Source organism: Pedobacter sp. KBW01, from assembly GCF_003852395.1.
GTDB lineage: Bacteria > Bacteroidota > Bacteroidia > Sphingobacteriales > Sphingobacteriaceae > Pedobacter.
Map to the genome: position 1 here is coordinate 173,015 of NZ_QAJQ01000009.1, position 53,425 is coordinate 226,439.

Here is a 53,425-nt window from a genome sequence, read left to right on the forward strand (position 1 = left end):
GTAAAAGAGAAAGTAAGTACTTTTAAGTTGAAAGCCGTTCAGTTGCATGGGAACGAATCGCAGGAGTATTGTGCAGGGTTAAAGGCCGGTTTTCCAGATGTAGAGGTGATTAAAGCTTTTGGCATAGATGAAGACTTCGATTTTGCCGTTTTGGCAGCTTACTTAGATGTAGCAGATTATTTTCTGTTCGATACTAAAACAAAAGCACATGGCGGATCGGGGAAAACATTTAATTGGTCTGTTTTAGACCGATATACTTACTCCAAACCCTACTTTTTAAGCGGTGGAATTGATTTAGAACATGCCACAGCGATAAAAAATATAAGCGACGATCGTTTATATGCACTAGACATCAATAGCCGCTTCGAAACTGAACCCGGGCTGAAAGATGCAGTGAAGATTAAAGAATTTATAAAAGAAATGAGCACGAAATAATGTCATCATGAAGTTGATTAAAATATAAGTTGATCCGTCATTCCCAACTTGATTGGGAATCGTAATGCATGTGCTTTAAGATTCCCCGCCTGCGCGGGAATGACGACTTATCTTTAAAAGCTATCAATGTGACAATTTAGTAGAAAAGAAAATGAAATACAAAGTAAACGAAAAAGGATATTACGGAGATTTTGGAGGCGCTTACATCCCCGAAATGCTTTATCCGAACGTAGAAGAATTGCGTCAAAACTATTTAAAGATTATTGATGATGCCGATTTTCAAAAGGAATTTCATCAATTGTTAAAAGATTATGTTGGCCGCCCTTCGCCGCTGTATCTGGCAAAAAGATACTCTGAAAAGTATGGTGCTAATATTTTTCTGAAAAGAGAAGATTTAAACCATACCGGTGCGCACAAGATCAACAATACCATCGGACAGATTTTGCTGGCCGAAAAACTGGGTAAAAAGCGGATTATCGCCGAAACAGGTGCTGGTCAGCATGGTGTAGCTACCGCAACGGTTTGTGCTTTGCGTAACCTGGAGTGTGTAATTTATATGGGCGAGGTAGATATCGAACGCCAGGCACCAAACGTAGCCCGCATGAAAATGCTGGGTGCAAAGGTAGTTCCGGCAAGTTCGGGTAGTAAAACCTTAAAAGATGCCACTAACGAGGCTATGCGCGATTGGATTAACAATCCGGTTGATACGCATTACATTATCGGTTCGGTAGTTGGACCACATCCTTACCCTGATATGGTGGCTATTTTTCAATCGATCATCTCAGAAGAAACCAAAAAACAGTTAATAGAGCAAACCGGAAGCGATCAACCTGATTACGTTTTAGCTTGTGTAGGTGGTGGTAGCAATGCCATGGGCATGTTCTATCATTTTATGGATGATGAAAATGTGAAACTAATTGCTGTAGAAGCTGCGGGTAAGGGTGTTTCGAGTGGATTTTCGGCCGCAACAACTTATTTAGGTAAGGAAGGCGTTTTACACGGTAGCCGAAGTATTTTAATGCAAACAGAAGATGGGCAGGTGGTAGAGCCGCATTCGGTTTCTGCCGGACTGGATTATCCGGGTATTGGTCCGCAACATGCCCATTTGTTTAAAACAGGTCGCGGGCAATATGTTTCTATTACCGACGAAGAAAGTTTAGAAGCGGGTTTATTGTGTACGCAACTGGAAGGGATTATTCCGGCGATTGAAAGCGCACACGCATTGGCTTACCTCGAAAAAATGGAATTTAAAGGAGGCGAAAATGTAGTGGTTTGCCTATCTGGCCGTGGCGACAAGGATCTGGATACTTATATTAAGTACTTTAATTTATAGAAAGCCGTCATTGCGAGGCACGAAGCAATCTTAATGCTTTGGGTTAACGTGTAGCGATTGTAGTAGGATTGCTTCGTGCCTCGCAATGACGAAAATGATAGAAAAAATGAACAGAATTAAACAACTCTTCCAGGAGAAGAAAAATATATTATCAATTTACTATACCGCTGGTTACCCTAACCTAGGCGATACCATTCAGATTGCTGAGGCCTTGCAAAAATCGGGTGCTGATATCCTGGAAATCGGATTTCCTTATTCGGATCCTGTTGCCGATGGTCCGGTGATTCAGGCGAGCAGCAAGCAATCTTTAGATCAGGGTATGACCTTAAAGGTGCTTTTCGAACAGCTTAAAGATTTACGTAAAAATGTTACCATCCCTGTTTTACTGATGGGTTATGTAAACCCTGTGCTGCAGTTTGGTGTAGAAAATTTTTGTAAGGCTTGCGCCGAAGTAGGGGTAGATGGTTGTATTGTGCCCGATTTACCGATGGCGGAATATGAGGAGCTTTATCAGGATTGCTTTGAACAACACAACCTGAGCAATGTATTTCTGATTACGCCACAAACGGCAGAAGAGCGCATCCATAAAATTGACGGCTTAACCAATGGATTTATTTATTTGTTATCATCGTCGGCTACAACAGGTAAGAATTTAGAAGTGGGCAATACCACCGAAGCTTATTTTAGCCGTATAAAAGAGATGAACCTGAAAAATCCGACTATGATTGGCTTCGGGATCAGCGATAAACAAACTTTCGATAAAGCCTGCTCGTACGCGAATGGTGCAATTATCGGTACTGCTTTCGTTAAAGCTATTGCTGATGGCAATTTAGAAGAAAGTGTAAGTAGTTTTATGAAGAAGTTTAGGGACTAATGTTTTCTCTTTTTCTATAAATCGTCATTGCGAGGAGGAACGACGAAGCAATCTTTTATACTGGTAATCTTTGCTAAAAAGATTGCTTCGTCGGCTGAAAAAGCCTTCTCGCAATGACGAAATCTCGAAAGAATTTATCTATTTACCCAATCGGCATAAGTCATTTCGAATTTTACTTCACCTTTATTTACCATACCTGCTTTTTGCCAGCCTTGCCTGGTGTAAAATTCTTCGGCACAGGTATTAGGCGATGTACCCAACCATACGGTTTCGTGGGTTTGTTCGAAATACCAATCCATCATTAGCTTGTGCAGTGCTTTACCAATGCCTTTGCCTTCGTATTCCGGACGGAGAAACAAGGCCCAGATATTATGCTCCTGTAAATCTACAATTGAAAAGCCAATCACTTTACCATCTACTTCGCATATCCAGCCTTTACCACGGCGGGTAATAAAGTCTTCACAATCGGCATTGGTTACCAAAGCAGGGTTGGATAGCGTGTTTTCTTTAACGGTATGCCTTACCACCTGAATTTGCGGAATGTCGGTTATGGCTGCTTCGCGGTATATCATGATACTAAGATAATGGATTTAGGAAATGATTGAATGTCAAATTTTGAGTGATTGAATTATGAATGATTGAATTGTGAATTTTGAGTGATTGAATGTTTCAGACATGGTGGCATAAAATAATGTTAATTAAAATTCTTACGTGTACTAAGTTGTCTGAAGTGGTGATAAAAGCTTAAAGTAAATTTTACCACCTAAAGATTTAGCTTCGCTGTGCACTGCGTGGTTCTCGGCTCCGTTGCTCTGCGCTCGAAATGACGATTCGAGAAGGTGGTGTAAGGCTATTGGCAGAGCTATACTGACAAAAGATCACTGCCATGACTTATCCTGAATGTCTGCTTGTCAGGCTCTAAAAATTAGGATAAAAATATTCGTTAGGATATTAATAAAACTGAAAAACCTCATTTAAATGCAATAGGAGTACTTTTTAACGTCGCAAAATTCTATATGACAATTGCATGATTGTGAATTCTGGAATTGGTTCTACATTTGCTTAACGGTGTTAGATTATTTACACCTTATATTCCAGTTATGGGAAGCAAAGAAAGAATACTACGTTTAAAAGATGAAACCAGAACAAAAATTCTGGATGCTGCCTTGAACATTGTTCAAACAGAAGGCTGGCAGGCATTGAGTATGCGTAAAATTGCCGATCAGATCGAATATACTGCACCGATTATTTACGAATATTTTTCGAACAAAGAAGGAATCCTGCTCGAGTTAACCAGAAGAGGTTACCTGATGCTGGCCAAAGACATCCGCGAAGCGCGCGACCAACATGAAGCACCTGCTGACCAGATGGAAGCGATGTGGATTGCCTACTGGAATTTCGCCTTTGCCCACAAAGAATTTTATCAGTTGATGTACGGTGTGGATATGGTTTGTTGCACTGTTAAGAATTCGTTGCCCGAAGCAGAAAATGTAGGGCACATGCTTGGCGATGTAATTGAATCATTATTCGATAAAAAACCGGTATCAGACGATGATATCTGTAGAAAGTACTACACCTATTGGTCGATTATACACGGTTTGATATCCATCAACCTGGTACGCCCCGACGGGAGAACAACCAACGAGCTGAACCAGCAAATTTTAAAAGACGCTATTAAGGGAATTACCTTATCTATTAATAGTTAATTTTTTTTTACCCTGCTATTTAACACTGTTAAATAGTTTATACATCTTAAATCCATTATAATTTAAAATCATATGAAATCTCTACATCGTTTGTTTTTATTATTTAACACTGTTAAACGATTTACATTTGTTAAATATGCCTTCGCTCTCGCTTTTGCCACAATTGTACTGGCCAGCTGTAAATCTGCCCCACAGCAAGCTGCAACTGCACCACCGCCGCCCGTTTTACCGGTAAGCGCAATTAATCAAGGCTCTGAAACCACCTTTATCGAATATCCGGCCGCTATACAAGGCGCTGTTGATATTGATGTACGCCCGCAGGTAAGCGGTTATTTACAAAGTGTACTGGTTAACGAAGGTGCTTATGTTACTGCTGGCCAAACACTTTTTAAAATTAACGAAAACCCTTACCGCGAAGCTTTAAACAATGCCAAAGCCAGTTTACATGCTGCTGAGGCCGCTATTTTAAATGCACAGCTGGAGGTAGATAAGTTAACGCCATTGGTGCAAAACAAGGTCGTTTCTGATATCCAGTTAAAAACGGCTAAAACAGCCTACAAAATTGCACAAGCCAATGCCGAGCAGGCTAAAGCCAATGTAGCTTCGGCACAAATTAACTTAGGCTATACCAACGTTAAGGCTACCGTGAGCGGTTATATTGGCCGGATCCCGAAAAAACAGGGAAGTTTGGTATCACCAACTGATCAGGCTGCCTTAACCCAACTATCGGATATACACGAAGTACATGTATATTTCTCGCTGGCCGAAAACGATTTCAACAGTTTCAATACCAATTACCCGGGCAAAACCCCTGCCGACAGGATTAAACATTTACCTGCGGTAGAACTGGTACTGGCAGATAATTCTACCTATCCGGTAAAAGGAAAAATCGACATGATTGATGGTCAGTTTGATAAAAACACTGGTGCCATTACGTTAAGGGCCAGTTTCCCTAATGCCAACGGCGTACTACGCTCGGGCAATACCGGTAAAATCCGCTTGGGCTTATTACATAATGATGCCATCCTGGTACCTCAATCGGCAACAGTTGAAATGCAGGATAAAGTGTTTGTGTTTACCCTGGGCGACAGCAGCAAGGTGAAAAAACAAGCCATTAGCATTGTTGGTAAAGCCGGCGAAAATTATCTGGTAAAAGAGGGCGTAAAAGCCGGCGATCAGATTGTGTTAAGCGGTATCGACAAATTACAGGAGGGCATGGTTATCCAACCTCAAAAAGCAGCAGATAAAGTAGCTGTTGCAAATCCAAAAAAATAAGACAACAATAAACTTCATAAGTCATGTTTCAGAAATTTATAAACAGGCCTGTACTTTCGACCGTTATTTCCATATTGCTGGTAATAGTGGGTATACTTGGCCTAACAAAGTTGCCCTTAGAGCGCTTTCCAAATATCGCCCCTCCGTCGGTATTGGTAACTGCTGTGTATCCGGGGGCTAATGCCGAAACCATTTTACGTTCGGTAACTCCATCATTGGAGGAAGCAATTAACGGTGTGGAAAACATGACCTACATGACTTCCACTGCCAGTAACGATGGTACGCTGGGTATTACGGTTTACTTTCAACAAGGTACCAACCCCGATCAGGCCGCAGTTAACGTGCAAAACCGTGTTTCGCAGGCCACCAGCCAGTTACCGGCAGAGGTTGTACAATATGGTATAACCACCACCAAGCAGCAAAACAGCTTTATTGGTGCAATAGGTGTTTACTCAGAAGATCCTAAAAAATACGATGCTGTTTTTGTAAACAACTATGCACAGATTAATATCATTCCGGAAATTAAACGTATTCCGGGTGTAGGTTCGGCCAGTGTATTTGGTGGTATTAAAGATTATTCAATGCGCATTTGGTTAAATCCAAGTCAATTGGCTACTTACAAAATTACACCTAACGAAGTGATCAGTGCTATTCAGGATAAAAATCTGGAAGCGGCACCGGGAAGGGTAGGTGAACGTAGTAACGAGGCATTTGAATATGTAATTAAATACAAAGGAAAGCTTACCAAACCAGAAGAGTACCAGAATATTGCTATCCGTTCTAATTCGGATGGTTCTATATTGCGCTTAAAAGATGTGGCCCGTGTTGAATTGGGAGCTTACAGCTACAGTAGTGTAAACCGCTTAAACGGCCATGATGGTATTACCATTGGGGTAATTCAGTTATCGGGCTCTAATGCCAACGAAATTCAGATTTCTATCGATAAACTGATGGCAAAACTATCGAAAGATTTCCCTGCAGGGATTAAATTCAATCAGTTTTACCGTACCAAAACCGATTTGGACGAATCTATCAACCAGGTTGAGCATACTTTGATTGAAGCCTTTTTACTGGTATTTATCGTAGTATTTATCTTCCTTCAGGATTTCAGGTCTACCTTAATCCCTGCTATAGCGGTTCCGGTGGCTATTATTGGTACTTTCTTTTTCATGCAGCTGTTCGGCTTCTCGGTTAACCTATTAACGCTGTTTGCATTGGTACTGGCCATTGGTATTGTGGTAGATGATGCGATTGTGGTGGTAGAGGCGGTGCATGCCAAGATGGAAGAAAACCCCGGGCTTAGTCCGAAGGCGGCAACCACCCAGGCCATGAACGAAATTACTGGGGCCATTATATCGATTACACTGGTAATGGCGGCGGTATTTTTACCGGTTGGTTTTATGACGGGTTCAACAGGTATATTTTACAAACAGTTTGCCTTAACCATGGCTATCGCCATCATTATATCGGCGGTTAACGCTTTAACTCTAAGTCCGGCGCTGGCTGCCTTATTTTTAAAGAACAAACATGCCGAGGGTGGCCACGCTGTACCTAAAAAAGGTTTTGTAGAAAAGTTTTATGCGGGCTTTAACGGTGGTTTTAATTACATGACCAACCGTTATATTGGGGGCTTAAAAGTGCTTATCCGAAATAAATGGATCAGCATGGCCGGCCTGGCCTTAATTGTTGCGGTTACCGTTTTATTGGTAAGCAGAACAAAAACCGGTTTTATCCCTACAGAGGATCAGGGTTTTGTGGCCATTGCGGTTGCTTCTCCTTCAGGAACCTCGTTAGCCAATACGAATAAAATATTAAAACAGGCTGAAGCTGAGTTGAGGGCAATGCCATCGGCAAGGTTTGTAATGTCGTTGGCTGGTTATAACTTTTTAACTGCATCTAACAGTCCATCGGCCGGACAGATTTTCTTATTGTTAAAACCGAACGACGAAAGGGGTGCGGTAAAAAATATCGATGAGATACAGAATATCGTAAGGGCTAAAATGGCCGCTATATCTGCCGGTACTTTCTTTGTATTCAGTTTCCCTACTGTACCTGGCTTTAGCAACGTTGAGGCCATGAACGTAATGTTACAGGATAAAACCAATGGCAGGCTGGATAAATTTAGTGGTGTAGCAAATAACTTTATCGGCAAACTGATGACGAAACCGGCAATTGCTTTTGCTTTTACTTCTTACAAAGCAGATTATCCGCAATTACAGCTCGATGTGAACAATGAAAAGGCCGATCAGCTGGGCGTAAGTGTTAAAGACATTTTGCAAACCATGCAAACCTTTTTCGGTACTGCACAGGCATCAGATTTTAACCGCTTTGGTAAATACTACCGTGTGGTGGTTCAGGCCGATATTGCCGATAGAACTGACCCGGCGAGTATAGACCGTGTATTTGTTAAAAACAAGGCAGGCGAGAGTGTGCCTATTAATACCCTGGTTAAACTAACCCGCGTTTATGGTTCTGAAACGGCTTCGCGTTATAACCTGTTTAACTCTATCGAGGTAAATGCGATCCCTAAACCGGGCTTCAGCTCTGGTGATGCCATTAAAGCGATTGAAGAAACCGCCAGGGAACAATTGCCAACGGGTTATGCTTACGAATTCTCGGGACAAACACGTGAAGAGATTTCTTCAGGCGGACAATCGACAGTGATATTCCTGCTTTGTTTGGTATTTGTTTACTTCTTGTTATCGGCACAGTATGAAAGTTATATCCTGCCATTAGCAGTAATCTTATCTATCCCTACTGGTGTATTTGGTGTGTTTGTGGTATTGGGCTTAACTGGTATCGAAAACAACATTTATGTGCAGGTAGCGCTCATTATGCTTATTGGGTTACTGGCTAAAAACGCCATCCTGATTGTAGAGTTTGCGGTGCAGCGGCGAAGGGCAGGACTGAGTTTGTTCGATTCGGCTATTGAAGCCGCGCGATTAAGGATCAGGCCGATTATCATGACCTCGCTTGCCTTTGTGTTTGGTTTGTTCCCAATGAGTATTGCAACGGGCCCATCGGCACAGGGTAACCACTCTATCAGTATTGGTGCTGCCGGAGGTATGGTATCTGGTGTGGTTTTAGGTCTATTTATCATCCCGGTACTTTTTGTCATCTTCCAGGCTTTACAGGAAAAAATATCCAAAAAATCAAAAGAGGTTGTTCACCACCATGAAGAGCCTGTAAATAATCATGCAGTTTATGAAACGGTTTAATTTATATAGCATCCTATTCCTCGCTTTGGTTTGGAGCGGATGTTCGGTTTCGAAAGATACAGCCTTGCCCAATGTTGCGCCTGGCTTATTCAGAAACACAGCACCTCAAGACTCTTCGAGCATTGGCACTATGCCCTTGAAAAGTTTTATTAACGACCTTACTGTACAAACTTTAATTGATACAGCTTTGGTTAAAAATTACGATATGCAGATTGCTTTGAAAAATATCGATGCGGCCGAAGTATTGTTTAAACAATCGAAACTGGGCAATTTGCCCGAGCTGAAATTGCAGGTATCGGCGAGTTCGAGCCGCCCTTCTGATAACAGTTTAAACGGATTGAGCTTAAACCAGTTTACGGGTTCGAGCCACATTGAAGATTACAGCGCTAACCTGGGCGTATTCTGGGAGGCTGATATCTGGGGGAAGATCCGTAACCAAAAGGCGGGCGCTTTGGCCAGCTTTTTGCAAACTGCCGAAGCGCGAAAAGCTGTACAAACACGCTTAGTGGCCAATGTGGCCCAGGGTTATTATAATTTGCTGATGCTGGATGCACAACTGGAAATTGCCCGTAAAAACCTTAAACTGAACGATAGTACTTTAAGGATTATTAACCTGCAGTTTGATGCAGGTCAGGTAACTTCGCTGGCCATTCAGCAGGCACAGGCACAGCAGCTGGTTGCTGCACAGCTGATTCCGCGTTTAGAGCAAAATGTAGCTTTACAGGAAAACGCTTTAAGTGTACTGATTGGTATTTTGCCTAAAGCCATTAACCGCGCCAGCCGTTTGGATAAAATGAGTATTCCTGCCAATTTAAACGCGGGTTTTCCATCGGCTATGTTAAGTCGCAGGCCAGATATTAAGTCGGCAGAGCTGGCACTTAATGTAGCCAATGCCAAAGTTGGTGTAGCTAAAGCGAGTTTATATCCTTCGCTGGTAATTACCGCCAGTGGTGGCGTTAACTCTTTTAAAGCCAGTAACTGGTTTAATGTACCGGCTTCGTTGTTCGGGTTGGTTTCGGGTGGTATTACGCAACCTATTTTTCAACGCGGACAGTTAAAGGCCAATTTAGAACTGGCAAAAATTGACCGCGAGAAAACAGTGATCCAGTTCCGTCAGTCGGTTTTAAATGCCGTAAGCGAAGTTTCTGATGAACTGACTAAAGTAGAAAAACTGAAAGACCAGTACAGCATTGCCGAAAGAAGGGCACAAACTTTACAGCAGGCTTCTAAAAATGCAAGCTTATTATTTAAAAGTGGCATGGCCAACTATTTAGAGGTAATTACTGCACAAGGCAACTTATTGCAAAGCGAACTGGAACTGGCTACCATTAAAGCCGAACAGTTAAATGCTGTGGTAGGGTTGTACCGTTCTTTAGGGGGCGGATGGAATTAAAAACGTAATTGTTTTTACCAAAAGGCACCAAAACACTAAGAAACCTATAAGGTTGTAATGATCTTATAGGTTTGTAATAAAAAACAGGGCGGAAACTATTGCTAATAGCCTGGTTCCCTCCATGTTTTTGTGGTTATAAGGGGTTTTTAGCAAGTTTTTATTACGCTGTTATAGCGGAGCGCTTGCTTTCCATGTAGAAAATAGTATTACTTTCTTTTTGATAAGCCAAACGAATATCGAAAGCCAAGATTGAAACTGGTATTGTTTGCGCCCGAACCTTTTGCAAATAGCTCAATATTATCGCCTTTTTTCAAAGGAATCTGATAGCCTAATCCGTAGGCCTGATAAAATCCGTTTGTAGCTGTTGTACCATAATTGTAACTGCTACCTGAGCTGGTATATGGGAAATTAATGGTTTGAGATTCTTCCTGATAACCTAATTCTGCAGAAAGATAAAAACGGCCAATGTAGTATTTTGTGCCTGCATATAGGGCATTTTGCCAAATTTTTATGTCTTTGGCTGGTGTTACACTGCCGTTAGAAACGATGTAACCTACGTTTGGCTTGTTTTTTTTGATGTATGCGAGGCTCATCCCCGCGGTAAAGCCCCAGTGCTTGTTTAAGCGGAATTCGTAACCTATTTCTGCCCCAAATACAGGCGCTTTAAGTGTTGAATTATAACCAGCAAAGGGTGAAAGGTGAACGCTGTGTTTAATTAAACCTGTAGAATCCTGCGCATGGGTTATTTTAATGCCTGCAAATCCGATTAGCAGCATTAGTATTAATGTTTTAGTTTTCATGAACTAAAAATACAGTAGGTAAATGTACGGTTGATTTTAATTAACGGTTTTTAACCTTGTTTACAATATTTAACTAAAAATATGTTAAAGGTTGTTAATTGGTGTGATATTTTTAACAGATTTTGAGGAAATGGAATGGTGAGATGATCAATAGGTAGTCGAAGGACCTTCTTTATTTCCTTTCTGAATCCGTTCCTATGCCGCATGGCAATGTGCAGACAAACCCTTACCGTCAGTTGAACTTGTTTCAGCATCTCTCATTATTGTTATATCCGCTCACCGCGGCGGGGGTTCTTACTTTTGACTTGGCCTAAAAGTAACAAAAACCTAAGGCTTGGATCCTTCCTTGTGAAAATTTACGAAAATCTTAATTGCGGCAGTCTCTAGACGCTTGCCTTTGCTCGTTCCCATACACGCGCTTGATCCTGCCTTGTGCAGTGGGGTATGAAAGGAGGTGCGAAGTTTTTCGTGCTTTTTCCGGTGAAAATCTCCTATGCCAGATAGCATGGTGCAGAGGTTTGCCGCATAAGGCTGTTATCCTGAAGGTTAATTTATTGGATAAATCAATATTAGCGATCTGCTTTCGAGGTTGCTAACCAATCGTATTTAATGCAAAATGAATTTTGAAGTATTGTCTCCGATTTCAGTTTAGCTACATATTTAAACATCTTCAAAGATTTCTCCATTCCTTTTCACTTCAGTCGAAATGACGATCATTCTACTGAAATCTTTAATTAATATTATTCTCAGGCTGAACGAAATTTAAACGAAGGCATGATGGTAATCAGTATACACCGCGTTCTTTGTGCTTCATCTTAGCGTCCTTTGTGGTTAAATATATGTTTAAGCCTTTCTTACCCCTTTCAAAAACAGAAACCCCACCACTCCCGATAAAACCGATGCGGTTAAGATTGCAAACTTCGCTTCTGCAATGTGCATAGGCTCGCTAAAAGAAAGCAGCGCAATAAAAATAGACATGGTAAAGCCGATACCGGCCAGCATGCCGAGGCCTAATATGTGTTTCCAGCCTGCGCCACTGGGCAAGGCCGCCCATTTGAGCTTAACCGCCAGCCAGCTAAAAAGTGTAACCCCAATGGTTTTGCCGGCAAATAAACCAATTACAATGCCCAGACCTAAGGGTGAAAGCAGACCGCTTAACATTTCTTTTTGAAAGGTAATATTGGTATTGGCCATCGCAAACAAGGGCATGATGAAGTAATTAACGGGTGTGGTTAAAAAATGCTCGAGTTTTTCTAAAGGCGATTCGTTACTGGTGCTATTGGTTGGGATGGTAAAAGCTAGTAAGACCCCTGCAATGGTGGCGTGGATACCCGAATGGTGGATGCAATACCAGAGCAAAATACCAGGGATGAGGTAAAATACGAGTCGCTTTACCCCGAAATAATTCATTAAACTGAGCAGCAGTAAAACGCCTGCAGCCATGGTCAGGTATTCGAAATGGATTTGGTTGGTATAAAAAATGGCTATGACTAAAATAGCACCTAAATCATCTACAATGGCCAGTCCAGCCAAGAAGATTTTTAAACTGGCAGGTACGTTTTTACCCAACATCGCAATAATGGCCAGCGCAAAGGCAATATCGGTAGCCATGGGAATACCCCAGCCGGCTGCGGTAGGCTGGTTATGGTTAATTACAAAATATAGGGTTGCGGGTACAAGCATGCCACCTAAAGCGGCAATTACAGGTAAACTGGCGCTTTTGATGGAAGAGAGTTCGCCCTCCAATAATTCGCGCTTAATTTCGAGGCCTACCAGTAAAAAGAAGATGGCCATCAGGGCATCGTTAATCCATGCTAAAATGCTGTAGTTTACTGCGCCGAAGCCGATTTTGGTATCCAAAAAGTGGATAAAGCTATCTTTATCGGAAGAGTTGGCAATGATGAGGGAAATGGCTACACAGATGAGTAACAGTAGTCCACCGATTTGTTCTGAGCGGAAAAATCTTTTGAATGTTTCGAGGTTGATGGTTTTGGCCATGGGGTAAAAGTAGTGAAATTTATATGTTTTTTCCTATGCAGGGGGCTTTCTTCCGCTCGCTGCCGCGAGGGCTCTTACCTTTTTCTTGATAAAAAGGTAACCAAAAATCAAGGCTTGGATCTTTGTAAAAACCTGTGAAAAACTTAATTGCGGCAGTCTTTAGGCGCTTGCCTGCGCTCATCCCAACTCACGTGCTTGATCCTGCTTTGGGCAATGAGGGTATGAAAGTCAGTGCAAAGTTTTTCGTGCTTTTTCCGGCGAAAATCTCCTAGGCCGGAGGGCAGGGTGCAGAGGGTTGGCGTTAAGATTGTCTCCTTAGATTTTAGAATTCTCGAATACAAAGGAGGATTGATGACAGATTCGTAACTTTTTGACCCTTATGTAGTTTGGCTGTTTGTCAGCATAGTGCTTTTGCCTACCGATCAGGTAAGCTTTTATTCAAAGTTAAACCAATTATAAATTCAATTAATTCATAAATAAAAAACTTCTACAAGTCTAAAGGACGATCCAGGTGCGTGAAGGCTGGGAGGTAAATATTTCTCTTGAACCCTTTCCCTTTCAGGGGAAAGGTGCCGATAGGGGGGGATGGCGATAGAAAGGTATAGTACTGGTGTAGTGAAAGTCCTTCGACTACCTGTCCCGATCCATCGGGAGGCTTAGGATGACAGGCTAAGAGGATTGATGCGAGGAAGTTCAATTCCGGGATTGTCTTTAGTTAGAGATGCTGACCACGAAGTAGCTATTAGAACCTACAAAACAACAAACAACGCTAATAAAATAAATTCAGCATTACGGATAAAATGCAAAAAGCCGCAGATGGATGGTCTGCGGCTTTATATGGAGCGTAGTTATGCTGTACGATGTACTATGGTTTCTTGCCGATGTTTACACGGACATTCACTTCAAAATCGCCACCGGTATAACCACTGATGGCTGATGTTGCTGTATTGTAATAAGCCATAAGGTACAAGGTCGATTTGTAATTCATACCTAAACCAACCGTAGCATTTTGCGTATTGTGGTACATGGCCATTAAATAGAGTTTATCGTTGGCAAAGTTGGCGTTTAAGCCGGCATCCCATAAATTCTGGTAGTTTTTAATGCCTCTGAATACGCCTTTGGGTTCTAAACTAACGGCATCCATACCTGAGCCGAGGTTAAATTTATAACTCACCGCCGAGTAAAAGGTGGGTTTATCGGCAAAGTTTAAATCATCTTTACGGAACACGGAACGCATATTGGGTACGGCACCTTCGATGGTTAAGTTTTTCGAAGTATACGATACACCGAAATCGCCATCGAGATAGTAACCCCTGTCGTTAAAGCGGGCAATGGATGGATCGTTGATATCGCTGTTTCTGATGCTGCTTAAATCGAGCCTGTCCTGACTGGCGCCAAACGAAATACCAAAATTTAGTTTCTGATCTTCGCTGTTTAAGGGCAAATGGTAAGCAAAGGTTCCAACAGCTTTGGTACGCTGTATACCGCCCGACTTTTCGTTGTAGAAATTTACTCCCCAGCCCACTTTATTTACCTTCTGATCGAGGGTAACACTTTGGGTAAGCGGTGCCCCCGGAATGTTTGACCATTGTTTGCGGAAACTGCCGTTAATGTTAAAGCCTTCGTTAATACCGGCCATAGAGGGGTTAACCAGATAGCGGTTTTGGAAATACTGGGCATTTAAGGGCAGGAGCTGTGCTTTTACCTGATTGATAAAGGAAAGGCCTGCTGCAAATAGAAACGTTACGCGACTTATTTGCTTTATGTTTTTGATGATTGCTTTCATGTCTGTAATTAGTTTCTAAGGATGTTGATATAACCTTTAAATGTACCTATACCGTTACCGAGATCAATGATGTAGTAATAGGTACCTTCTGAGAGCGGACTGCCGTTCAGGGTTCCGTCCCAATCGTTGGCATAGGTGCGTTTGGTGTATAAGATGCGTCCGGTTTTATCGAAAATCTTTAGAGTATTGTTGGGGTAATAATCGATGTTTTTGATGATGAACTTATCGTTATAACCATCACCGTTGGGTGTAACTACAGTACTGGCTTCGAGTTTATAATCTTCTATTACGGTAATGGCAATGGTTTGATCGCTAACACAACCGCTTGCATTGGTTACTGTAACCCGGTAAGTACCGCTTTGCTTTGGCCTGATGGTTAGGGCTGCAGTGCTTTGTCCGCTGATGATGTCGGCACCTGACCAGCCGTATTGGGTACCACCTGTTGCGGTTAAAATCAGGGCATCGCCTTTAGAAATAGAAACACCTTTATTGCTGCTGATAGCAACTACCGGTAAAACATTTACGGTTACGGTTGCCGATCCGCTCTGTAACTGGCTGGCATAGGCATCGGCCACGCTTACCAGGGTATAGGTATAGGTACCTACCGAACTGGTTGGTACACTAAGGCTTGCCATGGTGTTGTTTGTGGTGATGGTGCGGTTTGCGCCTCCATTTATGGTGTAGGTAAAGGTGTATGGTGCTGTACCTACTGAACCTGTAAAGATAATATTAGGTGTTGAAGCAAAGTTACATACGGATGCATTACCTGCGATGGTTGCCTCTGGTAGCGGACGGATAATTACGGTTGCGGAGCCGGTTTGTGGCTGACCACAGTTGATATCGGACACGCTTACCAAATTGTAAACGAAAGTACCCACTGTACTGGTTGGTGCTGCAACTGTTGCAGTATTGCCTGTAGAGGTTACCGTGCGGTTAGTGCCGCCGTTAATGTTATAGGTAAAGGTATATGGGGCTGTTCCGTTTGCACCGGTAAAGGTAATGTTTGGTACCGCGGCTAGGTTTGGTACTGCTGTAGTGCCCGAGATGGTTGCTGTAGCCAAAGTTCTAACAGTTACTGTTGCAGTTCCGGTTTGGTTCTGCCCGGCATTTACATCGGATACGCTTACCAGGTTATAATTGAAAGTGCCGGCTACGTTGGCAGGTGCCGCTACAGTTACTGTGATGTTTGCCCCAACAGTGCTGATGGTTTTATTGGCCGCGCCGTTAATGTTATAGGTAAAGGTATATGGGCCTGTACCGTTGCTGCCTGTAAAAGTAATGTTTGGTGCGGTTCCGTTTAAGCATAGTGCGGTTGTGCCCGAAATAGCTGCTACCGGAATAGGGTTAATTTTGACCGTGGTAGAAATATTCTGTGGCTGCGTGCTATAAGCATCGGTAATGCTGGTAACGGTATACACAAAGGTACCTACGGTACTGGCCGGTGATATAAGGGTTGCCGTAGCTGTTGCTGATGTTAAAGTTTGATTGGCACCACCGTTAATGTTGTAGGTAAAGGTAAAGGGTGCAGTACCTGCTGTTGCGGTAAAGGTAATGACCGGTGCAGTAGTATTTACAGGGATAGAAATATTACCGCTCAACGCTGCAACTGGTTTGGCGTAGATTTTTAAATTGGCCGGGCTGTAGTTAAGGGAATAATTGGTGGTTAATGCTAATGTTCCCTGTTGAATGGCATAATCGCCGGCGGTTTCGCCCGTAACGCGTGTTAATGCACCAGTAAAGATATCGGTGCCTATTAACGCAGGGCTAGAAACATAGGTAAATGCCGGATCAACGGTACCTTCAACCTTGGTTTTGGCATCGGCGGTTACGTTAATGGTTTTAGGGGCAATGGTTAATACCTGTTGTTTGGCTACAGCCGGATTAAAGAAGGTATCGCCGGGCTGGTTGGCCGTAATGGTTATCGTACCTGCTTTTACAATATGGATGTCGTTATTGCTGATGGTTGCAATATTCGTATCGCTGCTGGTATACCCGATATTGATGGCGGTATTATCGCTGGTAGCACCTGCAATCAGATCGGGATCGCCATAAGTAGCGGTCCTGGTAGCGGCAAAAGTAATGACCTGGTCTTTTTTAACGGTTGCATCATCTCTGGTGTACCAGATAGGTGAGGTAATAATCCTGCTTCCATCGGCCTCAACAATATCAGCATAATAATAACCAGTGGCCAGATTGGCTAAAGCATTATCGGTATAGGTTAAACTTGCGGTAGCGCTATTGGTTAACTCAACCGGGTTGGTTCCGCTTCCTGGTGTTCCATATAAAATCCTGATGCTGGTTACCGGGCTTGTGGTAATAGAACTTACCGAAATTTGTGGTGCACCGGCAGTTTTAAATACGCTACCTACGGGCTGTTTGTTTATGTTGAAAATTACTTTGGCCGCCGAATCTTCTGATGCATAGAAACGCATCTTTTTAATGGCATCCAATAAATCGTTTTCGGTAAGGGCGGGAGCCAGTACCACCAGCCTTGCACGGGTATGCTTACCAAAGGTTAAATTGTGGTTATCGTGATCGATGGTTGCTCCAAGGTGATATCCACGGGCGAGCATGCGGTTATAATAGCTTAAATAACTCATGGAACTTGCCGGGTCGGAATAGGTAACGTTGGTAGAAAATGCGGGACCGCTCTCTAAAGCAGCACCAACAATGGCACTATCGGCACTTAAATCGTAAGTGGCAGAAATGTTGTTAAAATCGGTGGTATTGGGGTGGGCCAAAGTTGCAATGGCATTTAAACCATGGCGGTTAATGATACTGAATAAACCAGCCGGACCGGTATAGGTACTTTTAGGTACATAAATCTGGTTTTCGCCAGGTTCCCAACCGATCAGTGAATCGATACCGTACACAATTACGTGTCCGCCACCGCTGATTACACCCCACTCCATACCATGCATAGCAACGAAAGTAGAGGTGGTTGCTTTTTTAGCAGCGTCGATACCGGGTTGCCAGTTAGCCAACGACATACCTGCCTGGGTGTGGTTATGCTCTGATATACCCAGGAAATCGAGATTCATTGCCGTTTTGGCAAAAGCATAATCATCTTCAGGTTTTTTGGTTAAATCGTCTTTATTTCCGTCCGAATAACTACTGTGACTGTGTAGGTTACCGTAATAGAAATTCAGTTTGTTTACATCAAGGATGCCTGTTTTAAAATTGCCTAAAAGTGGTTGTATGCTTAAATACAACGGACCACCACTACAGGCACTGTTTAGGGCATAGGTAAAGAAATAGTAATTGGTGTTCTGCGTTAATCCGTTTCTGATAAACGAAGTGCCGCTTCCTCTTTTTACCACAATACCACCGCCCAGCATGTCGCCAACATTGTAAACGGTTTGGTTTACGGGGGCTGCGGTTAAGGTATTGCTGGTGCTCATTACTACCAGGTATTCATCGGCTGCGCTGGCTGCTGTAAAAGATGCCTGAATAAAGTTGTAGTTGGATGAGGTAATGGTAAAACCTGTAGGCTGTGCGGTTGGAGTGGCACATGGTAACAGGGTTTTGGTAGTTTGTGCCGCGGTTAAAATATTGGTGGTTAAATATTTCGGTCCGCCGGTACAGGAAAGGTTGTTCAAAGGAACAATAAAGTAATTGTAAGTGGTTGAGCTGGTTAAGCCGTTATCGATAAAAGTATTGCTTACAATTTTATTGATAACGGTACCACCGCCAAAAGAAGAGCCAATGGCATAAGCGGTACCATCAACCGGAAGTGCGCTTAATGTTGCATTTAAACTTCTGATGATGAGGTATTCGTTGGCATCGCCCGATTTGGTAAAAGCAGCCGTGATACTTCCTGTGGTTACCGCACTAAAAGTAAGGGCTGTTGCCGGGGCTGTTGGCGCTGCACAGGCAGGTAAATTTGGAGGGAAATGAACTCCTAACCTGTTGGCATCGTCATCGTCGATTGCATTTTGTACAGTAGCCAGTGGAGTTCTGGTCCAGTCATCATCCACGTAAGTAGGACTAGGTGCAGTAACGTTTAAACTTCTTACATAAGAAACATCTTTAGCGTTAACTCCCTGACCAAAAGCATCGATAATGTTATTGTTAGCATCGAGTAAAGCCACACCGTCGTTACCATTAAAATTGATAACGGTATTGCTGTTCAATACGGCGCTTGCAGGGGTTAAATAAGGCACTTCGCTGGTGCTGTTTCCTGTATTGCCCAAAAGCACTGTACCGTGCGCAGGGATAGTAAAGTTTAAATTTACGGTTTGCGATGGCGCTCCGGTAATGTTGATATTGCCAGCATCGCCCGAAATATTATAAAGCGCGAGTTTTAATTGTGGTGATGCGGTATTAATGGGGGCATTGCTCAGGTTGGTCAGTTCGATCCATTTGTTTACGGAAGTTCCTTCGTAATACTGGCTGATGATTACAGGTGCACTTACCAAAGGCGGGTTGGCGGTAGTCGCATCAACAGTGGCCACTGCGGTCTGTAAATTGCCGGCCACATCTTGTGCAACCACATATAAGGTGTAACCTGTACCGGTTGTTAAACCTGCAATTGATGCACTGGCATCGGTATTGGCGGTATTGGCAAATGAACCCGATTTTAAAGCTGCGGCACCTGTTCCATCTTGTGCGGCTTTAACCTGTGCTGGGGTAGGTATGGTACCGCCTGATAGCGCCAGCACATAATAAGTGGTGCCCGCTTCGTTAATGTTGTTTACAAAAGCAACAGCAGTAGTGGTAACCGCAGCTATTTTTGGATAGGTTGCTGTGGTTACCGGTGGGGTAATATCAGCTGCGCCAAGGGTAGAGAAACTTAATGTAGTAGCTGAAGCTTGTAGATTTGGCGAAGTTGCTGCATCTTCGGATACCACATATATCTTATAAGCTGTAGAAAGTGTAAGTGCTGATATGGTTGTACCCGCATCAGTATTGGTTGTATTGGCAATGGTACCAAATTTAAGTGCCTGAACATTATTGCCATCCTTACCTGCTTTTATTTGTGCAGTTGTTGGGGCTGTTCCTGCAGCTGGTAATAAAACATAATAAGTATTTCCGGTTTCATTGATATTGCTGATCAGGTTTACCGTAGTGCTGGTTATTAAGGCGGTTTTAGGGTAACCAGAAGCATTTGTTGGTGGTGTTGTATCAATCGTGCCAGAGCTTGTTACCGAACCCCCAATGTTGAAACCGATTCTTCCGGCAGCAGGAGAGTTAAAGCCCCAGCCACCAGTAGCTGTTTGTCCTGAAGCGTAATAGCGGATGGTTATAGTGGTACCTGTTGCTACATTTTGTAATGCCGTTATTCCCGATAGGTTAACCGTAGGAGATGCATTTGGGGCAACAGTTGTATTTGTTATCGATGATGGACTTCCTATTAAGGTAAAGGTTGTTCCGTCTAAGCTATAAGCATATTGCGAGCTAACACCCGCGTTTGCATAATAAGTAGCTGTTCCGGCAAAAAGGGCATCAATAGAGCTAAGTGAAATTTTATTGCCCGCTGAAGCTGTTAATGTTACCTGAAAATAGTCAGTGTTGGCGGTAGATATGCCGTCATTTTTAAAATTAACTGTCCTAAATGAATTGTTACCTGCACTTGCTGCTGCACCTGCTCCACGGGTTATAACTGGAACGGCGGCTAAGCCTGCATCGGATGTTGTGGCTGTAGAGGTTGCCAACATACTCTGCCCTGTAAAATCCCAACTGGCAATCTGTGCCAATGTAGTTAAAGGGAAATAGAGGGTAAGAAATAAGGATAATAGTAAAAGTTTTTTCATATAATCTGTTTTTGATATGAAATGATGAATAAATCTTTTTTAATAAGTTAGTTAAGCGAATCAAGAGTAATTGCTTTAAAATTCGGGAACGGTCCCGCAAGAATTTGGATGATTAGATTAGCGTTTTGTCATACGGGATAATAAGGATTGTTTTGTTGGAGAATTTTTTGATCATTCAGCAGGAAACAACAATCGCTATACCGTAAATAGATATAACAATACGGAGAAACCATTTGTCCGACAACGATTTTTAAACTGATGAACAGTTATTGGAGTAATTGTAGCGCCATATAGAATAATTAGGTTGCGAAAATAGGTTTTGAATGTTAATTCAGTATTATGGGGTGATTAATTACTGGTTTGTTTGTTAAAAGCCTGGACAATACAGTATTGAAAATATAAATTTATATATTTCTTCGGCATTTTAACAAGATGTTGATAAATCCTCTTAAACCGGTAGAGTTACCGGCTTATTTTAATGTATTTATAGGTAATCCTCGATATTTCCTTTACCCTCACGGATTACTTCGAACTCGCCGGTGGTGCAATCTATCACTGTCGAAGCCTCATTGTCGCCGTAACCACCATCAATAACGAGGTCGACCAGGTCTTCGTATTTTTCGTGGATCAGTTCGGGATCTGTTGAATATTCAATTACTTCATCGTCGTCTTTTATTGAGCTCGATAAGATTGGGTTACCCAGTTCTTTTACAATACAGCGCGCAATGTTATTATCGGGCACACGTATACCTACTGTTTTTTTGTTCGAACTTAACAGTTTGGGTACATTGTTGTTCGCATTAAAAATAAAGGTAAAAGGGCCCGGTAAGGCTTTTTTCAGTACCCTGAAAGTAGTATTATCAATGGGTTTGATATAATCGGAAATGTGCTTTAAATCGTGGCAGATAAAAGAGAAATTGGCCTTTTCGGGTTTAATGCCACGTATACGGCAGATCTTTTCAATTGCTTTTGGATTGGTAATATCGCAGCCCAAGCCGTAAATTGTATCGGTTGGATAGATGATGAGGCCGCCTTTTTTCAGTACTTCTACAACCTGTTCAATGGCTTTTTCGTTGGGGTTTTCCGGATATATCTTAATAAGCATAGCGTAAAAATAACAATTTAATGGTGTCAGTTGTTTAATAATCCTAATCTTTGTAAGACAAAACATCCGCTAATCTAATTTTATGAGAAAAGCTTTCGTCGCAATTGCCGCATTTTTAATTGCCCTAACCATTATGCTGGGCCTTTATCATCCCTTTTTATGGTGGACATTTATTTTTACAGGTCCTTTTGTTATACTCGGTATTTACGATTTATACCAGCCGAAACACAGTATTGTAAGGAATTACCCTGTTTTTGGTCGCTTAAGGTATTTTATGGAAGAGTTAAGGCCAAAGGTGTACCAGTATTTTGTAGAAAGCGATACAAATGGTACGCCGTATAGCCGGTTAAATCGCTCACTTATTTATCAGCGCGCTAAAAAAGATAACGATACCATTCCTTTTGGAACACAGTTAAATGTATACGATAATGGTTACGAATGGCTAAGCCACAGTATTGCAGCTATTTCACATCACGAATTGAACTTAGATCCACGGGTCTTAGTTGGCGGGCCGGACTGTAAAAAGCCTTATTCGGCCAGTATTTATAATATTTCGGCCATGAGTTTTGGTTCGTTGAGTCAGAACGCAATCCTGGCTTTAAACGGCGGTGCCAAAATGGGTAATTTTGCGCACAACACAGGCGAAGGGGGTATTAGCGATTATCACCGTCAGCCGGGTGGCGATTTAATCTGGCAAATTGGTACGGGTTATTTCGGGTGCCGTAATACCGATGGTACCTTTAACTACGATGCTTATGCCGAGCGTGCCCAGACAGATCAGGTAAAAATGATTGAGATCAAGCTCTCGCAGGGTGCTAAGCCAGGTCATGGAGGTATGTTGCCGGCTAAAAAGGTAACGCCCGAGGTGGCACGCATCCGTTTGGTGCCCGAAGGTAAAGATGTATTGTCGCCACCAGCGCACTCAGCTTTTAATACACCTATCGGTTTGCTGGAGTTTGTTAAGCAACTGCGGGATTTATCGGATGGTAAGCCTGTTGGCTTTAAGCTTTGTATTGGCCGTAAAAGTGAGTTTTATGCCATTTGTAAGGCGATGATCGAAACAAAAATCTATCCTGATTTTATTACTGTTGATGGGGGAGAAGGTGGTACGGGTGCGGCACCACAAGAGTTTTCTAACTCGGTAGGGATGCCATTACGTGAGGGAGTAGCTTTTGTATATGATGTGTTGAATGGTTTCGACCTGAAAAAACACATTAAAATTATTGCTTCGGGTAAGGTAGCTACCGGATTTGACCTGGTTAAAAATATAGCATTGGGTGCTGATATGTGTAATGCAGCCCGCGGAATGATGTTTGCATTAGGTTGTATACAGGCTTTAGAGTGTAACAGTAATACCTGCCCAACGGGTGTGGCTACGCAAGATCAAAGCCTGATGAAAGGTTTGGTAGTAGAGGATAAAACCGTGCGCGTTAAAAATTTCCATAACCTAACTGTTGCCAGTGCTGTAGAGTTGCTGGGGGCAGCAGGTTTAAGAGAAACTCATCAGTTAAGCCGTGCATATATTAACAGGAGGGTGAGCCCAAGTGTAATGCAAAGCTATTTAGAAAGCTTTCCATACATTCCGGCAGGTAGCTTGTTGCAAACACCTTACCCAACGCGTTACGAACTGGGGATGGCTTTAAGTACTTCGCAAAGTTTTGCTCCAACTGATTATAAGGTTTCGGCGGTTGATTATGCGCATGCGAACCCTTATGGCGATCATGCAAGCGAATAACAAACGTTCATACGGAACATAAACGCCAATTGTACAATTGGCTACCTGGGAGTCGTCCCGATGGGACGAAATAGAATAGCGGTCAGATTTTTAAAACCTGACCGTAATTTTATTTAAAGGGTTTTCTTTTTTAGTTACCTGTTAAGCCTATTAAAATTCAGCGTTTTTAGGGAACCTTGGGAAAGCAATTACATCGCGGATGTTGGTCATACCGGTTACGAACAATACCAAGCGTTCAAAACCTAAGCCGAAACCAGCGTGCGGTGCTGTACCAAAACGGCGGGTATCTAAGTACCACCACAATTCATCCTGTGGAATGTTCAAAGCCTCCATGCGTTGGGTTAAACGATCTAAACGTTCTTCACGTTGCGATCCGCCAATCATTTCGCCAATACCCGGAAACAGGATATCCATTGCGGCAACTGTTTGTCTGCCTTCGGCATCGGGTTCGTTCTGACGCATGTAGAACGATTTAATATCGGCAGGGTAATCGGTTAGGATTACTGGTTTTTTAAAGTGTTTTTCTACCAGGTAGCGTTCGTGCTCGCTCTGTAAATCAGCTCCCCACTCATCAATCAGGTATTTAAACTGTTTCTTCTGGTTTGGTTTAGAAGATTTTAAAATCCTGATGGCTTCTGTATAGGTTAAACGTTCAAAGTCGTTAGCTAAACAGAAATCAAGCTTTTCTATCAGGCTCAATTCGCTACGCTCGTTCTGCGGTTTTTGTTTATCTTCTTCGGCCAGGCGTGCATTTAAAAATTCAAGTTCGTCTTTGCAGTTATCTAAAGCATATTTAATTACATACTTCATCATATCTTCTGCAAGCTGCATGTTGTCTTCTAAATCTGCAAAGGCAAACTCAGGCTCAATCATCCAGAATTCGGCCAGGTGGCGTGTTGTATTCGAGTTTTCGGCTCTGAAGGTAGGTCCGAAAGTATAAATTTTACCAAAAGCCATTGCAGCCAATTCGCCTTCTAACTGACCCGATACGGTTAGGTTGGTGGCGCGTGCAAAGAAATCTTGCGAGAAATCAATCTGTCCCTCGTCAGTACGTGGCGGATTGTCGAGATCTAAAGTAGTTACTTTAAACATTTCGCCAGCACCTTCTGCATCACTTGCGGTAATTACAGGTGTGTGCATGTAAACAAAACCACGTTCGTTATAAAACTGGTGAATAGCGAAAGCTAATGCATGACGTACCTTGAAAACAGCGTTAAAGGTGTTGGTACGGAAACGCAGGTGTGCTATTTCGCGTAAAAACTCCAGACTGTGTTTTTTAGGTTGCAAAGGGAATTTCTCCGGGTCGCTATCGCCCAAAATTTCTACACTGGTTGCTTTAATCTCCACAGTTTGGCCTTTACCAAGCGATTCGATTAATTTACCTGTTGCAGAAATTGCTGCACCTGTAGTGATTCTTTTCAACAGCTCATCGGGTAAATTATTAAAATCGATCACAACCTGGATATTGCTCATGCAAGACCCGTCATTTAATGCAATAAACTGATTATTACGGAAAGTTCTAACCCATCCCATAACCGTTACTTCTGTGTCAAATGCTGTCGACTTTAATAAATCTTTAATTTGCTGTCTCTTAATCATATTGTTGTTTATAAAAGCCGCAAATTTAGGAAAAAAAAGCATATCAGTTGATAGTTTAGCGCTTTCGGTTAACAGTTTTTTTAAGTATGAAGTATTTTAAATTGTTAGTGGTAGGGTTAAAGCTTTTTGTTGTGGAATTTGAAGTTGTATATGGTTTTAATGAATAAATTTCATTGATGTTCTTGTTTTCTTCTTTGTTTTCTTGTTTTTTAGGTTGTTTGTGGTTTTATTTTGATTTATTGTTTATTATTTTTTTTGTTTTATGTGTTATTATGATTTTTATCATTAAATTTTTATGTTTTTTTTGTTTTATTTTGTGTTTTTATTGTTTTTAATTTGATTTTTTAGGTATTTTTTGTTTATTTATTTGTTTTTAATATTAAAATTTGAATATTTTTTATGTTTTTTATTGAAACTTGTTGCGTTTTTAAATAAAAATAGTACTTTTGTAATGCTCGTTAATTATTATTATATATTTGGTTTAAAAAGAGCGCTGGTAACGGCGCTTTTTTTATAAAAATTGAGACTTATTCATAAAATCAACATAAACTAAACAACCTAAACTAAGAAAGCTCCAATAAATTGGGGCTTTTCTTTTTTTAGCGCCATCTCGACTAAAGTGCAGCGGAATGGAGAGATCTAGCTCGATAGATTTTTCGACTGCGTTGCACTCCGCTCGAAATGACGGTCATATGGGAGGAAAAACTCTTGAACAAAAAAAGCTACCCTTTTCAGGATAGCTTTTCAATATATGTTTTGTTGTTGTTATTCTTCTGAATAATTGATTTTGTTCACATGCTTGTCGATTTCCCATCTTCCGGTACCTTCTTCGCCAATTACGTCGAACAATTCTAAAGCTCTGCGGGCTTTGTATTCTTCTTCACGTTGTTCTTTTAAGAACCAGTTTAAGAATTCCATGGTTACAAAATCCTGCTCTTTGTGGCATTTAGCTGCAATGTTTTTGAAACTTTGGGTGATTGCAATTTCAGCTTCTAAGGCATCTTCGAAAACTTCTCTGAAGCCTGCGAAATCTGTTTTGATTCCGTTTACTTCTGGAGAGATTGCGTTTCCGCCCATATCCAATACATATTTGAATAGTTTAAGCTGGTGTACTCTTTCTTCTTCAGATTGCTTTAAGAAATAATCTGCTGAATAGTCGTAGCCATTTTGATCGCACCAAGATGACATTGATAAATATAGTGATGAAGAGTGAGCTTCTTTTTTGATTTGCTGATTTAATAATGTTTCAATATCCTGTGATATTAAACATTGATTGCGCATTAAGTCTTTCATAATTCTGTGCTTTAATAACAATACAAATGTATAGTGAATTTGTTCGTCTTTATAATTTATTTGCAATATGAAATTAGTCTAAATTGCTGATAATTAGTTATTTGTAATCAGTTTAAATAATGATGGATGAGGTAAGATGGATGATGGGAAATGGGGAGGGTAGAGGGGATAACGCTAAACGGATACTGCTTGAGGATCAGAAGTATAGTAGGAGGTTTTCTATTAGTTGTTTCAATGATAAAGTCAATGAATGGATATTATTTTAAGCATTAACAATAAAAAATGAAATAGATTTCTCCGTTTCTCTGCACTCCAGTCGAAATGACGATCAGGAAGGGGGATAGTGCGCAAGGAAAAAAAAAGTTAAAGGTTTTTAATTGATAGTTAAGCAGTTTGCGGTTTTCAATTGACAGTTTGTAGAACTCAGTTTGCCAGTTAAGCAATTAACTGATTAACCCAATTGTACAGTTAGCCAATCATTTTTGATCATTAAGAAGCTAAGGGGATTAAAGTTTTAGTGATTGCTGAAAATGATATGTTAAGCAGTTTGCAGTTTTCAATTTGCAGCTTGCTGTGCTCAGTTAACCACTTTAAATAATTAACCGATTTACGGTGCTAATGAACAAATGATTAATGTACGAGTGAAGAATGTACATTTTCCATCCTTAATAAACTAATCTGTAAAGGCAGTCTTTAATCATGTGGTTTAATTTGAACATGGTGAAAGTGCCTTGTAACAGATCTTTTAACGCAATAATTTCTAAAGCATTTAAAAGATACATGTGTTCGCAGCCATTAAAGGTAACCAATTCGAAATCAGCTTTGTGGGTATTTAAAAGAAGTGCTTCGATATCTATATCTTCTACAACCTTTTTTAATTTTTGAAGTGAAAGGCAGTTGAAGCGCGCAAACTTGCCACCAAAATCTACATAAAAGCAGTTTAACTTATCAGATTGATAAATAGAACCATGAGTATTTGAGAATACGTTAGCCAGTTGGTTGATATCGATACACGCTTTTTCCATTGGCTACAAAAATTGTGATTATTTAGATTAAATACAAATAAAAATGGAAATAAATTTTAGTGAGCGTGTAGCGGGTTGAGTTTGGCGTGAGGAAGGAAGGATCGTCATTCCGAGCGTAGTGTAACGGAGTTGAGGAATCTATTAAGTGTTTCCTTGTTGATGTGTTCTAGAAAAACTAAATTAGTGATCCGCTTTAAGTTGAAACACCATGTGATGGTACAATCCCCCCATAAATTGTTTTTCGTTTTGGATTACAAACCCCATTTTTTCGTAAAGCTTTAATGCCTGTTTGTTATTTTGTTCGACCAGGAGCGCAATGGTTTGGTGACCCAGTTGCTGGCCCCAGCTAATGCCTGCCTTGATCAGCACTTTTCCTATTCCTTTTCCCTGAGCTTTAGGATTAACACTAATGCTATCCAGATAGAATTCGCCGCTTTGGGTTTCTGCATCCTGGTTGTTGTCGGTTTGCTTATCGTTATGGATATAAGTTAGAAAAGGCTTGCGGAGTTCGGTAAGCTTCCCTCCATCGTAGGCATTTAATGAGCCTAGCACTTCGCCTGATTCTTCAAAAACCAAAGTGTTTTCATAACTGTATTGATTACCCTTTTGCTGAAAGAGATATTCAAAAATGTGGTTAATTTCGCTTTGGTTTTGTGTATGGGTTAATTTGCCTGCCAGTTCACCCATCGCCTGGAGTATTAAAGGTACAACTTTGGCAAAGTCAGCAGGTTTGGCTGGTCTGATCATTAAATATCGCTTAAGTTAAAAGTTTCGGCTACGCGGATGCCTTTTTCGGTCCGCTGCAGGGTGCAACACTCGTTAACCGGATCGTGCTCCAGGTATAAGATATAATTGTTGCTCACTGCTTCTTCTAAAAAGGCCTGCTTTTCGGTTAATGTTTTTAACGGAAACATATCGTAAGCCATTACATAGGGCAGGGGCAAGTGACCAACCGACGGTAAAAGATCGGCCATATACACGATGGTTTTTCCTTTGTAGTTAATTTTAGGCAGCATCATGGCATCGGTATGGCCATAGGCAAAGCTGATGTTGATGTCTTTTTGCCAGGCTATATTTTCCTGTTCGGTAACAAATTTTAACTGTCCGCTTTCCTGTATGGGTAAAATGTTTTCTTTTAAAAAGGATGCTTTTTCTCTTGCATTTGGTTCTACTGCCCATTGCCAGTGCTTTTCGTTGCTCCAATAGGTTGCCTTGCTAAAGGCAGGTTTTAGTTTCTCGCCATCCCTTACCACCGCACCGCCCACATGGTCGAAATGGAGGTGCGTTAAAAATACATCGGTAATATCGCTGGTACTGAAACCTAAAGCGGCCAGCGATTTTTCTATCGTATCATCGCCATGCAGATAATAATGGCTAAAAAACTTTTCATCCTGTTTGTTCCCTATTCCGGTATCGACCAAAATAAGTTGATTGCCCTCTTCAATTAATAAGCAGCGCATGGCCCAGGTACAAAGGTTATTGGCATCTGCCGGGTTGGTTTTTTGCCAAATGGCTTTGGGTACCACGCCAAACATGGCGCCGCCATCGAGTTTAAAAAAGCCTGTGTTTATGGTGTGAAGTTTCATTTGATGTAAGATGTAAAATGGTTGATGTAACAGTGCTAAAAATACAAAACCCTTTAGGATTAACTAAAGGGTTTCTGTAATAATATTGGTTTTATTGTGGCTTGGTCTTACGCCTTCAACCTTTAAACCTTTTACCTTATAAGTGGATTACCTCTCCGTATGCATCAGCGGCTGCTTCCATAATGGCTTCGCTCATGGTAGGGTGTGGGTGAACCGATTTAATCATTTCGTGTCCGGTAGTCTCTAATTTACGTGCCACTACAATTTCGGCAATCATTTCGGTAACGTTGGCACCAATCATGTGCGCACCTAATAATTCGCCGTATTTGGCATCGAAAATTAGTTTAATGAAACCATCTTTAGCACCAGCAGCACTTGCTTTACCTGAAGCTGAGAATGGGAATTTACCAATTTTTAATTCATAGCCTGCTGCCTTAGCTGCTTTTTCGGTATAACCTACCGAAGCAATTTCTGGCGTGCAATAGGTACAGCCCGGAATGTTGTTGTAATCTAAAGGCTCTGCATGCTGACCTGCAATTTTTTCTACACAGATAATACCTTCTGCAGAAGCCACGTGTGCAAGCGCTTGTCCGCCAACCACATCGCCAATTGCATAGTAACCTTTTACCGAAGTGTTGTAGAACTCATCGGTAACGATTTTACCTTTTTCGGTTTTGATGCCTGTTTCTTCTAAACCAATGTTTTCGATGTTGGCTACAATACCGGCAGCTGAAAGTACAATATCGGCTTCGATGGTTTGCATACCTGAAGCAGTTTTAACCGAAACTTTGCAACCTGCACCGCTGGTATCAACCGACTCAACACTTGCTGAAGTCATTACATCGATACCGGTTTTCTTTAAGCTACGCAATAATTGTTTCGACACGTCTTCGTCTTCAACAGGTACTACGTTTTCCATAAATTCTACAATGGTTACTTTTGTTCCCATTGTGGCATAGAAATAAGCAAACTCAACACCGATAGCGCCCGAGCCTACTACTACCATGCTTTTTGGTAATTCGGGAAGTACCATAGCCTGGCGGTAGCCAATAATTTTTTTGCCATCTTGTTTCAGGTTAGGCAATTCTCTCGAACGTGCACCTGTAGCAATGATGATATTTTTAGCTGTAAGTTCTTTTTGCGAGCCATCAGCACCTTTAACTTCTAATTTGTTGCCTGGTTTAACTTTACCAGTACCCATAATTACGTCAATTTTATTTTTTTTCATTAAAAATTGAACGCCTTTACTCATGCCATCGGCTACCCCGCGACTGCGTTTTACCACAGCAGCAAAATCGGCCGTTGCACCAGCTGTTGTAATGCCGTAATCGGCAGCATGGTTAATATATTCGAAAACCTGAGCACTTTTTAAAAGTGCTTTAGTAGGGATACAGCCCCAGTTTAAACAAATACCGCCTAATGATTCGCGCTCAACAATTGCAACTTTTAGTCCCAGTTGTGAAGCTCTGATCGCAGCTACGTAACCACCTGGGCCGCTGCCTAAAACAATAACGTCGTAATTCATCTGTTTTTTTTAGTTTATTTTTAATCTGTCAGATGGAGCTTGCCCTAATTAAAATAAGCTAATTAGGGTTGGTTCATATCTATTTTAAACAGATTTGTTTTTTAATCGCTTTGTGTTTGCTGTAATCTTTGGGTAAAGGAGTCTCTGTGCGTACAGATTAATCTCGTGTTGATAGTTGCCTACGTTCACCTTACAAGAAGCTAAGGAAGCTAAATCCTTTAACAATCGCTCAAAACTAAAAAAAAAATGTCAATTGACTAGACCAATGTTGAGATAGCAGTTAAAATTTACACTGGCTGAATATTACAGGCATAAATTTAACATGGTGTTTTTTGTGTTTTCGTATTTGTAAATAGGCAAATCAAATGCCCGGCATGGTAGGGCTAACTGTCTTATTTTTAAGTGAATATTATTGTTGAAAGTTATTATTTGAAAAATATCATTGTTGTGGCTTGTTTTCTGCCTAAATAATAACCAATTCTGGGTTTTGTTATTAAAAATTTAGTTCTTTAAACAAACGTTTGATAAACTGGAAGTTGTTGTTGCTTTGATATTTGTTAAATGTTGAAAAAATATGACCAACTTAACCATAATTTAACATTGGATGTTAAAATGTGTTAAATTTTATTGGGTACATTTGCGGCATTAATTATCATTAGATTATTATTCAACAACAAAAAAACATTTAAAAAAAGAAAGTATGAAGAAATCTTTACTTTTAAGATTAGTACTGGTTATTGTTGCTTTTGTAGGTATCACTTTTGGTGCGGATGCACAGGTTACTACATCATCGATAACAGGAACAATTAAGGATGCCAAAGGCGCCTTACCTGGTGCAAGTGTAAAAGCTACGCATACACCATCGGGAAGTGTTTACACCGCTTCTACCAACAATGATGGACGTTACACAATTGCCAATGCCCGTGTTGGTGGCCCTTACACTATTGAAATTTCTTTTGTTGGTTATAAGCCAGAGAAATTGACAGATGTTTACCTGAAATTAGGTGATGCTTCTGTATTAAACATTGTCTTAAATGATAATTCTCAAGTACTAAGCGATGTTGTAGTAAGAGGTACTGCTTCAGCCAGTAAATCAAAAACTGGTATGGCAACTGCCATTTCTAGAAAACAAATCGAAGAGTTGCCTGCAATTTCAAGGAGTTTAACAGATTTGACAAGATTAACTCCTCAATCAAGCTCTGCAGGTAATGGATTCTCATTCGCTGGTAGAAATGCATTATTTAATTCATTAACACTTGATGGTGCTCAAATGAATAATGTTTTTGGTCTTTCATCTTTACCAGGAGGACAAACAAATGCTCAACCGTTTACACTTGATGCATTAGAAGAATTACAAATAAATTTAGCTCCTTACGATGTTAAACAAAGTGGCTTTACCGGAGCTGGAGTTAATGCTGTAACCAAATCTGGAACGAACAAGTTTTCAGGATCAATTTATAGCTATTATAAAAATCAAAACCTTCAGGGATATAAAGTTGGTGATACGCAATTACCAAAAGGTAGTGGTGATGCTTTTTCTAACAAACAATTGGGATTTAGATTAGGTGGACCAATAGTAAAGAATAAATTATTCTTTTTTGTAAATGGTGAAATCAGCAGAAGAACTGCGCCATTCTCGACACTTCAAGTAGACAGAGGGACATCAAAAGGTGCTAATATTTCAAGAGTAACTTTTAACGATATGTTGACTGTTAAAAATTTAGTGCAATCTAGATTTGGCTATGACCCGGGAGAAATTGATGGCTACAGTAACTTAACTGAAGCAAATAATCTTACAGCAAGATTGGATTGGAACATTAGTAATTCTCAAAGGTTAACCGTTAGGTATAATTACTTAAATTCATTTGACGATAAGGCACCAAGTGGTTCTGGGTCTAGGAACGGTCGTGGGCCAAGTCCTCAATCGATGATTTTTTCAAATCTTAGATATAAACAATATAATAATTTAAATTCAGTAACAGCTGAATTGAATTCTAGATTTGGTAATAAGTTCGCTAATAATTTGCAACTAATCTATTCAGGATTTAGGGATTATAGAGAACAAAATGGAGGAGCATTTCCTTTAGTGGATATAGAAGATGGAAATGGAAATAATTATATTTCATTAGGTTCTGAGCCATTTAGTGGTTTAAATAGATTAAATCAAGATATTTATACTTTAAATGAGAACTTTAACATTTTTGCTGGTAATCACACCATCACTTTAGGTGGAACTGTTGGATATCAAAAGTTTGCGAATGCTTTTGCTCAATTCTTTAGTGGTCAATTTAGATACAAAAGTTTATCAGATTTTGTTGCAGCAGCAAATGGTAACAATTCAATCGTGCCGCTTCAATATCAGTTAACCTATTCAGCAGACGCATCGAATCCACAGCCATATGCAATATTTAGTCAGATGCCAGTTGCTTTCTACGCTCAGGATGAATGGTATATTAAACCTAATTTTAAACTATCATATGGTTTAAGATTAGATGTGCCTATCTATACAGCAGATATTCAATCTAATCCTCGAGTAACCGATGCTTCTTTTAGAGATGGTGAAAAATTGGATGTTGGTCAGCTTCCAAAAACGCAATTGCTATTTTCTCCTAGATTAGGATTTAACTGGGATGTATTAAAGGATTCTAGATTAATCATTAGAGGAGGGTCTGGTATTTTCACAGGAGCTTCAACAGGCGTATGGTTAACCAATCAAGCTGGTAATACAGGTTTAATGTTCGGATCTGATCTATTGACAAATCCAACAAATCGTCCATTTAACCCTAATCCATCTGCTTATATTCCAACCAACGTAAATATACCTTCTACTTTTGCTATTAATTTGACATCACCTAATTTTAAATTACCTCAGATTTGGAGATCAAGTTTAGCATTTGATTATAAATTACCTGGTGGTATATTGGCTACTGTTGAGGGAATGTATACTAAATCTATTAACGAGATTTATCACAGAAACGCAAACCTAGTTAACGCAGCTGGTACATATTCTGGAACAGGAGATACAAGGCCATATTTCCCTGGTGTTACAGCTACTTCAAATGCAAGTGCTGCACCTAACAGAGTAAACTCATTTATCACTAACGCTATTGTGCTTGACAATACTAATCAAGGTTATGCATGGAATGTTACTGCACAATTGCAAAAAAGATTTGGTAGTATTGCTGATGTAATGGTTGCCTATACCAGAAGTGATGCTAGAGACATAACCTCTAACCCAGGTTCGCAAGCTAATTCTGCATATTCTGGAAATCCAATTATAGGAGATCCAAATGTACCAACATTAGCTTATAGTAGTTTTGTTGTTAAGAACCGTATCATTGCTTCTGTAAACTTTAACTTTAAAATAATTCCTAATTCTACAACATCACTAGGGTTTATTTATGAAGGATCACCTTATGGTGATAATTTTGGAAACACAAGGTTCTCTTATCAAGCTGGTGATATTAACGGAGATGGTAACGCTAACGACTTGATGTATGTTCCTAAAGATATCAATGATATCCAACTGCAAGCAATAACAGGTGCAAATGCCGAAAGTATAGCTTCTCAGTGGAATAGACTTAATCAATATATTGATCAGGATAAGTATTTAAGTACCAGAAGAGGTCAGTATTCAGAGAGAAATGGAGCTGAATATCCTTGGGCTAATCGTGTGGATGTAAGAATTATGCAGGAAATCCGTACTCTGTTTGGTAAAGAGAATGGAAACAGATTTAACCTGAGCTTAGATATTGTGAACTTTGGTAATTTATTAAATAAAAATTGGGGTTTAACCAAAATTCCTAATCTTACAACTCCTTTGGTTTTTCAAGGTAGAGATGCAGGAACTGGTAGACCTAAATATACTGTTAATCAGAACTTAGGAACTAGTACTTTTAGAGATAATACTAGTTTTGCTTCACGTTACCAAATCCAGGTAGGTGCTAGATACAGTTTTAATTAATTATAGTCTACGATGATTTTTTAAGCCCTGATCAATTGATCGGGGCTTTTTTGTTGGTATTGATTGGGATAGACGAAATTCGATTAAATTATTGTTTTCTTAACCCTGGCTGGTACTCCTGCTACCATTACATTTTCGGGTACATTCTGCGTAACTGATGCTCCTGCGGCGATGTAAGCGCCTTTGCCAATGGTTAGTCCTGGTATTATGGTTGCACCTGCACCTATAAATACACCTTCCTGAATATGAACATTGCCTGCAACGGTAACACCGGGCGATATGGTTACGTAATCGTCAATAATGCAATCGTGGCTAATGTTGCAAAGGGTATTGATAATGCAGTGGTTGCCGATATTAACCTGGGCATTAATTACCCCTCCGGGCGCAATACAGTTGCCTGTACCCATTTTTAGCGTCGGGCTTAAGTAATTGTGCGGATGGATAATATTGATGAAGCTGTAGCCCTTTTCTGTTAGCAGGCTAATTATCGATTTCCGTTGATAGTTGCCAATAGCTCCAATAAGTGCAAGTTCTGGTGAAGCTGGATATTGTTTGATGAAATCGAGCAGCTGAATAACCGGTTTACGGAGGCTGGAATGCTGATCATGATGATCGACATTGATGACGTAGCCTGCTAAGTTATACTCCTGGTGACTGTTAAAATATTCGCTAACTTCTGTAGCGTGTTTACCAGCACCCAGAACATATACGTCGATCATGATGTTTATTCCAATTAGGTGTAATTTGTTAACGTTGAATATACGTTTATAGATATGGATTTGGACAATGTATCGGTAAAAAGGTTTAATGTATCGATAAAGGTATAGTTGCTTTTAAGGTTGTTTTGGTTTTTGTACGCTTAATATTATTTACATTTTTCAGAACAAAGCGATCATTCGTCCGATTTGAAAGAAATAGCGTGAGATACCTTTTTTAAAACCTTTGCTGAAGAAAGCTTGACATCCATTATCAGGAAAAGAAGGTCGATGAAGGAGAGTACCTATCCTAGATTTGTAGAAAGGACATAAATAAAAAAGAGGTTGCCTTGTAAAGATATAGTTTGGCTATGAACTTGCTTCAACTTACTGAAGATTTTGGCAAGCCCTTCGGCAAGGTACCATTGACAGACCCAAGAGAAGAATCGTCATTTCGACTGAAGCCAACCGGTTTTTCACCGGTGGCGGAATGCCTGCCCGTACAGGCGGGGAGAAATCTATCGAGGCAGATTTCTCGACTACGCTGCACTTCGCTCGAAATGACGACCCTGAGTGGGCTGTTACTAATATTGATCTTTATGCAATAAATTATTCCTCAGATGACAATACTATATTTTAGGCAACCTCTTTTAATAACTTAAAGAAGCCAGTGCTTATAATTACTTACCTGGTTCTGTTTTACCATTGTGGCAGGTTATACAGGCAATTTGGGTAATGGTTTTTCCTTCCTGCAGGGCGTTTTGGAAATATTTCTTATTGATCTTAGCCGTCATGCGCATCATTTTACGGGCTGTTTCCTTCTCAGGTTTTTCATCGCTGGCGAAATCCATTTTCCTCGGGTTATCTTTCATTGAGGCATGGCAATGGCTACAACGTACGCCTAAAGCCAGCTTAAAATCGTCCATTACTTTGTCGAGTTCTTCCTTGCTGATGTTTTTAGGCAATACCTTTAAATTTTTTGCTTTTGGCTCTGGTTCAGGTTTAGGCATAAAGGCGCTCAGGCTAAATGCAAAGCAAGCCAATAAGGCCATTACGATGGTCTTTTTATAATTCATGTTCTGTTGGTTTGTATAACTAATATAATCCTTTTTCTATTGTAGAAAATGACTTTAACAGATTGTAATGAATTTATTTCAATAGCTGAGGTAAGGTGGAGGAATCGGTTTAAAAGAAAAGGCTTCGGAGTTTATCCAAAGCCTTTATGTTAAGTGCGAAGCGGGAGCTTAGTTGTAAACAAATGTTCCTTTTTCGCTTTCTATTGTTACTTGTTTTTGTTCGCCTTTTTCTACCCTGCCAATAATTTTGGCGTCGATATTAAAGCTTTTCGAAATTTCGATAATGCTGGCAGCAATATCCTGTGGCACATATAGCTCCATACGGTGCCCCATGTTAAACACTTTGTACATTTCTTTCCAATCAGTACCCGATTCTTCCTGTATGAGTTTAAATAGCGGCGGTACAGGGAATAAATCGTTTTTAATGACGTGGATATCGTCGTTAACGAAATGCAATACCTTGGTTTGTGCACCACCACTGCAATGTACAATGCCATTAATCTGACTGCGGTGTTTTTCCAGTATCTGTTTAATTACAGGTGCATAGGTACGGGTAGGTGAAAGTACCAGTTTACCTACTGTTATTTTGCCATGGCCTTCGATATCGATTTCGTCGGTTAGTTTTTTGCCGCCTGAGAAAACCAGATCAAAAGGCACTGCAGGGTCGAAGCTTTCAGGGTAAGCATTGGCAACCGATTTATCAAATACATCGTGACGGGCAGAGGTTAGTCCGTTTGAGCCCATACCACCGTTGTATTCTGTTTCGTACGTAGCTTGCCCCGATGAGGCCAGGGCTACAATTACGTCGCCAGGTTTAATGTTATCGTTGCTGATGATCTCTTCGCGCTTTAAGCGGCAGGTAACGGTAGAATCAACAATAATGGTACGTACAAGATCGCCCACATCGGCTGTTTCGCCACCGGTAGAGTAAATTGAAATGTCTTGCTCGCGCAGATCGGCCAAAATTTCTTCGGTACCGTTAATTACAGCTGCAATTACTTCGCCCGGAATCAGGTTTTTATTACGGCCTATGGTTGATGACAGGAGGATGTTATCGGTAGCACCTACACAAATCAGGTCATCAATATTCATAATGATGGCATCTTGCGCAATACCTTTCCAAACTGAAATATCGCCGGTTTCTTTCCAATATACGTAGGCTAAAGATGATTTGGTACCTGCGCCATCGGCATGCATGATATTGCAATAAGCCTCATCTCCACCTAAAATATCGGGGATGATTTTGCAGAATGCTTTTGGGAAAATTCCTTTATCGATGTTTTTGATGGCATTGTGCACATCTTCTTTTGAGGCAGAAACGCCACGTTGATTGTACCTGTTATCACTCATGTTGCGCAAAGATAACTTTTTAAGGTGGAAGGTAAAAGGGTAGAAGGTAAAAGGTTGATAGAAAATCCGAAATCTCAAGTCGGGAGTCAGAAGTTTTTTACCACAAAGGCACAAAGCACAGAAAGGTTAATAATAAGCAATTATCAATAACCAGTTTGCAGTACTATTGAACCAATTTTGCAGTTTTCAATTGACAGTTTGCAGTACTAATGAACTATTGAGCCAATAAACCATAAAAAAGGGCGTAAAGTGCACACTTTACGCCCGATAAGCTTAAAACCTTGCGGTTATTATTTCATGAATAACAATTCTCTGAATTTTGGTAAAGGCCAAACGCTATCGTCAACGATTTGCTCTAGTTTATCAGCGTGGTAACGGATGGTATCGAAGTAAGATTTAACTTTCTCATCGTAAGCAATCGCTTTTTCGCGGGTGTCTTCCAATTTGTTGGTTACTTTACGTTCTTCTAACATCGCATCGATATTACTCTTAACGATATCTAAGTGCTCAGATAGTTTTTTAACAATTTCTAATGAAGATTTGCTATCAACACCAAGTTCTTTTAATCCTTTAACGTTTTCGATTAATGAATTTTGGTAAGCAATTACAGCAGGGATAATAGCAGTGTTAGCAACTTCGCCCATTACACGTGCTTCGATCTGTAATTTTTTGTAGAAGTTTTCTAACATGATTTCATGACGGGCATGAATTTCACGTGCGCTATAAATACCAGTTGTTGCAAATAACTCAGCCGATTTCTCAGTTAAGTAAGCATCTAAAGCTTTAGGTGTAGTTTTGATGTTTGATAAACCGCGTACTGCAGCTTCATCTTCCCACTCCTGGCTGTAACCATTACCTTCGAAACGGATTGCTTTTGATTCTTTGATGTATTTTTTGATTACTGTTAATAAAGCGATGTCTTTTTTATCACCTTTCTTAATTAACTTATCAACTTCAGCTTTAAATTTAACCAATTGCTCGGCCATGATCGCGTTTAAGATCGTCATTGGAGCAGAAGAGTTTGCAGACGAACCTACAGCTCTTAACTCAAATTTGTTACCTGTAAAGGCGAAAGGTGAAGTACGGTTACGGTCGGTGTTATCTAATAAAATCTGAGGGATTTTAGGGATACCTAACCAAAGTGCGTTATCTTCTTTGATTTTTTTGCTGATACGTGAGTGCTCGATCTCGTCTAATACATCGTTCAATTGCGAACCTAAGAAGATGGAGATAATTGCAGGTGGCGCCTCGTTAGCACCTAAACGGTGATCGTTGCTTACTGATGCAATACTTGCACGTAATAAATCTGCATGCTCGCTAACTGCTTTAATGGTGTTAACAAAGAAAGCAAGGAACATTAAGTTGTTTTTTGGCGTTTTACCTGGTGCCAATAAGTTTTTACCAGTATCTGTAATTAACGACCAGTTATTGTGTTTACCTGATCCGTTGATACCTGCGTATGGTTTTTCGTGTAATAAAACACGGAAGTGGTGACGACGGGCAACTTTTTCCATCAAATCCATCAACAATTGGTTGTGATCGATAGCTAAGTTGATTTCTTCATAAATTGGCGCACACTCGAACTGAGAAGGTGCAACCTCATTGTGACGGGTTTTTAAAGGAATACCTAATTTTAAAGCTTCGTTTTCGAAATCTACCATGTAAGTGAATACACGCTCAGGAATAGAACCGAAATAGTGATCTTCTAATTGCTGACCTTTAGCAGACATGTGTCCGAATAAAGCACGGCCAGTTAATAATAAATCCGGACGGGCGTTGAATAACGACTCATCAACAAGGAAATATTCTTGCTCAATACCTAAAGAAGCATTTACTTTAGTGATGCTCTTATCGAAATACTGGCAAACATCAACAGCAGCTTTATCTAATGCAGCTAATGCTTTTAATAAAGGTGCTTTATAATCTAAAGCTTCGCCAGTGTATGATACGAAAACTGTAGGGATGCAAAGAGTTTTACCTGCTTTACTTTCCATAATGAAGGCCGGAGATGAAGGATCCCATGCAGTATAACCACGAGCTTCGAAAGTGTTACGGATACCACCGTTAGGGAAACTCGATGCATCTGGCTCTTGCTGAACCAAAGCGCTACCTGCAAATTTTTCGATTGCGCCTTCTCCGCTAGGCTCAAAAAACGAATCGTGTTTTTCGGCTGTAGTACCTGTTAAAGGCTGGAACCAGTGTGTATAGTGGGTTGCACCAGCAGCCATTGCCCATGATTTCATGGCGGTAGCAATCTGGTTTGCGTCTTCTGCGTTAATTAACTCACCTTGGTTGATAGATGAAATTAATTTCTCATACACGTCTTTAGATAAGAAATCTCTCATTTTTTTCTTATCAAATACATTAGCGCCAAAAAAGTCAGAGATTTTTGCTGAAGGAGATTTAACTTCTGGTGAAATTCTGTTTTGAGCCTCTTTTAATGCGATGGTTCTTAAGCTTTTCATTAATTTGTTATGTTTTTTGTCAAAAATAGTATATTTTATTAATTTTCGTAAAATAATCGGATAAATTATATCAATTTTATTGAAAATGAAATAAAAAAATGTTTTTCAGGTGAGAAATTTCATTTTTTGTAAAGAAAACAGATTTTTTGAATGTTTTATGGAATCGGTGATTTTGGTGCATCATGCTATAAAACTTAAAAACTATGTTCAACTCTTCTATTAACGTATACAAAACCGAGTGGCTCGATCTTGTATTTGCAGACCGCAACAAAAATTATGGCGCTTATGATTTAAGAGCTAAATCTTCGTCGATTATGACCAGGGCTCTTTTCGTAGCCGGAAGCTTGTTTTTACTGTTGTGCTTTTCTCCTTTAATTTATGCCAAATTGTTTCCGAAGGATATTATTACTGATGGGGTGGGGAAAGTTATTCATATAACTCCGCCAGATCGCATTCATCAAATGAAAAAGGATGAGCCAAAGCCAGAAAAGAAACCTGAACCTGCAAAGGCCGATCCGGTTAAGGTTAAAACAGTTGCTTTGCCAAATAATATTGTTGTGGTAAATAAAGTAGATCTTCCCGATCCGCCAACGGTTGCAGAGATAGAAAAGGCAGTGATTAGCGATAAAACACAGGATGGTATTGTAAGCCCCGGGGCAGTTATTACCGACAATAAAGGTAATGGTGACGGGACAGGAACCGCTAAAGATGGTACTGGTACGGAATCAAATGAAGTTGTTGGTTTGAGTGGTGTAGATGAATATCCTGAATTTACGGGCGGAGCCAAAGCGTGGTCTAAATATATGGAACGTAATTTAAGGTATCCATCAAGAGCGCAGGATGAAAGTATAGGTGGAAAGGTTTTTGTAAGTTTTGTGGTAGAGAAAGATGGTTCGATTACAGATGTATCAGTAATTAAAGGAATTGGTTTTGGTTGCGATGAAGAAGCAATGAAAGTAATTAAAAAATCGCCGCTTTGGAAACCAGGCCGTAATAAAGGTGTGCCTGTAAGGGTAAGGTACAACATGGCCATCAATTTCCAGATTTCTAATTAAAATTTACCAGTGGAACGATGAAAAAGCACCTTTTAATATGGATGATTCTTTGCCTGATTTCGGGGCATTTGAGTGCCAAAGCGGTGCTGGTTGCGGATAGTGTTAAAGTACAAAGCATTAAACGGGCCAACGCCGATATCAAAAAAGGCAAGCTTAAATTCCTGATCCAGGGTGGTATTGCGCCAACGCGTGTTAAAGGGCAGGAAATATTTAAGCATAAATATGGCCTTGAGTATTATGATTTGGGTTGTGTTGGACCTTCGGATATTACCATTAACGATTATAATAAGGTAATAGCTGCTTTCATGGATCGTAAATTCGGAAAGGGCTGGAGAAAAGAGGTGAGGAAGGATGTTAGAGGGATTTGAGTTATTAAGCTTGAGATGTGAGACCTGCGATATTAGATGTGAGATTTGAGAAAGAGGAGATGTGATAAAATTTCTGTTAACGCGCTTGTTTTTGGAAAAATGTGAGGTTGGGTAAATTGAAGCGGTTTGGGCGGTGCTCAGGCCGTTTTTTTTGTCTATCGGGTCGTCACCTGATTTCGTAGTCTGCGTCTCCACAAACCACAAGTAATCACTCATGGTTAGTTTTGGCTATGGCCGGTGAGGGTACAGGCCATAGAGTAAGATACGTCATCTCGAGCGAAGTGCAACGCAGCCGAGAGATCTACCTTGTTAGATTTCTCCATTCCACTGCGTTTCAGTCGAAATGACGGTTCTTATTTAGAGTCTGTAAATGGTAGCGGAGTGCAACGGAGTCAAGAAATCTACAATAGATTTCTCCATTTCGCTGCGCTTCAGTCGAAATGACGGCACGACAAATACTCCGCTCGAGATGACGAATATGTTTAAACAAAAATGGATGATGGTTTTTGCGCCATCATCCATTTTACATTAATTATTATGAGTTGTCAACTTTCTGGCCATTGTGCCATTAAAGTTGACAACTCTGGGCATACCATTTAAATTGATTACCCGTGGTTTTCGATCCACTTGCGGGCGTTTATAAAAGCTTCCATCCATGGCGAAACTTCGTCTTTTCTGCCTGCAGGGTAATTCGCCCAGTGCCATTGGAACAATGAACGTTCAATGTGCGGCATCATTACCAGGTGACGGCCAGTTTCATCGCACAACATTGCGGTGTTGTAATCCGATCCGTTCGGACTGGCCGGATAGGTTTCGTAAGCGTATTTGGCTACAATTTTGTATTGATCTTCTGCGTATGGTAAAGAGAATCTTCCTTCGCCATGCGATACCCAAACACCTAAAGTGCTGCCTGCAAGGCTTGATAACATTACCGAATTGTTTTCCTGTAAGGTTAGCGAAGTGAAAATACTTTCGTGTTTACCACTTTTGTTATGCAACATTTTAGGTTTATCGGCGTGGTCTTTATTAATTAAGCCGAGCTCAACAAATAACTGACAGCCGTTGCAAATACCTACCGATAATGTATCAGGACGGGCAAAGAATTTTTCTAAAGCAATTCTCGCTTTATCGTTATATAAAAATGCACCAGCCCAACCTTTTGCCGATCCTAAAACATCTGAGTTTGAGAAACCACCTACAGCACCTATAAACTGAATATCTTCTAAAGTTTCTCTACCTGTAATTAAATCGGTCATGTGTACATCTTTCACATCAAAACCAGCTAAGTACATGGCGTTTGCCAGTTCGCGTTCAGAGTTACTTCCTTTTTCGCGGATAATGGCGGCTTTTGGCCTTGGTTTGGTTTCGTCGATTGCTGGTTTCTTACCATCAAAAGTAAGCGGGAAACTGTAATTTAAAACGTGGTTTTTATAATTATCGTAACGTTCTTTAGCTAAACCAGCACCAGTTTGTCTGCTATCTAACAGGTACGAAGTTTTGAACCATACATCACGCAGGTGATCGATATCAAAACTAAAGCTATCGGCAGCATTTTTAACTTCCAGCGTAGCTGAACTACTTACTGTACCAATTTTATGGAAAGCAACACCGTTTTCAGTTAATGTGGCTTCTGCAGCAGCATCAGCTTGGAAAACTACAGCAATGTTTTCGGCAAAAAGCAATTTAATGCTATCCTGCTGTGCTAAAGCCGATAAATCAATCTGAGCACCTAATCCGCGGTCGGCAAAACACATTTCCAATAGGGTAGTAATTAAACCACCGCTACCAATATCGTGTCCGGCCTGGATTTGGCCCGCTTTAATTAATTGTTGTAAGGTGTTAAATGCATTTTTTAACTGAACTGCATCTTTAACATCAGGTGTTTCTGTACCTACTTTATTTAAAATCTGTGCGAAAGATGAACCGCCCAGTTTGTAACTATCGTTTGAAAGGTTGATGTAATAAATAGCACCGCCATCTTTTTGCAATACCGGTTCAACTACTTTGGTAATATCATCGCAGTTGGCACCTGCAGAAATAATCACTGTTCCGGGCGCAATAACATCGCCATTGGCATATTTCTGTTTCATTGATAAGGAATCTTTTCCGGTTGGGATGTTGATACCTAAATTGATTGCAAAATCAGAACAAGCTTTAACAGCTGAATATAACCTGGCGTCTTCGCCTTCATTTTTACAGGCCCACATCCAATTGGCAGAAAGCGAAACGCTTTTTAAACCATCTTTTAAAGGTGCCCAGACAATGTTCGAAAGCGATTCGGCAATGGCATTGCGGCTACCTGCAGCAGGATCAATCAAGGCCGAAACTGGTGCGTGACCAACTGAAGTGGCAATACCTTCTTTACCCTGAAAATCTAAAGCCATTACACCACAGTTGTTTAATGGCAGTTGCAACGGGCCAGCACATTGTTGTTTGGCTACTCGGCCACCCACACATCTATCAACCTTGTTGGTTAACCAATCTTTAGCTGCAACGGCTTCTAATTGAAGTACTTGCTCTAAATAAGTAGTTAATTGGGTAGCATCATAGTTAAGCGCACTATATTTGCGATCAACGGTGCTATCTTCCATTACAATTTTAGGCGAACTGCCAAACATGGCCGCCAACTCTAAATCCATTGGTTTTAAACCGGTAGTTGCCGATTTAAAGGTAAAACGGTGATCGCCGGTAACTTTACCTACAGTATACATTGGTGAACGTTCGCGGTCGGCAATTTTTTGCAGAGTTTCGATATGTTCGTTACCAATTACCAATCCCATTCTTTCCTGCGATTCGTTACCGATAATTTCTTTTGCTGAAAGGGTAGGATCGCCTACCGGAAGTTTATCGAGGTTAATTAAACCACCGGTTTCTTCAACCAGTTCTGATAAACAGTTTAAGTGACCACCAGCACCGTGATCGTGGATGGAGATAATCGGATTATGATCACTTTCTACCAAACCACGTACAGCGTTTGCAGCACGTTTTTGCATTTCGGGGTTTGATCTCTGGATGGCATTCAATTCTATACCACTTCCATGCTGACCAGTATCAGCGGATGAAACTGCTGCACCACCCATTCCGATTCTATAATTTTCGCCACCCAGGATTACGATATTATCGCCTTCCTGTGGCTTAAGTTTTTGTGCCTGACTTGCTTTACCATAGCCAATACCACCGGCAAGCATAATTACCTTATCAAAACCCAGGGTACGGTTATCTTCTTCGTGTTCGAAAGTTAAAACTGAACCTGTAATTAGTGGCTGCCCGAATTTATTTCCAAAATCGGTAGCACCATTGGATGCTTTGATCAGGATATCCATTGGGGTTTGGTATAGCCATTGTCTTTCTTCAACACCTTGTTCCCAGGGGCGGTTATCTTCTAAACGTGAAAGAGCCGTCATGTAAACTGCTGTTCCGGCTAAAGGTAAAGAACCTTGTCCACCAGCTAAACGGTCTCTGATTTCGCCACCTGAACCGGTTGCTGCGCCGTTAAATGGCTCGACCGTGGTTGGGAAATTATGTGTTTCTGCTTTTAAAGAGATTACTGAATCGAAATCGCTCAAAGCATAAAAATCAGGCTGATCGGCACGTTTAGGTGCAAATTGCTGAACTTTAGGGCCTTTAATAAAAGCAACGTTATCTTTGTAGGCCGAAACAATATCGTTAGGGTTTTCTTCTGAAGTTTTGCGAATGAGCTTAAATAAAGAGGTAGGTTGCTCTACGCCATCAATAACGAATTTTCCGTTAAAGATTTTGTGACGGCAGTGCTCAGAATTCACCTGCGAGAAACCAAAGACTTCAGAATCGGTTAATGGTCTTTCTAATTTTTGCGCTAAAGCGTTTAGATATTCAACTTCTTCATCGCTTAAAGAAAGTCCTTCTTGTTTATTGTAAGCTGCAATATCAGTAATTTCTAAAATCGGCTCAGGCTTAATGTTAATGGTATAAACTTCCTGATCAATCTTATCATATTTTTGAGAAAGCATCGGGTCGTAATCAGCAAACGCTTCGTCAACCTGCTTAAATTCTTCGATCCTGATGATACCCTGCATGTCCATATTCTGGGTAATTTCTACTGCATTGGTACTCCATGGAGTAATCATAGCTGCCCGTGGTCCTACGAAAAAGCCTGTTAAAGCTGTTTCCTGTGAGATTTTGGCGCCGCCAAATAACCATTCGAGTTTAGTAATATCAGTTGTAGAAAGCGCTTTGTCTGTTTGTAAAACAAAAACCGCCTGCGATTGACTAAGGAAGAAATGAATCATGCTTTTTTTTTGAAGTCGCAAATTTAGCGTTTTTATATCGAAAAACTGGTGTAATATGGTGATTGAATGATAGAATTTTGAAGATAAAATGATTAAAGATGAATTATTGAAGGAGAGAATTATGGAATTATCGAATGAAGGAATTTTGAATGAGTGAATTATTGAGTGATGGAGTTTGGGTGGGTGGTACCTTAATGAAAAGATTTTGATTAACTGATGGGTATATTTTGCAACTTTGCTGGTAATTCAATCATACACTCATTTACTTAATCATTATTTATGCTACGTATCCATCATATTGCCATTATTTGTGCTGATTACGAAAAATCGAAAAATTTTTACGTGAATAAGCTGGGATTTACCGTGCTGGCAGAAGTTTACAGGGCAGAACGCAAATCGTATAAGCTGGATCTGGCAGTGAATGGTGTTTATCAGATTGAGCTTTTTTCGTTCGAAAATCCACCCGCACGACCGTCGCGTCCGGAGGCACAGGGTTTGCGGCATCTGGCTTTTGAAGTTGAAGATATTGAAAAGGAGATTTCGCGGTTAAATGAACATGGTATTGTAACAGAGCCCATTCGCATTGATGAATTTACGGATAAACGTTTCACTTTTTTTGCCGATCCGGATGGTTTGCCTTTAGAATTGTATGAACGATAAATCTTTTTAAAATAAAACACTCCAAATGAAAAAAACGCTCTTGATTTGTGTACTAATTTATTCTTATATCAATACACAAGCGCAATCTCAAATTAAATACACTGCTAAAGTTGAAACCGGATATCATTTTATTTTTGCAAGGTTACTAAAGCATATGCCTGAAGATGGTGTGTCCTATCATCGGCCGCATGGGTTATCTGATGGAATAGATTTAAGTTTTGTTAATGGCATAAGTTTCAGAAATAACCTTAGGTTAGGTTTGGGTGTTTCGTATTTAGATTATAAGCAAATGGATGGTTATGCTATTTTTGGTGATCTCGAATATTTAACAGGAAAAAGGAAAGTTTCGCCCGTATTCAATATGAAAATTGGTAAAAGCTATGTTAATGATATCAGCGATAATACTTTTGTAGATTTTACAGGAGGGGTTGAATATAAAGTTGGGAAGAAACTGAGTTTGCAGTATAAAGTGGGGTTAAGATTCGTGCATCATTCAGCTTTTCTCCCTGTTAGGATTGGAGCAAGACTTTAGTTAAAGATGAGTATTTTTAAGTTCAAGCAATTTGAAGTCGATCAGACAGGTTGCGCGATGAAAATTAACACCGATGGGGTATTGCTTGGTGCAATGGTAGGCCATCAATCGCCCATGCGTATTTTGGATATTGGAACCGGCACAGGGGTAATTGCCCTGATGCTGGCACAGCGTTTTCCTGAGGCTTTTATACAAGCGGTAGAGATTGATGAAAAAGCTGCCGAAACTGCGGGGAGGAATTTTGGGGCTTCAGTTTTTAATGAACGGTTAAAAGTGCAGCATGTTGCTATTGAGGATTTTAATAGTGATGAAAAGTTTGATCTGATTGTTTCCAATCCACCTTTTTTTGTGAATGATTTAAAAAATCAAGAAGCAAGAAAAGGTATAGCCAGGCATGCTGGTGAGCAGTTTTTTTACGATTTAATAATTAAAGTAAATGAATTGTTAAGTGCTACTGGTATCTTTTGGTTTGTACTGCCTGTAAAACAAGCTGAACAATTAATAAGCAGTGGTATTCAATACGGTTTGTACTTGAACCAACAAATCGATTTACATTCTGATGAAACCAAACCTGCGTTTAGAAACATTGTTGGTTTAAGCAGGAGTAAAGTAGCTTTGGAGAGGGTGCGATTTAATATTTATCAGGCAGAAAAGGTTTATACACAGACTTATCAAAACTTATTGAAGCCTTATTTTTTAGGCTATTAGATATTTAATAGGAAATTTCTGCACTTATGGTTAGGTCTGTGAAATCTGGGGAGAGATTATCTAATGGTTCCCATTTATCAAAAAAGGTTAGACCATAAACATTAAGTTTTGGTCCTTCATTAGTAGATATTCCAATAAATGGACGATAACTTGTGATGTTGAAGGCTATCGATTCGTCGTTATAAGTTGTTTTGCTCATGTTTTCATCATTTCTGATCCATTCTACTGCGACAAAAAAATCGCCTTTGGGCACCATAATTTTGTACTGTTTTAGGTTAACAGTGATGTTGCGATTATTGAAATTTTTTACTTCAATAATTTCATTGCACAAATCCTCTTTGGGCAATCCGGTATGGGTATCGGCAGAATAGATTCTGAGTTTAAATGAACATTGTTGCATGGATAAATAAGAGTGGCTTCGACTATCCGGGTATCTGGGGTTTTCTAATACCCATTTGTCGTTTAAAAATACCAGCTGACCTAATGTAATTGAATTGAGCATTCCTTCTGCTATGGTATTAAGCTTTTGGGCTACTTGTAAAAATGCAAAAGGTTGAAGCTGGTAAGACAATCCTAAGTAATGGTTAGATTCATTACGCTCGAAAATATTAAGCGTGACAGATTTACTGCCGGGTTTTTGCTGTATTTTTTTTGCTGTTGAGTTGTTTTTCGGACTCAGTAAAATTAACTTTTCATTGTTTAGATTCTTTAGGCAGATTTTTTTTTGTGAAATAGTTCTGTTTTGTAATATATAACGTGTCTTGAATAAAGTCATTTTTTACGATCAGGTTAAGTGTTCCGTCTTTATCTGCTAAATAGGTCGTTCTTTCGAACGGATTAGAGATTAATGCGTTGGCTATTGGTTTCGCGTTCAGGCTATCAATTATAGTAAAAGAGAATCTTTCAACGTGAGTAGTGTCATTTAACTGCGCATTTGCCTTTATGGCCAAAAGAAGTAAGATGAGTGTAGTGCTTAATTTCATTTTTCGAAATAACTAACGGTAGCGGATAATGCTAATTCCATTTCGTACTGGTTATTTTTTGCCAATGGTAAAGACTCCCATTGATCGCTAATAAGTCTCCATTTTGTAGCTACTTTATCTTTTTTAGCTGCGTAAATTGAAAGCAGAGGCTCATAATTCGTTTTATAAACAGGCATAATGGTAGTTCTATCTTGGTTTTTGTTTAATTGGGCAGGTTTGTTAACGAGCTCATGGCTTAATGCAATATTTTCGTTAAAAGGAATATAGAGCCACTCTACCATTACATAAAATTTTTGATGTGGAATGAAAATTTGTTTGGTGGTGAGCCCAACTTCAATCAAAGTTGCGTTATTGGTTAATTTAACCTCAATTTTATCTTTATACAGAAGCTTGCCAGGTTTTCCTGTCAGGGTATCTACTTCCAGCAAATAAAGGTTAAAACGGGCATTAGAGCTCTTAGTGATGATTTTTTCGTTGTTGAAATTTGAACTTGCCGTAGCTATTTGCTGTTGCCCAACCATTACCGGATTATAATTTCCACCACGCATTACACGGGTGAATGTATTATTTATAGGGCCCTTGTAATAGTCCTTGTATACAAATCTCCCTAGAGTTATTTTCTCAATTTTTGCATGAGCTATCTCCGAGGTGAAAAGTTTTGCTATTGGAAAAGGTGAGATATAAGGTGATATTTGCTTCCTGATTTGGGGATTGTAGTTAGCTTGAGCGTATTCAAAGTAATTAATTATAACGCTTTTTTTCTTTCCACCAGCAATATTTACATCCTTTAGCGATAGTATGTTTTCTGGTAAGATGACTTTGCTGTTTTGTCTAAAATCTGTGGTGGCTATTTTCTTACTCTCGTATCCAACACTACTAAATAATAGTGTATCGCTTAAGCCTCTTGATGATGTGATGTTAAACTGACCATTTTGGTTACTCGCGCTTTCTGTGTTTTCTGCCATTAGTTTAATCGTAACCAATGGTATAGGTCGTTTTTTGTCGTCGGTTATTGTGCCTCTGTAAATAACTTGAGCGAACAGGCTCTGAGTGGTTAGCGTAATAATAAATAGTAATGAGAGGCGAAGTAATTTCATAGATTTAATACTAAAGTAGTGGTTTTATGGTAAAAGATATTATAGTTTATAAGCTTTGGCTGGAATAAATAAAAATAAATATCTTTTTTGCTTACCCATTACTAAGAATATGTCAATATAGTACAATTACCGCGACCTTTATTTGTAAGATATAGCAGTCTTTTTATTTCGGCTTTTAGGTTTAACTTTGAAAGCTATTGCTGGAGATTTCGTGCTTTATAGCTGTTATGTCTTGTAAATTAAGGACACAATTAAGTTTACATAATGAAAAAAATAGGGTTAATTTCAGATACACATGGTTTTTTAGATGATGCGGTTTTTAGGCACTTTGAAAGTGTAGATGAGATTTGGCATGCCGGCGATTTTGGTCCGGATGTAGCTGCGCCTTTGGCCGCTTTTAAACCTTTACGCGGTGTATTCGGAAATATAGATGATGCGGCGATTAGAAATGAATTCCCTGAGAAAAATCGATTTAGCTGCGAAAGGGTAGATGTGTGGATGACACATATTGGCGGATATCCGGGTAGATATTCATCTTTAGTTAAGCCTGAAATATACACTAACCCTCCAAAATTATTTATCACAGGGCACTCGCATATTTTGAAAGTGATGTTCGATGAAAAGCTAAAATGTTTGCATATAAACCCCGGAGCAGCGGGAAAACACGGTTGGCACAAAGTGAGAACCCTGATTCGCTTTTGCATTACTGACGAAAATATTCATACCTTAGAGGTCATAGAGTTATCGGGTAGATAATGTAAAATATACACTAAGTATGGTTTGTGGCGTTAAAACACTAGGACAATTTATTATAGAGAAACAGGCAGATTTCCCCTATGCCAAAGGTGAACTTTCGAGGCTGCTACGGGATATTGGTATTGCTGCAAAAATCGTTAACCGCGAAATTAACAAGGCGGGTTTGGTTGATATCCTTGGCGATATGGGCACAACCAATATTCAGGGCGAAGAGCAAAAGAAACTGGATGTTTATGCTGACGAACAGTTTATTGCGGCTTTAACCAGTGGTGGCGAATGTTGTATTGTAGCTACTGAGGAGGAGGATGAAATTATCCATATTGACTCTCCGGTTTCGCAAAATGCAAAATACATCGTGTGTATTGATCCGCTGGATGGCTCGTCTAATACTGATGTGAATGTTGCCGTAGGTACTATTTTTTCGATTTACAGGAGAAAATCGGTAGAGGGCAGGGCCAGCTTAGCTGATGTACTGCAAAAAGGTACCGAGCAGGTTGCTGCGGGTTATGTTATTTATGGTTCATCGACCATGCTCGTGTACACTACGGGTAAGGGAGTTAATGGTTTTACGCTCGATCCATCAATCGGTGAGTTCTGTCTTTCGCATCCTCAAATGAAAATACCCGAAACAGGTTACATGTATTCCGTAAACGAAGGTAACTACGTACATTTTCCGGATGGGGTTAAAAAATACATCAAATATTGCCAGGTGGAAGATGAGGCTACCAAACGCCCTTATACCTCGCGCTATATTGGTTCGATGGTGGGCGATATTCACCGTAACTTGATTAAGGGCGGTATTTATATCTATCCTACCACTGCGCGCTCGCCTAAGGGGAAACTGCGTTTGCTTTATGAGTGCAACCCTATGGCTTTCATTATTGAGCAGGCAGGAGGGAAGGCCAGCACTGGTTTCGACCGGATATTGGATATTCAGCCAACTGAACTGCACCAACGGGTACCTGTATTTATCGGATCGAAAAATATGGTTGACAAGGCGGAAGAAATGATGCTTTTATATACTGCCAAATCAATTTCACTTGAGGCAAAGGTAGAAAACACCTTACAGGATCTGGGCGTGGTAGGTGGAATTGATTAGCTACCCTTAGCTCTTTCTACTTCAAATACGGTATCGATGGCAAGATTTTGCTTGTCTTGTGAAGCAAAAACCGCTAAACGGTCGCAACGCTCATTCTCCGGGTGGTCGTTGTGACCTTTAATCCACACGAATTTCACTTTATGAAGTTTATAAAGTTCGAGAAAGCGAATCCATAGGTCTTTGTTTTTCTTGTCTTTAAAATTTTTAGTTACCCAGCCAAATACCCATTTTTTTTCTACCGCATCTACCACATATTTAGAATCGGAGAAAACCGTAACCTGCTGGTTTAAGCTTTTAAGCGCTTCCAGACCTTTAATTACGGCAAGGAGCTCCATTCGGTTATTGGTAGTCATCCTGAAACCACCGCTTAACTCTTTGTAATGTTGCCCGGCCCTTAAAATAGTACCCCAACCGCCTGGTCCGGGGTTTCCGCTTGCTGCTCCGTCTGTGTAAATTTCGATCATAAACGCCGTAAAGTTATGTTTTTAGCACCAAAATAGCTTGTCTTATCTGTTGCTGAAATTTTTTTTCAAATTCAAATAATTGAATGTTAAGGAATTAAAAATTTGTTGTGAAAACTTTAGTAAAAATATTTGCAGGGAATGTTAAAAGTCGTACTTTTGTGACATCAAAAAAAAACGGTGGCTGTAGCTCAGTTGGTTAGAGTATTGGTTTGTGGTGCCGAGGGTCGTGGGTTCGAGCCCCATCAGCCACCCAGAAGTTTTAAAGCAGTCCTTGAGGCTGCTTTTTTTATGCCTCAGAAAAACGGGGACACATTAGGGACACAGTTTTTAAAAGCGATTAAGCGCATGAGGGCACCTTCAGATCCAAAGATTGATAAGAGCAATGAAGAGAAGTGGTTCATTCATTGGAACCACGACGTGCCGCACATTCTTTGGGACCGCTATCCAAGAAAGCGAATCCGGATAAAGGTGTACGAAAATTTAAACCGGTACAAAGGAAAGGAAAGGGAAGAATATGCGCAGCACCTGGTGGCCAAATATAAATTACTCTTAAATAACCTAAACTATAATCCTTTCGAGGAAGAGCTCGCTCTTGTAAGCAATGTTGTTATAAATGAAACGGTCACTATTGAGGAAAAGATCCTAAAAAAAGAAAAGCAGATATCCGAAAATCAAAAATCCAATACCAATATAGTCACAGCACTTGCAGATTATCTGCAGAGTAGGATTGACAGGACGGATAATACCAACTCGCATTCGACACACCGGGGCGTTATAAAATGGTTTACCAGATACCTAACGGATAAAGATTTACTCGAGCTCAGCGTATCGGATATAACAAGACAGCAGATTGCCGATGCCTTGCTTTACGCTAAGAAGAATAATTCCTGGAACCCTACCACTTACAATAGCAACATCGACCTGATCATGACTGCTTTCAATTGGTTTGAGATGGAAGAATATATTTTAAAGAATCCAGCCAAAGGAAAAATCCAAAAAGTTAAAGCCACAGTCGGTAAGCATACCTGGTATAAAAGGGATATTGCTGAAAAAATTAAGATGTTTATGGTAAACCATGAACAGCGAATGGTCTATAACGCTTGTGCATTTACCTATCACCTATGTGTGAGAAGCCAGCAGGAACTATTAAAACTTAAAGTTGAGGATATAGATTTTAAATTAAAACGAATCCGTTTTAGAAAAGAGGTTTCTAAAAATGGTATGGAGGCATACCGGGACTTTTCTCCAGAGTTCGAGCAGATTGCTCTGTCGATGAAACTCCATAAAAAACCGCAGCACTTTTATATTTTCGGATCAGGTGGGGAGCCATCAGAGAAAATGGCCGGCAAGAATTCATTGTCGATGCCCTACAAAAGAGTTAAAGATAACCCTAAAGTAAAGCTGAACGATGATTACACGATTTATGTGGGGATTTCGGCAATAGTA

Annotated in this window: 37 protein-coding genes and 1 tRNA gene (1 of these 38 only partly in view); 18 read left to right on the forward strand and 20 right to left on the reverse strand. The window is 40.2% G+C overall.

The features are described 5' to 3' along the window. From DBR40_RS10555 to trpA, 3 genes are all read left to right on the forward strand, one after another. Positions 1–435, forward strand: the 3' portion of a protein-coding gene (locus DBR40_RS10555; protein ID WP_233603852.1) for a phosphoribosylanthranilate isomerase. The gene continues 198 nt to the left of window position 1, outside the view; 435 of the gene's 633 nt are visible here — the last part of the coding sequence; its start codon lies beyond the left edge, outside the window; it ends in the stop codon at positions 433–435. 151 nt (positions 436–586) lie between these two features. Further along, positions 587–1,768 carry a tryptophan synthase subunit beta gene (gene trpB, locus DBR40_RS10560; protein WP_124559710.1) on the forward strand — a complete coding sequence of 394 codons (1,182 nt, stop codon included), beginning with the start codon at positions 587–589 and terminating at the stop codon, positions 1,766–1,768. 106 nt (positions 1,769–1,874) lie between these two features. Next, a complete protein-coding gene (gene trpA, locus DBR40_RS10565) occupies positions 1,875–2,642 on the forward strand; it encodes a tryptophan synthase subunit alpha (protein WP_124559711.1) in 768 nt (255 codons plus the stop codon). Between the two features lie 134 nt (positions 2,643–2,776). Here the strand turns inward: trpA and DBR40_RS10570 are convergent, their stop codons facing one another. Continuing rightward, complete coding sequence (locus DBR40_RS10570) at positions 2,777–3,214, reverse strand: GNAT family N-acetyltransferase (RefSeq protein WP_124559712.1); 438 nt, start codon at positions 3,212–3,214, stop codon at positions 2,777–2,779. 528 nt (positions 3,215–3,742) lie between these two features. Here DBR40_RS10570 and DBR40_RS10575 point away from each other — a divergent pair. From DBR40_RS10575 to DBR40_RS10590, 4 genes are all read left to right on the forward strand, one after another. Continuing rightward, positions 3,743–4,348 carry a TetR/AcrR family transcriptional regulator gene (locus DBR40_RS10575; protein ID WP_124559713.1) on the forward strand — a complete coding sequence of 202 codons (606 nt, stop codon included), beginning with the start codon at positions 3,743–3,745 and terminating at the stop codon, positions 4,346–4,348. Positions 4,349–4,420: 72 nt separating this feature from the next. Further along, positions 4,421–5,623, forward strand: coding sequence for an efflux RND transporter periplasmic adaptor subunit (locus DBR40_RS10580; RefSeq protein ID WP_124559714.1), 1,203 nt, complete (start codon positions 4,421–4,423; stop codon positions 5,621–5,623). Positions 5,624–5,646: 23 nt separating this feature from the next. Continuing rightward, the gene (locus DBR40_RS10585) at positions 5,647–8,841 is read left to right on the forward strand and encodes an efflux RND transporter permease subunit (protein ID WP_124559715.1); all 3,195 of its coding nucleotides are present in this window, start codon (positions 5,647–5,649) and stop codon (positions 8,839–8,841) included. Further along, positions 8,828–10,234 carry a TolC family protein gene (locus DBR40_RS10590; protein ID WP_124559716.1) on the forward strand — a complete coding sequence of 469 codons (1,407 nt, stop codon included), beginning with the start codon at positions 8,828–8,830 and terminating at the stop codon, positions 10,232–10,234. The genes DBR40_RS10585 and DBR40_RS10590 overlap by 14 nt, the downstream gene beginning before the upstream one ends. Before the next feature lie 206 nt (positions 10,235–10,440). Here DBR40_RS10590 and DBR40_RS10595 read toward each other — a convergent pair whose 3' ends face one another. The 5 genes from DBR40_RS10595 to DBR40_RS10615 form a co-directional block, all read right to left on the reverse strand. Further along, entirely contained in the window at positions 10,441–11,034 is a 594-nt protein-coding gene (locus DBR40_RS10595; protein WP_124559717.1) for a hypothetical protein, read from the reverse strand. An 843-nt stretch (positions 11,035–11,877) separates the two neighbouring features. Continuing rightward, the gene (gene nhaA / locus DBR40_RS10600) at positions 11,878–13,032 is read right to left on the reverse strand and encodes a Na+/H+ antiporter NhaA (protein ID WP_124559718.1); all 1,155 of its coding nucleotides are present in this window, start codon (positions 13,030–13,032) and stop codon (positions 11,878–11,880) included. A gap of 865 nt (positions 13,033–13,897) precedes the next feature. Continuing rightward, complete coding sequence (locus tag DBR40_RS10605; RefSeq protein ID WP_124559719.1) at positions 13,898–14,818, reverse strand: type IX secretion system membrane protein PorP/SprF; 921 nt, start codon at positions 14,816–14,818, stop codon at positions 13,898–13,900. Between the two features lie 8 nt (positions 14,819–14,826). Further along, positions 14,827–20,571 (reverse strand): gliding motility-associated C-terminal domain-containing protein, encoded by a 5,745-nt coding sequence (locus DBR40_RS10610; protein WP_124559720.1) that lies wholly within the window; start codon positions 20,569–20,571, stop codon positions 14,827–14,829. 484 nt (positions 20,572–21,055) lie between these two features. After that, positions 21,056–21,676, reverse strand: coding sequence for an L-threonylcarbamoyladenylate synthase (locus DBR40_RS10615; protein ID WP_124559721.1), 621 nt, complete (start codon positions 21,674–21,676; stop codon positions 21,056–21,058). Between the two features lie 82 nt (positions 21,677–21,758). Here DBR40_RS10615 and DBR40_RS10620 point away from each other — a divergent pair, with 82 nt between their 5' ends. Continuing rightward, positions 21,759–23,411 carry an FMN-binding glutamate synthase family protein gene (locus DBR40_RS10620; protein WP_124559722.1) on the forward strand — a complete coding sequence of 551 codons (1,653 nt, stop codon included), beginning with the start codon at positions 21,759–21,761 and terminating at the stop codon, positions 23,409–23,411. A gap of 150 nt (positions 23,412–23,561) precedes the next feature. On the opposite strand, the gene asnS is transcribed toward DBR40_RS10620, so the two are convergent. From asnS to lpdA, 6 genes are all read right to left on the reverse strand, one after another. After that, a complete protein-coding gene (asnS, locus tag DBR40_RS10625) occupies positions 23,562–25,010 on the reverse strand; it encodes an asparagine--tRNA ligase (protein ID WP_124559723.1) in 1,449 nt (482 codons plus the stop codon). A gap of 765 nt (positions 25,011–25,775) precedes the next feature. Next, the gene (locus tag DBR40_RS10630; protein WP_124559724.1) at positions 25,776–26,303 is read right to left on the reverse strand and encodes a ferritin; all 528 of its coding nucleotides are present in this window, start codon (positions 26,301–26,303) and stop codon (positions 25,776–25,778) included. 665 nt (positions 26,304–26,968) lie between these two features. Next, positions 26,969–27,328 carry a hypothetical protein gene (locus DBR40_RS10635; protein WP_124559725.1) on the reverse strand — a complete coding sequence of 120 codons (360 nt, stop codon included), beginning with the start codon at positions 27,326–27,328 and terminating at the stop codon, positions 26,969–26,971. Between the two features lie 180 nt (positions 27,329–27,508). Then, positions 27,509–28,075 carry a GNAT family N-acetyltransferase gene (locus DBR40_RS10640; RefSeq protein ID WP_124559726.1) on the reverse strand — a complete coding sequence of 189 codons (567 nt, stop codon included), beginning with the start codon at positions 28,073–28,075 and terminating at the stop codon, positions 27,509–27,511. Then, positions 28,075–28,914 carry an MBL fold metallo-hydrolase gene (locus DBR40_RS10645; RefSeq protein WP_124559727.1) on the reverse strand — a complete coding sequence of 280 codons (840 nt, stop codon included), beginning with the start codon at positions 28,912–28,914 and terminating at the stop codon, positions 28,075–28,077. The genes DBR40_RS10640 and DBR40_RS10645 overlap by 1 nt, the downstream gene beginning before the upstream one ends. A gap of 136 nt (positions 28,915–29,050) precedes the next feature. Further along, positions 29,051–30,439 carry a dihydrolipoyl dehydrogenase gene (lpdA, locus tag DBR40_RS10650; protein ID WP_124559728.1) on the reverse strand — a complete coding sequence of 463 codons (1,389 nt, stop codon included), beginning with the start codon at positions 30,437–30,439 and terminating at the stop codon, positions 29,051–29,053. Between the two features lie 700 nt (positions 30,440–31,139). On the opposite strand from lpdA, the gene DBR40_RS10655 reads away from it, so the two are divergent. Beyond that, positions 31,140–34,403 carry a TonB-dependent receptor gene (locus tag DBR40_RS10655; RefSeq protein WP_124559729.1) on the forward strand — a complete coding sequence of 1,088 codons (3,264 nt, stop codon included), beginning with the start codon at positions 31,140–31,142 and terminating at the stop codon, positions 34,401–34,403. Between the two features lie 83 nt (positions 34,404–34,486). Here the strand turns inward: DBR40_RS10655 and DBR40_RS10660 are convergent, their stop codons facing one another. The 4 genes from DBR40_RS10660 to DBR40_RS10675 all read right to left on the reverse strand — a co-directional run bounded on the left by DBR40_RS10660 (position 34,487) and on the right by DBR40_RS10675 (position 39,989). Then, the gene (locus DBR40_RS10660) at positions 34,487–35,122 is read right to left on the reverse strand and encodes an acetyltransferase (RefSeq protein WP_124559730.1); all 636 of its coding nucleotides are present in this window, start codon (positions 35,120–35,122) and stop codon (positions 34,487–34,489) included. A gap of 656 nt (positions 35,123–35,778) precedes the next feature. Then, complete coding sequence (locus DBR40_RS10665; RefSeq protein WP_124559731.1) at positions 35,779–36,174, reverse strand: c-type cytochrome; 396 nt, start codon at positions 36,172–36,174, stop codon at positions 35,779–35,781. Positions 36,175–36,342: 168 nt separating this feature from the next. Further along, entirely contained in the window at positions 36,343–37,524 is a 1,182-nt protein-coding gene (locus tag DBR40_RS10670; RefSeq protein WP_124559732.1) for an AIR synthase related protein, read from the reverse strand. 290 nt (positions 37,525–37,814) lie between these two features. Next, positions 37,815–39,989: a glutamine synthetase III gene (locus DBR40_RS10675; RefSeq protein ID WP_124559733.1), complete on the reverse strand. Its 2,175-nt coding sequence runs from the start codon at positions 39,987–39,989 to the stop codon at positions 37,815–37,817. A 203-nt stretch (positions 39,990–40,192) separates the two neighbouring features. Here DBR40_RS10675 and DBR40_RS10680 point away from each other — a divergent pair, with 203 nt between their 5' ends. Continuing rightward, positions 40,193–41,044, forward strand: a complete 852-nt coding sequence (locus DBR40_RS10680) for an energy transducer TonB (protein WP_124559734.1) — start codon at positions 40,193–40,195, stop codon at positions 41,042–41,044. A gap of 17 nt (positions 41,045–41,061) precedes the next feature. Further along, complete coding sequence (locus tag DBR40_RS10685) at positions 41,062–41,412, forward strand: hypothetical protein (protein ID WP_124559735.1); 351 nt, start codon at positions 41,062–41,064, stop codon at positions 41,410–41,412. A 605-nt stretch (positions 41,413–42,017) separates the two neighbouring features. On the opposite strand, the gene purL is transcribed toward DBR40_RS10685, so the two are convergent. Beyond that, positions 42,018–45,716: a phosphoribosylformylglycinamidine synthase gene (purL, locus tag DBR40_RS10690; RefSeq protein ID WP_255420098.1), complete on the reverse strand. Its 3,699-nt coding sequence runs from the start codon at positions 45,714–45,716 to the stop codon at positions 42,018–42,020. Between the two features lie 243 nt (positions 45,717–45,959). Here purL and DBR40_RS10695 point away from each other — a divergent pair, with 243 nt between their 5' ends. From DBR40_RS10695 to DBR40_RS10705, 3 genes are read left to right on the forward strand one after another with little or no spacing between them, the layout of a single operon-like run. Then, positions 45,960–46,340 (forward strand): VOC family protein, encoded by a 381-nt coding sequence (locus tag DBR40_RS10695; protein WP_124559737.1) that lies wholly within the window; start codon positions 45,960–45,962, stop codon positions 46,338–46,340. Positions 46,341–46,365: 25 nt separating this feature from the next. Continuing rightward, entirely contained in the window at positions 46,366–46,872 is a 507-nt protein-coding gene (locus DBR40_RS10700) for a hypothetical protein (protein ID WP_124559738.1), read from the forward strand. Positions 46,873–46,929: 57 nt separating this feature from the next. Further along, positions 46,930–47,580, forward strand: coding sequence for a tRNA1(Val) (adenine(37)-N6)-methyltransferase (locus tag DBR40_RS10705; protein WP_233603853.1), 651 nt, complete (start codon positions 46,930–46,932; stop codon positions 47,578–47,580). A 4-nt stretch (positions 47,581–47,584) separates the two neighbouring features. On the opposite strand, the gene DBR40_RS10710 is transcribed toward DBR40_RS10705, so the two are convergent. Further along, a complete protein-coding gene (locus DBR40_RS10710; RefSeq protein WP_124559740.1) occupies positions 47,585–48,355 on the reverse strand; it encodes a hypothetical protein in 771 nt (256 codons plus the stop codon). A gap of 204 nt (positions 48,356–48,559) precedes the next feature. Next, a complete protein-coding gene (locus DBR40_RS10715) occupies positions 48,560–49,660 on the reverse strand; it encodes a carboxypeptidase-like regulatory domain-containing protein (RefSeq protein ID WP_124559741.1) in 1,101 nt (366 codons plus the stop codon). A gap of 264 nt (positions 49,661–49,924) precedes the next feature. Here DBR40_RS10715 and DBR40_RS10720 point away from each other — a divergent pair, with 264 nt between their 5' ends. After that, the gene (locus DBR40_RS10720) at positions 49,925–50,416 is read left to right on the forward strand and encodes a metallophosphoesterase family protein (protein ID WP_124559742.1); all 492 of its coding nucleotides are present in this window, start codon (positions 49,925–49,927) and stop codon (positions 50,414–50,416) included. Positions 50,417–50,435: 19 nt separating this feature from the next. Next, a complete protein-coding gene (gene fbp, locus DBR40_RS10725; protein ID WP_124559743.1) occupies positions 50,436–51,515 on the forward strand; it encodes a class 1 fructose-bisphosphatase in 1,080 nt (359 codons plus the stop codon). Here fbp and rnhA read toward each other — a convergent pair. Further along, the gene (gene rnhA / locus DBR40_RS10730; RefSeq protein ID WP_124559744.1) at positions 51,512–51,979 is read right to left on the reverse strand and encodes a ribonuclease HI; all 468 of its coding nucleotides are present in this window, start codon (positions 51,977–51,979) and stop codon (positions 51,512–51,514) included. The genes fbp and rnhA overlap by 4 nt on opposite strands. 177 nt (positions 51,980–52,156) lie before the next feature. On the opposite strand from rnhA, the gene DBR40_RS10735 reads away from it, so the two are divergent. Continuing rightward, a tRNA-His gene (locus DBR40_RS10735) sits at positions 52,157–52,230 on the forward strand. Between the two features lie 94 nt (positions 52,231–52,324). Next, on the forward strand, positions 52,325–53,425 hold a 1,101-nt coding region (locus tag DBR40_RS10740; RefSeq protein ID WP_148090176.1), incomplete at its 3' end, for a phage integrase SAM-like domain-containing protein.

Bases quoted from the DNA above. Each gene is read 5' to 3' on its own strand.
- trpB (WP_124559710.1), top strand. From the start codon at position 587: ATGAAATACAAAGTAAACGAAAAAGGATATTACGGAGATTTTGGAGGC.
- trpA (WP_124559711.1), top strand. From the start codon at position 1,875: ATGAACAGAATTAAACAACTCTTCCAGGAGAAGAAAAATATATTATCA.
- DBR40_RS10570 (WP_124559712.1), bottom strand. From the start codon at position 3,214: ATGATATACCGCGAAGCAGCCATAACCGACATTCCGCAAATTCAGGTG.
- DBR40_RS10575 (WP_124559713.1), top strand. From the start codon at position 3,743: ATGGGAAGCAAAGAAAGAATACTACGTTTAAAAGATGAAACCAGAACA.
- DBR40_RS10580 (WP_124559714.1), top strand. From the start codon at position 4,421: ATGAAATCTCTACATCGTTTGTTTTTATTATTTAACACTGTTAAACGA.
- DBR40_RS10585 (WP_124559715.1), top strand. From the start codon at position 5,647: ATGTTTCAGAAATTTATAAACAGGCCTGTACTTTCGACCGTTATTTCC.
- DBR40_RS10590 (WP_124559716.1), top strand. From the start codon at position 8,828: ATGAAACGGTTTAATTTATATAGCATCCTATTCCTCGCTTTGGTTTGG.
- DBR40_RS10595 (WP_124559717.1), bottom strand. From the start codon at position 11,034: ATGAAAACTAAAACATTAATACTAATGCTGCTAATCGGATTTGCAGGC.
- nhaA (WP_124559718.1), bottom strand. From the start codon at position 13,032: ATGGCCAAAACCATCAACCTCGAAACATTCAAAAGATTTTTCCGCTCA.
- DBR40_RS10605 (WP_124559719.1), bottom strand. From the start codon at position 14,818: ATGAAAGCAATCATCAAAAACATAAAGCAAATAAGTCGCGTAACGTTT.
- DBR40_RS10610 (WP_124559720.1), bottom strand. From the start codon at position 20,571: ATGAAAAAACTTTTACTATTATCCTTATTTCTTACCCTCTATTTCCCT.
- DBR40_RS10615 (WP_124559721.1), bottom strand. From the start codon at position 21,676: ATGCTTATTAAGATATATCCGGAAAACCCCAACGAAAAAGCCATTGAA.
- DBR40_RS10620 (WP_124559722.1), top strand. From the start codon at position 21,759: ATGAGAAAAGCTTTCGTCGCAATTGCCGCATTTTTAATTGCCCTAACC.
- asnS (WP_124559723.1), bottom strand. From the start codon at position 25,010: ATGATTAAGAGACAGCAAATTAAAGATTTATTAAAGTCGACAGCATTT.
- DBR40_RS10630 (WP_124559724.1), bottom strand. From the start codon at position 26,303: ATGAAAGACTTAATGCGCAATCAATGTTTAATATCACAGGATATTGAA.
- DBR40_RS10635 (WP_124559725.1), bottom strand. From the start codon at position 27,328: ATGGAAAAAGCGTGTATCGATATCAACCAACTGGCTAACGTATTCTCA.
- DBR40_RS10640 (WP_124559726.1), bottom strand. From the start codon at position 28,075: ATGATCAGACCAGCCAAACCTGCTGACTTTGCCAAAGTTGTACCTTTA.
- DBR40_RS10645 (WP_124559727.1), bottom strand. From the start codon at position 28,914: ATGAAACTTCACACCATAAACACAGGCTTTTTTAAACTCGATGGCGGC.
- lpdA (WP_124559728.1), bottom strand. From the start codon at position 30,439: ATGAATTACGACGTTATTGTTTTAGGCAGCGGCCCAGGTGGTTACGTA.
- DBR40_RS10655 (WP_124559729.1), top strand. From the start codon at position 31,140: ATGAAGAAATCTTTACTTTTAAGATTAGTACTGGTTATTGTTGCTTTT.
- DBR40_RS10660 (WP_124559730.1), bottom strand. From the start codon at position 35,122: ATGATCGACGTATATGTTCTGGGTGCTGGTAAACACGCTACAGAAGTT.
- DBR40_RS10665 (WP_124559731.1), bottom strand. From the start codon at position 36,174: ATGAATTATAAAAAGACCATCGTAATGGCCTTATTGGCTTGCTTTGCA.
- DBR40_RS10670 (WP_124559732.1), bottom strand. From the start codon at position 37,524: ATGAGTGATAACAGGTACAATCAACGTGGCGTTTCTGCCTCAAAAGAA.
- DBR40_RS10675 (WP_124559733.1), bottom strand. From the start codon at position 39,989: ATGAAAAGCTTAAGAACCATCGCATTAAAAGAGGCTCAAAACAGAATT.
- DBR40_RS10680 (WP_124559734.1), top strand. From the start codon at position 40,193: ATGTTCAACTCTTCTATTAACGTATACAAAACCGAGTGGCTCGATCTT.
- DBR40_RS10685 (WP_124559735.1), top strand. From the start codon at position 41,062: ATGAAAAAGCACCTTTTAATATGGATGATTCTTTGCCTGATTTCGGGG.
- DBR40_RS10695 (WP_124559737.1), top strand. From the start codon at position 45,960: ATGCTACGTATCCATCATATTGCCATTATTTGTGCTGATTACGAAAAA.
- DBR40_RS10700 (WP_124559738.1), top strand. From the start codon at position 46,366: ATGAAAAAAACGCTCTTGATTTGTGTACTAATTTATTCTTATATCAAT.
- DBR40_RS10705 (WP_233603853.1), top strand. From the start codon at position 46,930: ATGAAAATTAACACCGATGGGGTATTGCTTGGTGCAATGGTAGGCCAT.
- DBR40_RS10710 (WP_124559740.1), bottom strand. From the start codon at position 48,355: ATGACTTTATTCAAGACACGTTATATATTACAAAACAGAACTATTTCA.
- DBR40_RS10715 (WP_124559741.1), bottom strand. From the start codon at position 49,660: ATGAAATTACTTCGCCTCTCATTACTATTTATTATTACGCTAACCACT.
- DBR40_RS10720 (WP_124559742.1), top strand. From the start codon at position 49,925: ATGAAAAAAATAGGGTTAATTTCAGATACACATGGTTTTTTAGATGAT.
- fbp (WP_124559743.1), top strand. From the start codon at position 50,436: ATGGTTTGTGGCGTTAAAACACTAGGACAATTTATTATAGAGAAACAG.
- rnhA (WP_124559744.1), bottom strand. From the start codon at position 51,979: ATGATCGAAATTTACACAGACGGAGCAGCAAGCGGAAACCCCGGACCA.